Origin of the sequence: Modicisalibacter coralii, assembly GCF_004117855.1 — a bacterium.
GTDB classification, from domain to species: domain Bacteria; phylum Pseudomonadota; class Gammaproteobacteria; order Pseudomonadales; family Halomonadaceae; genus Modicisalibacter; species Modicisalibacter coralii.
Map to the genome: position 1 here is coordinate 1 of NZ_QWBW01000019.1, position 57,671 is coordinate 57,671.

Sequence of the window (57,671 nt, forward strand, 5' to 3'; positions counted from 1 at the left end):
GGCGAGCGCTTCGATACCTGGCGCGAGGTCCGCGAGCGCGAGCATGGCGAAAGCTGGGAGCTGGGCATGCTCACCGGCGCCATCGGCCGGGTGCTCAATGCCATCGAGAACCTCTCGCGGCGGCTCTCCGAACTGCTCGCCGACATCGCCGAGGGGCGCATCCAGTCGATGGGCGTGATCGACTTCGCCGACCTGTCGCGGCGTCTGCTCGCCGAGCCGCCCTCCGACGCGCTGCGCGACGCGATGGTCGCCCGCATGATGCCGCCGGGCCTGGCGGTGGCGATGCCGCGCGTGGCCCCGCTGCTGCCGCTGCTCGAGACGCGCCGCGCCGAGAAGAGCGCCGCCGCGCTGGTATTCGACGAGCAACACGACGCCCCGGCCGAGGATCCGCTGCTGATGCGCTTTCTCGAGGCGCGCGGGCCGGCGCTGCGCGAACGCCTCGCGACCGCGCCGCTGTCGCTGCCCGAGGCACTCGAGGAAGACTGGCACCGCTTCGAGGACGCCGACTGCCTGGCGCAGTTGCTCAATACCTTCGTCGACACCCAACTGCTCGATCCGGGCCTGACGGTGGGCATCGATGCGCGTCCCTTCCGGGTGACGCTGGCCGACGGCCGCGAGATCAGCGGGTCGGTGACGCCCTCGCTGGGGTTTTTCGAGACACCTTCCGGGTCGCGGCCCGAGCCGGGCGAGGCCTTCGATCGTTTCGCGGTGGCCGAGGCCGCCGCCGAGGATGATGATTCATGAACATGACCGAGATGGGCGAGGTGGTCGCCTACCTGCTGCGCTACCGCACCGCCGAGCGTCAACCGAGCGGCGGACGCAAGCGTCGCGCGGCCCGCGAGGGCCAGCTCGCCGAGCGTGATGTCTGCGCGTTGATCGATGACGCCCTGGACACCGAGCGCGAGGCGCTGCGCGACTTCCTCGCCGGCCAGGGGCTGCGGCTCAAGACCTTCGAGCCCGGCGACTATCCGGGGATCGCACCGGGCTCGCGACTCTACGCGCTGCTGCCGGACCCGGAACTCGAGCAGCCGCCGCTGTACACCCGCGACCCGGTGTTCGACGCCCTGCGGCTGCGTCAGGAAAGCCGCGCCGAGCTGGCGCAGTGGTACCTGCAACTCTGGTTGCTGACCCACACGCTGCTCTACACCCGGCTCAACCGGGCCCTTTCCGACGTCAGCCGCTACCAGGAAGCGACCTTCGCCAGCGCCGAACTGGTCGGGTTGCTGCGCGAGCAGATCGAGACGTTGCGCGGGCTCGGCGATGCCGCGCCGGAATCCAGCCGCGCACTGCTCGACGAGCGTGGCGAGGACCTGACCCGCCGGGCCAGGGCGTTCATCGACCTTCAGGTGCGTGCCGGCCAGCTCGAGGCGGCGCGGGCGAGCGATGACGGTGACGTCTGGCAGCAGACGCTGCTCGGCGCGCTGGAGGCCGAACAGGTCGGCGTGCATCACCTCTCGCATCTGGTCGAGCTGGTTTCCGGCCAGCCGCGCGACGAGACTGCATCGGCCATCCCCGAGGCTGTCGATGAGACACGTCCCGACGATCCGAGAGTCGACGACGCGTCGGGCGAGGAGGCCCCGGACGCCAGTGCCGAGGTGCAAGGTGGCGAGCTGTTCGCAAACGACGATGAATCCGCCCAGACGCCGGAGGAGACGCGGACATGAGCGTGATCAACCGCATCGAGGTCGCCAACCTGCTCAACAAGCATGGCGACATCGCCTCGCCGTGGGATGCCAAGATGCGTCACCTGTGCCTCGACCTGCGCGGCCAGTCGAGCGCCATCAGCATGGAGAACGGCTTCGGCAAGACCACTCTCGCCGAGGCGTTGATCGGCCTGCTGTCGCGGGATCGCACGCTGCTCGCGCGGACCCGACGCAAGTGCTCGCCGTCGAGCGTGGCCGGGCAGTCGCGCAGCTGGACCCATCTGCGCGTGGAGTTCCGTGCCGGCGATGCCGCGCGGCAGGACGACATGCTTGCCGCCGCCGGCGAGGAGGTCGCCGGCGAGACCTTCGTCTTCGGTGTCTACGGCTACAGCGACGGCAGCGGCCTGTCGTTCTATCACTACCCCGGCCGTCTCGAGGACATCCCGGTCCACCACCTGACCCGTGACGGCAAGCTGGCGCTCTACGCCAACGCCGACGTCCAGGCCTTCATGCGCCGTCACGGCGTGACCCGCAGCGCCAACCGCGAGGAGTGGCTGGAAGCGGTGGGCGAGCATGTCTCGCGGCGCGAGCTGGCGCAGATGGCGGCCTTCCAGAAGGAGGGCGGCGCCGACAAGAGCCAGATCTTCAACGCCATCAAGCCGCGTGCCGGCGAGAAGGCGGATCAGGCCTTCTTCTTCGAGGTGCTGGCGCCGCAGATCCTCTCCGGGGCGACCCGTGGCGAGACCGACGAGGGCGAGGAACTGATCGAGGACGTGATCCTCAACTCCGGGACCAAGGTCACCGAGCTGCGCCATCGGCTCACCGAGGCCGAGAGTGACCAGAAGCGCGCCGCGGACAAGGTCGCACGGCTCGCCGATCTCAACGCCCAGGGCGAGGCGCTGCTCGACGCCCGCGCCCGGCTCGACGAACTCGACACCGCGCTGGCCGCCGGCGAGCGTCTGCTCGGCGGCCAGGCGCTGCTGGCACTGCCCGGCCTGCCGCGTCGTCCCGCCGACGACGGCGAGGCGGATCCGGCACTGATCGCCGGACTCGCCTGGGGCGAGGGCGATAGCGCCCGGCCGCGGGTTTCCACCTGGCTGCTCGCCCGGCTCAGCGGCCAGCACGAGCGGCGGGTCCGCGAGGCGCTCGCCGAACGCGGCGCGCGGGTCGACGGCCATCGCCGGCTGATCCACCTGCCCGAGGCCAGCTGGCCGCTGGCACGCGATGTCCACCATCTGGCGTTCGAGGCGGCCCGCGAGTGGCTCGCCGACAGCCAGGCCTTCGCCGACGATTCCGCCCGCTATCGGGCGCTGGCCGCGCTCGACGCCGCGGCCGAGGCCTTCGAGACGCTCGACGGCAACCGTTTCCGCGAGGAGGTGATCGCCGATCGCGAGTACCTCAAGGAACTCAAGGCCGACATCCAGCGCCTCGACGACGACTGGCAACGCCTCGACGGCGAGCGCGAGCGCCTCGAGTCGCGCCAGCGCGAATTCACCGACAACCAGAGCTTCTACACCCAGGCGCTTGCCGAGGGGTTGTTCAGCGAGAACGAACTGGAGTCGCCGGAGGCCACGCAGGCGGCTGCCGAGGCCGACGCCGGGCGGGCCCGCCMGGCGTTGTCGAGCCACCTCGCGCGGGTCGGCGAACTCAGGCAGACGGCGCGCTGGCACGCCGAGTTCCGTGACGCGCATCCCGATACCTCGCCGGGCGAGCTGCTGGCCCTGAAACGTGAACAGCACGAGGCCCTCGGCGAGGAGCGCGAGGCGCTCGACGCCGAACTCGCGTCGACGCGGACCCAGCGCGACGCCGCTCGCGAGGAGCGCGATCGTCTGGCCGGCGAACGGGCGCGCCTCGAGGGCGAACGGGGTCTGCTGGCCCAGGGACAGGAGGCCTGGCAGGCGTTCGTCGACGGTTGGCCCGACGCCTCGATCGAGGGGTTCTGGACGCGCCGCAAGACGGCGCTGGCCGACGCGCGTCAGGCCGAGCACGAGGCGCGCCGGCAGCGCGACGAGTCACGCGCGCGGCATGCCCGACTGGCGCCGCTGGCCGAGGCCGCGGCGCGCTATGCCGAGCTGTACGGCGACGAGGACCCGGTGCACCTGCGCGATCGGCTGCATCGCCAGGCTCGCGAGCTCGACGATCGCTGGCATCGCCTGGACAACGAGGAAACGCGCCTGCGCGGGCTGCACCGGGCCCGACTGGCCTTCGCCGAGCTCGACGAGCGCGATCCGAAGCGCTGGCTCGAGGATGCCCGGGCGCGCTATCCGCGGCTGCTCAGCGAGGCCGAGACCCTGGACGCGCAGATCGATGCCCGCCAGCGCTACCTGGAGAGCCTCTCCGGCGATCCGCTGGCGCGGCAGGTCGCCGAGGCCGAGGCCCATGCGCTGCTCGACGAACGGGCGATCGCCTTCGTACCGCTCCACGAGGCGCTGAACCGCGAGTCCGTGGCTCCGGAACGGCGTCGCGACTGGCTGGCCCAGGCCGCCGGCCAGCTCTTTGCCCCGGTCGTCGAGGGCGAGACCGCCGCCGAACGCGCCGCCGAGTGCCTCATCGAACACGGTCTGAACGTGCCGGTGGTCGAGGCCGGGCGGCTCGCGGAGTGTCTGACCGATGGGCGGCCCCCGCTGGGCGCGGTTCAGGGCGTCGAGACGCTGGCGGTCAAGGCGGCGTTCGATCCCCAGTATCTGAGCGCGCTGCGCGACGAGACCCAGCGGCGGCTGGACGCCGAGCGTCAGCGTCGCGCGGCCCTCGACGCGGAGATCGAACGGCTCGATCCGCACGGCGAGCGTTTCGCCCTGGCGCTGGATGCTCGGCAGGCCGACGACGAGGACGTCGAGACGGCACTGGAGACGCTCGCCGACCAGCGCCGCGATCTCATGTCGCAGCGTCAGGCGCTCGCGCCGCGGCTCGAGGAGTCGGCACTGGCGACCATCGACGATTTCCAGCGCTACCTGCTCGAGGGCGGCGAGCGAGCGCTGGCGGAGGCCGCCGAGGGACTGGCCCGGGCGGAAACCTGTCTCGCCGAACTCGGCCCGCGCATCCGGGCGGAAGAACGCGAACTGGAGACCCACGGGGCGACCTGGCTGGCCGCCGAGAAGTTCGCCGACGCCGGCGGGGTGGCACGCCTGGAAACACTCACGGCGCGGCTCGCCGAGCTGGGCGAGGCCCATGAACTCGCCGGCGAGCGGCTCGCCGAGGCCGACGAGCGAGCCGAGACGCTGGACCGGCGCCGCGCGGAACTCGACGCCCGCCTGCAGTCCCTGTTCGCCGACGGCGAACGCGAGCGCCTGCGCAGCCTCGAGGCGTTCGAGGCCGAGGGCGGCGTGGCCTTCATGGCCACGGCCGAGGCGGTCGAGGCCGAACTCGAGACGGCGCTGGCCACGGCGAACCGGCGGGCGGGCTTCGACTTCGCGCGGATCCGCGGCTATCTCGAGGTCCGCGATGACAGCGGCGGCAGCCAGAAGCTCGAGCGCGAGATCGCCCGGCTCAAGCGCGAGCGCGATGCGACGCGGGACGAGCGCCGGGCCCGAAGCCGTGAGCAGGAAACCGTCGAGGCGCGCCTGGCCGACAATCAGCAGGCGCTGGTGGCCTGTGACCAGCTGGCGGTGGCCTGGATGGAACGGGTGCGCGAGCTGCCCGGCGGTTGGACGACGCGCCTCGCCGCGCTCGATGACCTGACCGCGGCGAGTCGCTGGCCCCACGATCACCCGCAGCACGAGGTGCTCGACGCGGCACTCGACGACTGGCGGCGCCTGGCGGGCAGCATGGACGGCGATGCGGATCAGGCCGTCGATCTCGCCGCGCTGACCGCTTGCCAGCAGAGCCTGCTGGGTGCCCTGGGCGAGCTCAACCTGGGTGAACGGGCGCGCAACCGCGAGCGCCAGGCCCGCGAGGTGGCCCAGGGCGAACGCCATCTGGCCGAGGCCGTCGCCGCCGCCGGCGAGAGCCGCGCCTTCAACGATACCGAGCGCGCCCGCCTGGCCTCCCTGGAGGGCGTCAGCGCGGCGGCGCTGGACGATCTGCGCGCGCTCTACGCCCAGCTCGACGATCAGCTCGCCGAACATCGCCAGCGAGTCGAGCGGCTGCACGCCACGCGCGAGCAGATCGAGGGCACGCTGGTCGAGCGGCTGGGCTCGATCATCACCGATGCCGCCGGCAACCTCGACGTGCTGCGGCGCGTGGCGCGGCGCAGCAGCGAGGGCGGCGCCTATTTCGAGGTCCGGGCGGCGTTGATCGGCGACGCGGCGGTACGCGAGCTGATCCAGCAACTGCTCGCCGACATCGACGAACACCAGGCGGCGGCCCGCCGTCGCCTGGATCGCGACGGCGCGACGCCGGCCGGCGAGCAGCGGCGCCGCGACGAGGAGCTCGCCCGGCAGATCCGCCGACGCATCTACCGCGGGTTGTTCCGCGACGTGTCGATCCGCCTCAAGCACGACGCGATTCGTCCCCACGGGCGGCTGTTCTCGCTCAACGAGGACATGTCGGAGGGCCAGCGCGAGGCGGTGTCGCTGATGTGGCTGGTCAAGCTCTCGGAGTTCGCCATCGAGCGCGAACTGCGCGAGCTGCCGGGCCACCACAAGCGCCGTGCCCGGGCCGGGCGCGAGAGCGTGATCCTGCTCGACGGGCTGTTCTCCAAGCTCTCGCACCGGCGGCTGATCCAGGACTCGCTGGAGTCGCTGCGCAACACCCGCGGGCGCTTCCAGATGATCGGCCTGATCCACAATCCCAACTATGAAAATGACGCGGCGATCTTCCCCACCTACCTGGTGGGCAGCGTGATCGGCGGCGCCCAGGGGCAGGGCGGCCACGTGGTGGTCCGCGATGGCCGCGCGATCGCCCCCGAGGCGGTGGGACGCGGTCACGGCGAGGCCAGCCTGTTCGGCATTCACGTCACGGAGCCGTCGTCGTGAGTCACCTTAGCGAGCGCGCCGAGGCGGTCAAGACCCGACTCGAGGGCGAGTGGTCCCGACATCGTCAGCGCGGCAGGCTCAAGCGCTGGAACAGTTCGACGCTGGCACGGAATCTCAAGCACGAGGGGCCCTGCGAGACCGAGTTCGAAGCCTGGCAGGTGCTGGCGGAGCTGGCGGCGGCGGGGATCGTCGAAGCGCCGGCGGCGTCCCTCAGGCATCAGGTCTCCTTGACGCTGGGACTCTCGGAGGCCGTTCGTCATCGCCTGGCGTCCGAGGCGGTGCCGGTCGATGCGTCGCTGGGTCTCGACGCCGGTCAGGCCGCGGCGTGGCGCCATGCCCTGGCGGAGGGGCTCGAGGAGTGGTCGCTCGCCGACCAGCGCCGGCTCGCGGAGGGGTTGAGAGCGCTGGCGGCGGCGCTGCCCGATGCCTATGCCACCAGCGCCTTCACGGCCAGTGCACGCTACCTGCTGGGCAGCAGCAAGCTGCTGGATGCCCTGCCGGCGCCGCTGGTGCGGGCCTTCGGTATCGATCGCGGGGCCTTCAGCGAGTCGTGCAGCTGGGTGCTGGCGTCGGTGCCGACACACCCCGAGGGGCTGTTGCTGATCGAGAACCCGCAGAGTTTCGAACAGGCCTGCCGGGTGGGGGTGGGCGACCGTCAGGCGCTGATCTGCAGTTTCGGTTACGGGCTCTCGCTCGCCCGGGCGCTGGCCGAACCGGAGCGGGTACGCCTGATCGGCGAACGGGCCTCGCGTTGCTCCCTCGCCGAACTCATGGCGTTGCCGACGGCGACCTTCTGGGGCGATCTTGATCCCGAAGGGCTGCGCCAGTTCCGTCGGTTGCGCGCGAGCCTGCCGGGGCTGCGGCTCTCCGCCCTCTATGCGCCGATGGCGGCGGCCGAGGGGCATCCGCTGCACGTGCTGACCGGCAAGGGCGGCCAGCGCCCGGGAGGCGACTGGGCAAGGGGCGTCGACCAGGAGGCGATCGACGACGCGACGCTGCTCGAGCTGGCCGGGGGCGCGCTCGATGAGGCCCGGGAGCGGCGCTGGCTGGCGGCACTCGACGCGCCGCCGGGACCGAGCGCGTTCGGCTGACAGGCTCAATCGCCGTCGCTGGAGACCCGGTTGCGCCCGCCTCGCTTGGCGTCGTAGAGCCCGCGATCGGCGCGCTCGAGCAGGGCATCGAGGCTTTCGCCGTCGCGATACTCGGCGACGCCCAGGCTGGCGGTGACCGCGCCGCGGGGGACACAGAAATCGTGTTCGGCGACGGCCCGGCGCAGGCGTTCGGCGAGCCGCAGGCCCTGGTCGAGCGGCGTCAGCGGCAGCAGGATCGCCAGTTCCTCGCCGCCGAAGCGGGCGATGATGTCTTCCTGGCGCAGGGTGTCGCGACATAACTGGGCCAGCCGCTCGAGGACCTGGTCGCCGGCGACGTGCCCCCAGGTGTCGTTGATGCGCTTGAAGTGATCGAGATCGAGCAGGATCAGCGACAGCGTCGACCCGTGACGCCGGGCACGCGAGGTCTCTTCCTCGAGGCCCTTCATCAGGCGGCGACGGTTGGCCAGCCCGGTCAACTCGTCGGTGTCCGAGAGCGTGCGCAGGCGCTGTTCGCGGGCGATCTGCTCGCTGACGTCGAGCAGCACCCCGTGCCACAGCGTGCCATCGCCATTGCAACGTTCCGGCTGGGCGCGAATCAGCAGCCAGCGGATCGATTCGTCGAAACCGTGCAGCCGCAACTGCAGCGACACGGGCGCGAGCGACTCGGCGGAACGCTCGAGCGTCGCCATCAGTCGCGGGCGGTCCTCGCTGACCACCCGCCCGAGCACCGGGTGGGCGTCACGGCGCAGACCCTCGGTATCGAGGGTGTCGAGAATCCGGTCGTTGCCCGCCAGGTAGGGGAAGCGCATGCCGCCCTCGGCACCGCGGTGCAGTTGAAAGATCAGCCCGGGAATGCGGGTGGTCATCAGCTCCAGCTGGGCCAGCAGCTCGGCTTCGCGACTCACGTCGAGCAGGGTCCCGACCAGCTCGGGCTGGCTGTTCGAGACGCGTGGCCGCGACAGTCGCGCCTGGTTCTGTAGCGTCAGGTAGTGGCCGTCGGCATGTTGCAGCCGGTAACGCAGGGTTCGACGCCCTTGATGATGGTGCGTGAAGTTGCCGAGCCAGGCCGTGAGCGGATCGCGGTCGTCGGGATGCACGCGTTCCAGCAGGGTGTCGGGCGAGCTGGCCTTGTCGTCGAGCCCCAGCAGCCGGCGAACGTTGCGGCTGATGTAGTTGAACGACCAGGGGGTGTGCGGGTCGCAGGCGTAGAGAACGGCCGGACTGGTATCGAGCAGGTGACGCAGGCGGCGATGGGCGTTGGCGGCGGTCTGGCGGGCGCTGTCGAGTTCGGTGAGATCGTGGACGAAGCCGATCACGAACTCGTGGGCGACACTGGGCTCTCCGAGGGTGATCAGGGTGGTCTGGATGTTGTAGCGCTGCTGTGAGTAATTGAGGGTTTCCTCGTAGGTGACTGGACGCTGATACGTCAGACAGGCGGCATAGCGCTTCTCGAGGCGCCCCCCGCGATAGTCGCCGAAGGCTTCCTGCGGGGAGCGCCCGAGTAGCGACTCGCTGCCGAAGCGCTCGGCCAGGAAGGGGTTGGCGTAGCAGTAGCGAAAGCGCTTGGCGGTCGGCTCGCGTCGGGCGATGAAGGCGCAATGAGGCAGCTTGTCGAGTAATTGCCGGCAGAGCCCGTCCAGCGGCGGGGGGAGTGCTGTCATGGCCGCCGGCCGCTGAAGACGGCGGATCAAGCCGTACCAGCCCCCGTCCCGGTAGCTGATCTGCTCGTCGAGCCAGTGGGTATCGCGGTCGACGACGACGCTGTAGCGTGCCTCGCTGTTGCCGTGCCGGCGGGCGTGTTCCATCAGCGTTGCCCGGCGCGGCGGGTCGCGTTCCTCGCTGCAGCCCGGCCAGTCGGCCTCCGCTGGCAGGGCGAGAAAGTCCGCCTCGCTGAGGCCCAGCAGGGGCCGGGGGTTGCCGGCCATCAGCCGTCGCTCCTGCCCCGATGTCGGTACATGCCAGACCAGAAGGTCGAGACTCTCGGCGGCATGGGCGAGCGAAGCATCGAGGCGGGACATCGGCGGATCACTCCCTGCTTTCGAGTCGTTGCGTGGGTGACGGAGAGGCCTGGCGGCGCCTCCGGATACAAAACGCAACACTATACTCGCAAAGAGAAACACCCGTCATTCTACGGAAGATGTAAGCGATTGCTGCAGAATCGACGAGGAGATTTCCTACAAGCGCATCCCCACCAGGGCAGGCCTCAGCGTGGGCTGTCGTAGCGTCCCGGGCGCCCCTTTGAGTAGACCACCTGCCAGAGCTGGATGTCGCGGGCCCGGAAGGCGCCGGCACAGACCCCCAGATAATAGCGGAACATGCGGCGGGTCTTTTCGTTGTAGTTGGCGGCGATCTCGTGCCAGTGGGCGTCGAAGTTCTCCTGCCAGGCCATCAGCGTGCGGTCGTAATCGGCCCCGAAGTTCTGCCAGTCCTCCATCAGCAGGCGTCCTTCGGTGGCCTGGGCGATGTGCTTGATCGAGGGCAGGATGCCGTTGGGGAAGATGTACTTGTTGATCCAGGGGTCGGCACTGATCTCGGAGCTGTTCGAGCCGATGGTATGCAGCACGAACAGGCCGTCGTCGGCGAGCAGGCGCTCGACGGTCTCGAAATAGGTGCGGTAGTTGCGGTGGCCGACGTGTTCGAACATGCCGATCGAGACGATGCGGTCGAAGCGGCCCTCGAGATCACGGTAATCCTCGAGGATGATCTCCACCGGCAGCCCTTCGCAACGCTTGCGGGCGAGTTCGGCCTGCTCCTTCGAGATGGTGATCCCGGTGACTTCGGCACCGTAGTGCCGGGCGGCGTGTTCGGCGAAGCTGCCCCAGCCGCAGCCGATGTCGAGCACCTTCATGCCCGGTTCGATGCGCAGCTTGCGGGCGGCCAGGTCGAGCTTGGCGACCTGCGCCTCGTGCAGGGTCTCGGCGTCCTTCCAGTAACCGCACGAATAGCACATGGTGGGGTCGAGCATGCGCTCGAAAAGATCGTTGCCCAGGTCGTAGTGCGCCTCGCCGACGATGTAGGCCCGGGCCTTGCTCTGCAGGTTGAAGAAGCCGGACTGGAGCCGGTACATCAGCCGCTCGGAGGGAGTGTGGGCGCGTTCGCCGAGGCCGTGTCGCAGCATGCGATGGGCCATCTCGTCGATGCGCTCGCAATCCCACCAGCCTTCCATGTAGGACTCGCCGAGCCCCAGCGTGCCCTGGTGGAGAACGCGGGAAAAGAAATCGGGGTGCAGGACCTGGATGTCCCAGGGCGAGGAGCCGTTCAGGGTGACTCCCGAACCTTTCAGAAGGTCCTCGACGATGCGTCGGGAGCGGGTGTCGGGAAGGGCGACGGGGCCGATGCGTGTGTCACTGGTCATGCCGAACTCCGGTATCAGGATGCGGGATGAGAGCCGCGATACGGTTTCGGGCAAGGCGGTCCTTGCCACTGTTCAGTGTTTGCAATTAGTTTGCTAATCAAGGCTGCGGACTGCAAGCGTCGCAGTCTATGGTGTCGATAGCTTTTCGAAAAAGCATAGCTCAAGGCGAGCGATCCGTTCTGAATCGCGTGGACGAGGAGAGGCGACATGCAGGTGATCGTGGATTTTTGCATCGTGCCGATGGGCGTGGGGGTGTCGGTGTCGCGTTACGTGGCGGCGTGTCAGCGGATCATCGAGGAGGCCGGCCTGGTGCATCGCATGCACGCCTACGGCACCAACATCGAAGGACCCTGGGATGCCGTCTTCGCGGTGGTCAAGCGCTGCCACGAGGAGGTACATGCGATGGGCGCGCCGCGCATCAACACCACGCTCAAGGTGGGCACGCGGACCGACCGTGAGCAGACCATGGACGACAAGGTGTCGAGCGTCGAGGCGATCCTCAACGGCTAAGCTCTATTCGCAGCGATACCGCCAGACCAGCCCGGCTTGTTCGCCTTCGTGGGTGGCGGCGGCGTATTCGGCGACTTCGCTGGCATCGGCGGGCAGGTCGGCATCGACGCGGAAATCGGGCGTCTCGGCGCGTCGGCGACTGTCGAGGACGACCGGCGTGGCGTCCCCGCAGCGTTGCGCGGCACGGTGCTCGGCGGCCTTGCGGGCGGCGCCGAGCGTGTCGGCGTGGACCTCGAGATGATGTGCCGGGGCCGGGGGTGGCGCGCTCCGGCAGCCGCCGAGGGTAGCGGCCGCCAGCAGCAGAGTCAGCGTGACGGGGGCGAGCTTGATATCCATGCGGCGGGTCTCGTCGGGATGGCGGGGATGTCTCGAATGGGCATGTCGATGCCTCTTTGAGCATAGTTGGCCGCCCCGGGCCGCGACTAGTCTGGAGGACGACGTCACCGCCGTGGGCAGTGACGCGCCCACAACGACAAAGGATGCCAGCCATGAGTCAAGCCAACCGCGGGGTCGTGTACCAGGGCCCCGGCCACGTCGAGGTGCAATCCATTGCCTTTCCCGAGCTCGCCCTGGGCAAGCGCCAGTGCCACCACGGGGTAATCCTCAAGGTACTCACCACCAACATCTGCGGCAGCGATCAGCACATGGTGCGCGGTCGGACCACGGCACCGGCGGGGCTGGTGCTGGGTCACGAGATCACCGGCGAGGTCATCGAATGCGGCCGTGACGTCGAATTCCTCAATGTCGGTGACGTGGTGTCGGTCCCCTTCAACATCGCCTGCGGGCGTTGCCGCAACTGCAAGGAGGGCAAGACCCACATCTGCCTGAACGTCAACCCGGCGCGGCCCGGCGCCGCCTACGGCTATGTCGACATGGGCGGCTGGGTCGGCGGGCAGAGCGAGTACGTCATGGTGCCCTACGCCGACTTCAACCTGCTGCGCTTCCCCGACCGGGATCGCGCCATGGAGAAGATCCGCGATCTGACGATGCTCTCGGACATCTTCCCCACCGGCTTCCATGGCTGCGTGACCGCCGGCGTGCAGCCGGGCAGCACGGTGTACATCGCCGGCGCCGGCCCGGTGGGGCTGGCCGCGGCGGCGTCCGCGCGTCTGCTGGGAGCGGCCTGCGTGATCGTCGGCGACCTGAACCCGCAGCGACTCGATCAGGCGCGCAGCTTCGGCTGCGAGACCCTCGATCTGCGTCAGGACACGCCGATGCCGGACATGCTCGAGGCGATTCTCGGTGAGCGCGAGGTCGACTGCGCCGTGGATGCGGTGGGTTTCGAGGCACGCTGCCACGGCCACAACCACGCGCACGAGCAGCCGGCGACGGTGCTCAACGCGATGATGGACGTGACCCGGGCCGGGGGGCAGGTCGGTATCCCGGGGCTCTACGTCACCGAGGATCCCGGTGCGGAGAGCGACGATGCCAAGCACGGCAACCTGTCGATGCGTTTCGGCCTGGGCTGGGCCAAGGCTCACTCCTTCCACACCGGCCAATGTCCGGTGATGCGCTACCACCGGCAACTGATGCAGGCGATTCTCTTCGAGCGCGTCAATATCGCCGATGCGGTGAACGTGCAGGTGATCTCGCTGGACGAGGCGCCGCAGGGCTACGCCGACTTCGATGGCGGGGTGGCGAAGAAGTTCGTCATCGACCCGCACGGCAGCGTGGCGGCCTGATCGCGGTGGTCGAGCCGGCGTCGCTTCAGGACGTCGCCGGCTCGGCAGCGAACGGAGTCAGCCATTCGCCGCAGTGGCGCAACAGGTGGCCGGTCAGCGCCTCGAGCATCTGGCCGCCATGGCGCCAGTGATGCCAGTAGAGTGGCACGTCGATGAAGCTGGTCGGATCGAGGTCGACCAACGTTCCCTCCGCCAGTTCCCGGGCCACCTGACGCTCGGGGATCAGCCCGTAGCCCATTCCCGCCTGAGCGAGCCGGATGAAGCCTTCCGACGAGGGGCAGAGGTGATGCGGAAACGGTTCCTGGAAGCCGCGCATCTCCAGATAGCGGTGCTGGAGTCGGTCATCGGGGCCGAAGACGATCGCCGGCGCCTCGCGCAGGGCGGCGTGGTCGAGCCCCCGTGGAAAGTGTCGCGTGACATAGTCGGGACTGGCCAGGGCCCGGTAGCGCATGTTGCCCAGGGGGTGCTGACGCGCGCCCTGGACCGGGCGTGGCGTGGCGCAGATACAGCCGGCCACTTCGCCGTCGCGCATGCGCTTGAGCGCCACGTCCTGGTCCTCGACGACCAGGTCGAGCAGGATGCCCTGATCGCGGCAGAAGGCGCCGGTCACCGGCGACCACCAGGTCGCCAGGCTGTCGGCGTTGATCGCCAGACGTAGGCGCTGTTCGCGCTCGCCCAGCGCGGGGACCTGATCGAGCAGGTCGTGCTCGAGTAACCGTACCTGCTGGACGTGGTTGAGCAGCCGCCGGCCCAGGGCGGTGGGCGCCAGCTTGGGGGCACGCACCAGGACCGGCTGGCCGAGGCGCGCCTCGAGCAGTTTGATGCGTTGCGAGACCGCCGACTGGGTCAGGCCCAGATGCTTGGCGCCCCGCTCGAAGCCGGATTGATCGATCACGGCCGCGAGGGCCTGCAGGAGTTTGTAGTCAAGCATCAGCCAGGTTAATCATCCATTCCCTCAATTAATTTCACTTATTCTAGCGCCAAAATTAACCTGCCGTCTCCTCGTTCACCGGGAGACACCTCATGTTGTCATCCGCCATTCAGGGGCTGGGCACCGGTGCCGCCCTGATCGTCGCCATCGGCGCGCAGAATGCTTTCGTCCTGGGACAGGGGCTGCGCCGACGTTCGCCGTGGCTGGTAGCGGCGATCTGCAGCGGCTGCGACGTGTTGCTGATCGCCCTGGGCGGGTTGGGGCTGGGGCCGTTGATCGCCGGGCAGGCGACCCTGATGCAGCTGGCGCGCTGGGGCGGGGCGGCTTTCCTGCTCTGGCAGGCCGGGCACGCCTGGCGCCGGGCCCTGGTGCCGAGCGCGCTGACGGCCGAAGCGACACCGGCGACCCGCCAGCGGGTGGTGGCGGCGACGCTGGCGGTGACCCTGCTCAACCCGCAGGTCTATCTGGATACCGTGGTGATGCTGGGCGCGATCGGGGCCGTACAGGCCAGCCCGATGGGCTTCTATCTCGGCGCCATGGTGGCCTCGCTGCTGTGGTTCTTCGCCCTGGTGGCGGCGGCCGGCTGGCTGGCGCCGCGTCTCGCCCATCCCGCTGTGTGGCGCGTGATCGATGGGCTCATCGGCACGGTGCTGATCGTCGTCGCCGGGCACCTGCTCGGCGGATAGGTGGCAGGTTTTCTTGACGCCCTGTCAGGGTTTTCGGCCGCTGCAGGGGCCTGTCATACCGAGGGTGGTGGCGTGTCAACTTTGCGTTACGAGCGGCCCGCGAGAGTCATCGCGCCGGGGGCTCGCGCGGGTCGGTGGCGGGATTCCCGGCGGCGATGGGCGCGCCTAGGCTGAACGCATGCGTCGTCCGACGACGATCGAGACGCCATGGCTCGTCTGCCAACGTTACAAGGAGAATACGCATGACTGCACCGGCCGCCATTTCCGCCAACGACAATCAGACCAATCCGATCGGTACCGACGGCTTCGCGTTCGTCGAATTCACCGCGCCTTCCGCCGAGGAGCGCGACGCGTTGCGTCGGCTCTTTGCCCGGATGGGCTTCACCGAAACCCGCAAGCATCGTTCCAAGGCGGTATCGCTGTTCCAGCAGGAGGGCATCAACTTCGTGCTCAACGGCGAGCCGAACAGTCATGCGGCGGCCTTCGCCGCAAAGCATGGCCCCAGCGCCTGTGCCATGGCCTGGAAGGTGGCCGATGCCCGCCAGGCCTTCGAGCACGCCGTGGCGCGCGGCGCCGAGCCCGTCGACAATCCGGTGGGGCCCGGCGAGGCGGGGATCCCGGCGGTCAAGGGGATCGGCGGCTCGCTGCTCTACTTCGTCGACGACAAGCGCGACGCCGACGGACGCAGTATCTACGAGATCGATTTCGAGCCCATCGCGGGTGCCGAACGCAACGCGCGCAGCGTGGGCCTGAAGGTCCTCGACCACCTGACCCACAACGTCGACCGCGGCCAGATGGATGTCTGGGCCAACTTCTACACCGACATCGCCAATTTTCGCGAGATCCGCTACTTCGACATCGAAGGCAAGATGACCGGGCTGCACTCCCGGGCGATGACGGCGCCCTGCGGCAAGATGCACATCCCCATCAACGAGTCGGCGGACGACCAGTCGCAGATCGCCGAATTCCTGCGCGAGTACAACGGCGAGGGGATCCAGCACCTGGCCCTGGCCACGGACGATATCTATGCCACGGTCAAGGCGCTCAAGGCCAACGGCGTCTCGTTCATGACCACGCCGGCGACCTACTACGAGAAGGTCGATGAACGCGTGCCCAACCACCAGGAGAATCTGGAGGATCTCAAGGCGCTCAACCTGCTGGTCGACGGGGCGCCGCAGGAAGGGGTCCTGTTGCAGATCTTCACCGACACCGTGATCGGGCCGATCTTCTTCGAGATCATTCAGCGCAAGGGCAACAAGGGCTTCGGCGAGGGCAACTTCAAGGCGCTCTTCGAGTCCATCGAGGAGGACCAGATCCGGCGTGGGGTTCTCAAGGGCGACGAATGATCCCCGGTCGCGTGATTGAAGCGCATCGCCCCGTCCTGTCGGCGGGGCGATGCTACTTCGGCAGACCCTAAAGGCCGTATTCGTCCGGGTCCTCGCCCTGCTCGCGCAGGAAGGCGGCGACCAGATCCTCGTCGCCGTCGTGGTCGGACCCGTGGCGGTAGGCGAACTCGATCAACTGCTCCTCCTCAAAGCCGTCGTACCAGCTCATGTCCTTGTAATCACTGGTGGCGTACCAGTCACTCGCCGCTTCGTAACTATCGAACAATGGCATCACATCTCTCCTTGCGAACCTGACCTGCAACGTAGATCGGCCCGCGAGACGACGCAATGCAGGATCACTGCTGGATCAGATGCCAGCGGGCCCGGATCTGAGCCAGCAGGCGGAAGGGGAGGGCGCTCAGGGGCACGGTCTCGATCTCGTGATACTCGTCACTGATGCGTACCTGGCCGTCGCTGCGCTTCTCGAGACGCCGGACGACCAGCTGGTCGAAGTGCTCGAGGATGTAAAGACCATCGTCGAGGAATGTCGTCAGCGGGTACACCGCGGCCAGGTCGCCGTTGGCGAGAAAGTCGAAGCTTTCACCGTAGGCGGGCGTCACCAGGTGGCAGTCTGCGGTGACCTGACGCAGGGGCAGGCCGTCGAGCAGCGGCATGAGCCCGGCACCCTGACGAATCCAGGGAGCCGGTTGCCGGGACCGGAGATGCAGGATCCCCGACGAACTCGGGGGCGCTGGCGTGCCTTCCAGAAGGTCGCTGAGCGAACAGTCCAGGGCCTCGGTCAGCGCCACCAGGCGCTCGTGCCCGATCTGCTTGATGGTGCCCGATTCCCAGTAGGAGATCGTGACATCCGAAACGCCCACTCGTCGGGCGAGGGCAGCCTTGCTCAGGTTGGCCTTCAGTCTTAGCGCTTTTATGCGGGAACCCAATGCATCCATCGATTGCATCTCGCCGTAACGTGAACGCCTAGCATAGCCACTCGTCACCGAAGTATGTTTCGGGTTGGATGGCACTCACTTTACTGAGAAAAACAAAGGCTTGTGCTGCCATGACGGGGGACCTCCGGGGCACTTTCACGGGCTGTCATTTCGTGCGCTAACCCTGGCCATACGGGCCGACGATCCATTGGATTGGTTTTTTTCCGACAGGTTTCACGACGGCGAGTCCTTATTGATCCTACATGACGAATCATGGCGGAAGCGAAGCGCGTTGCCCGGTGAGGTCCGGACCTCGGACGACAACCTTGACGCGCAACGGCGGCAGGCACCGCGCTTGGTGGTAACCCGAGGGAATCATGGGGAAAAAAGCGCCGGTTGCTCGAGCGAGCAACCGTCGGCGCACAAGGGTGATGCACTGAAGGCTCCATCGGCAAGATAGCGCCGCCGATGGTGCTTCAGGGGTCCTGTGACCGCCCGAAGTGAGCGCAGTATAGGCAGTCGTACTTTGCGGAATAAGTGGGTACAATCGAAAACCAGTGTTTCTGTATTGGAAACATGGCGCGTTGCAGCGTTTCGGAGGCAGTGACGACTCTTGGCGACCCTGGATGCCCTGAAGGTTTTCGTCGAAGTGGTGCGTGCGGGCAGCTTCACGGCCGCGGCACGGCGGCTGGGCATCTCCAAGTCGCTGGCGTCCAAGCGCCTCGCCGCACTGGAGGAAGAGCTGGGGGTCAGCCTGCTCAACCGCTCGACCCGCTCGCTGCATCTCACCGAGGCGGGCCGGATCTACTACGAACATGGCCTGCGTATTCGCGAGGAACTGGCCGCGGCGGAGGCCCAGGTCCAGTCGGTCACTGCGCGTCCGCGCGGCCAGCTCAAGGTCAGTGCCCAGGTGAGCTTCGGCTTCATGTATCTGGCGCCGCCCACCACGGCCTTCATGCGTCGCTATCCGGATGTGGCGGTCGAGATCCTGCTCGAGGATCAGCGCTTCGAGCCGATCGATGATTCCGTCGATCTGGCGATCCGTATGGGGCCGCTGCCTGCGTCGAGCCTGGTGTCGCGCCCGCTGTGCAAGGTGGTCTACGGCCTCTACGCCGCCCCTGACTATCTGGCCCGCGCCGAGCGGCCCCAGCACCCCCGCGACATCGAGGCGCATGACAGCGTCTTCTACGGCAACTATGACCTCGGCGCGCACTGGCGTTTCTCGCTCAATGGCCAGCCCTTGGACATCGAACCCAACTCGCGCCTGGTGATCAACAATCTGCTGGGTGTGGTGGAGGCGGCCAAGGCGGGATTCGGGCTGGCCTACCTGCCCACCTTCGCCGCGCAGTCGGCGGTGGCCGAGGGGGAGCTGGTGCCCTTGCTGCAGCCCTACTGGAACGAGCACGGCAGCATGCTGGTCCTGTTTCGCTCGCGCAAGTATCTGCCGGACAAGACCCGGGCCTACCTGGACTTCATTACCGACTGGTTTCGCGAACGCCTGGTGCTGTAGGGCGGCCGCGACGATCCAGCACGCTCGTCTACCAGTCGATGGGCTCGCCCGCCCAGTCCCAGAAACTGCCGGTCTCCTCGGGCCTGCGCTCGCCCATCACCGCGATCAGCCGCTCGGCGACGAAATCGGTGCTGAACAGCTTGCCTGCGGGCACCCGGGACTGGAAGGGAGCGGAAAGTGCCGTATCGGTGGTTCCCGGATGCAGGCACAGCACGATCGCCCGGCGGTTGTAGCGGGCCAGTTCGATGGCGGCGGTGTGCAGCAGCATGTTGTGGGCCGCCTTGCTCGCCCGATAGGCGTACCAGCCGCCCATTCGGTTGTCGCCGATCGAGCCCACCCGGGCCGAGAGGCTGGCGACGATCGCCGGATGCTGACCCTTGAGACAGGGGGCCAGGGTCTGGACGAGCAGCACCGGCGTGGTGGCGTTGACATGGAAGAGTGTCGCGAGCGTGTCGGCATCGAGATCTTCGAGCCGTTTCTCGGGATGAATCCCGCCCGGCTCGTCGTGCAGCATCCCGATGGCGTTGAACAGCAGATGCACCGTCTCGCCCGCGAGTCGCTCGGCCAGGGCTTGGCGCCCCGAGGGTGTGGTGACATCGGCGACCAGGGTTTCCAGGCGGGCGTCATCGAGGTCGGGGGGCGTGCGCGATACGGCCAGCACACGGCCGGGCCTGGGGCTGGCCAGCAAATGGCGCACCATGGCGCGGCCGATACCGCCGCCGGCACCGGTCACCACGGCGGTGAAATCGTCGGGAAGCGGCTCCAGCATGGGATCTCCTCGTGGGTGGCGGTCGACCGACGGCTGATGGGTCGAGGCGAGGTGCGTATAATGCCGGCATTCATTGAACCAACGGAATGCCTGTCATGACCACCGTACGAACACGCATCGCGCCGTCGCCGACCGGCGATCCGCACGTGGGTACCGCGTATATCGCCCTGTTCAACCTGTGCTTTGCCCGCCAGCACGGCGGCCAGTTCATTCTGCGTATCGAGGATACCGATCGTCAGCGTTCCACCGACGAGTCCGAGCGCATGATCCTCGATTCGCTGCGCTGGCTGGGACTCGAATGGGACGAGGGTCCGGATGTCGGTGGTCCGCACGGCCCCTACCGCCAGAGCGAGCGCGGCGACATCTACGCCGAATACGCCCGCCAGCTGCTCGAGGCCGGCCACGCCTTCAAGTGCTATCGCACCAGCGAGGAACTCGACGAGCTGCGCGAGCGACGCAAGGCCGAGGGGCTCCATCTGGCGCTCAAGCCGGCCGATCTGGCGCTGCCGGCCGACGAGCAGCGCCGCCGCGAGGCCGAGGGCTGGCCCTACGTGGTGCGCATGAACGTGCCCGCCGAGGGCACCTGCGTGGTGGAGGACATGCTGCGTGGCGAGATCGAAGTGGAGTGGGCCCAGGTCGACGCTCAGATCCTGCTCAAGTCCGACGGCATGCCGACCTATCATCTGGCCAACGTGGTCGACGATCACCTGATGGGGATCACCCATGTGCTGCGCGGCGAGGAGTGGATCAACTCGGCGCCCAAGCACAAGCTGCTCTATGAGTACTTGGGCTGGGAGATGCCTGCGCTCTGCCACATGCCGCTGCTGCGCAATCCCGACAAGTCGAAGCTCTCCAAGCGCAAGAACCCGACCTCGATCAACTACTATCGGCGCATGGGCTTTCTGCCGCAGGCCGTGACCAACTACCTCGGCCGCATGGGCTGGTCGATGCCCGACGATCGCGAGAAGTTCACGCTCGACGAGATGATGGCCCACTTCGACATCCAGCGGGTGTCGCTGGGCGGCCCGGTCTTCGATCTGCAGAAGCTGACCTGGCTCAACGGCGTCTACATCCGCGAGGATCTCGACGATGCGGCGCTGCTGGCGGCGCTGCGCGACTGGGCCTTCAACGAGGCCTATGTCGGCCAGATCCTGCCCCAGGTGCGCCCGCGTATCGAAACCCTGGCCGACGTCACGCCGCTGGCGGGGCATTTCTTCTCGGGGCTGCCGCGTCTCGACGAGCAGAGCTTCGCCGACGTCAAGCTCGAACGCGAGAACCTGGTCAAGCTGCTGCAGTTCCTGGTCTGGCGCTTCGAGGGTGTCACGCGCTGGGAGAAGGAAAGCCTGCTCGCCGAGGTCAAGCGACTCTGCGAGTACTTCGATCTCAAGATGAAGGCCCTACTGGCGCCGGTGTTCATCGCCATCACCGGCTCGGCGAGCTCGACCTCGGTGATGGACGCCATGGCGATACTCGGCTCCGACGTGACCCGGGCCCGGTTGCGTCACGCCATCGACGTGCTGGGCGGGGTTTCCAAGAAGCAGGCCAAGCGCTTCGAGAAGGAATACCGGGAGCTGTAAGACGCGGCTGCGCCGCTTGAAGAGGGAAGAACGGCGCTTCGCGCCTGGAAGAGGGCTGACAAGGGCAGGACAACGCCAATGCCTTCTTCCTTCTTCCTTCTTCCTTCTTCCTTCTTCCTTCTTCCTTCTTCCTTGGGAAGGGTTGACGAATTCGGGGCTAATCAGTATCATACGCCCCGTTCTCGCGAAAGACGCCGACGTTCGGGGCCTTAGCTCAGCTGGGAGAGCGCGACACTGGCAGTGTCGAGGTCACCGGTTCGATCCCGGTAGGCTCCACCAACATCGGCTTCGCGACATCTTCTTGCGTCCCATTCGTCTAGTGGTCCAGGACACCGCCCTTTCACGGCGGTAACAGGGGTTCGAACCCCCTATGGGACGCCACTTCCTGCTGTTCTCTCAAGACCGCTGCGAGCGTCGCCGACCAGACGCTGTCAAGATGCGTTTTTTCAGTCCGGTGCCGGGTTTTTACCCGTCAGGCGCTTGACTTCGCACGTCAGTTTTCCCCACGTTACGCTTTTCTTTCCTCTCTTGTGCATAATCGCTCCGCCAGGCCCGTGGTTGGGCATGCTTTCTTGAAATGTATTTAAAATCAGTATCTTACGGTTGATCAAAAAATAGCCGATTTGTAGGCAGGCCGCTTGTCATGGCGATCGTGCGACCTTTTCGAGAGCTTATGAACAAGGTTATCCACAGAATGTGTGGAAAAGCGCCGGGGTGCGGGAAATACGAAAAATCCGAGTCCTTTCGCCGCTCCCCGGTGTGGAAAATCGAACCGTCAATCGCGCTCCAGGCGCTTGAGCAGCGACGACGTATCCCAGCGGCCGCCGCCCATGGCCTGAACGTCGCCATAGAACTGGTCGATCAGGGCGGCGACCGGCAGGCGCGCGTCGATGCGTCGAGCCTCGGCCAGGCAGATGGCCAGATCCTTGCGCATCCAGTCGACGGCGAAGCCGTGGTCGTACTCGCCGTCGATCATGGTCTTGTGACGGTTTTCCATCTGCCAGGAGCCGGCCGCCCCCTGGGCGATGACCTCGACGACCCGTTCACGGTCGAGTCCCGCCTTGCCCGCGAAGTGCAGGCCCTCGGCCAGGCCCTGGACCAGGCCGGCGATGCAGATCTGGTTGACCATCTTGGTCATCTGCCCGGCGCCGGCGTCGCCGAGGCGCGTCACGGCGCGGCCGTAGTGGGCGAGCAGCGGGCGAACCTCGTCGAAGGTGGCCTCGTCGCCGCCGCACATGACCGTCAGGGTGCCGTTCTCGGCGCCTTGCTGGCCGCCTGACACGGGGGCGTCGATGAAGCGGGCGTCGCGCTCCCGACACGCCTGTTCGAGTTCCCGGGCGAGATCCGCCGAGGCGGTGGTGTGATCGACCAGCACTGCGCCGGGCCGCATGCCGGTCAGCGCGCCTTGGGGGCCGGTGGTGACGGCGCGAACGTCATCGTCGTTGCCGACGCAGACCAGGACCAGGTCGGCGCCCTGGGCGGCTTGTTCGGGGGTGTCGTGGCGGCTGCCGCCATGGGTGTCGACCCACTGCCTGGCCTTGTCCGGGCTGCGGTTGTAGACACGCATCTCGAGGCCGGCGCGGGCCAGGTGGCCGGCCATGGGGAAGCCCATCACGCCGAGGCCGATGAAGGCGGCCGTACGAATCGTCTGGCTCATGGAGAGATACCTCGCGGTAAGTGTGTGGCGCATGCCGACATCAGCGTAGGCGAGGGGAGGGCCGGTCGGCAGGGCCTGACGAAAAAGGCCGCCTTGCGGCGGCCTTGGAGAGAAACCCGGTTACTTCTGGGTCGGGTAATCGCGCTTGGCGTAGCCGGTGTAGAGCTGACGCGGGCGACCGATGCGGTAGCCGTTGCTGATCATCTCGTTCCAGTGCGAGATCCAGCCGATGGTCCGCGAGACGGCGAAGATCACCGTGAACATGTTGGTGGGGATGCCGATCGCCTTGAGGATGATCCCGGAGTAGAAGTCGACATTGGGATAGAGCTTGCGCTCGATGAAGTAGTCGTCTTCCAGGGCGATCTCCTCGAGCCGCTTGGCGATCTTGAGCTTGGGATCGTCGGCCATGCCCAGTTCGCTGAGTACCTCGTCGCAGGTCTCCTTCATGACCTTGGCGCGCGGGTCGAAATTGCGATAGACGCGGTGGCCGAAGCCCATCAGGCGGAAGGGGTCGTCCTTGTCCTTGGCGCGATCGATGTAGCGCTGGATGTTTTCTTCCGACTCGTCACCGATCTCGTCGAGCATGTTGAGCACGGCTTCGTTGGCCCCGCCGTGGGCCGGCCCCCACAGGGCGGCGATGCCGGCGCTGATGCAGGCGAACGGGTTGGCGCCGGTGGAACCCGCCAGGCGCACGGTGGACGTCGAGGCGTTCTGCTCGTGGTCGGCGTGGAGCATGAAGATGCGATCCATGGCCTTGGCGAACACCGGATTGATCTGGTACTCCTCGCAGGGATTGCCGAACATCATGTAGAGGAAGTTCTCGGCGTAGCTGAGGTCGTTGCGAGGATAGTTGAAGGGCTGGCCGATGTTGTACTTGTAGCACATGGCGGCCAGCGTGGGCATCTTGGCGATCAGGCGGACGGCGCTGACCCGACGCTCCTCTTCCTTGGTGATGTCCAGGTTGTCGTGGTAGAAGGCTGCCAGGCCGCCGACCACGCCGCAGAGGATGGCCATGGGGTGGGCGTCGCGACGGAAGCCCTTGAAGAAGTTGGCCAGCTGTTCATGGACCATCGTGTGGTTGCGGATGGTCTTCTCGAAATTGGTGTACTCGTCCTCGCTGGGCAGCTCGCCGAAGAGCAGCAGGTAGGAGAGTTCGACGAAGTTGGAGTTGTCGGCCAGCTGGTCGATCGGGTAGCCGCGGTGCAGCAACATGCCCTGGGCGCCGTCGATATAGGTGATGCCGGACTCGGTGGCGGCGGTGGCGACGAAGCCGGGGTCGTAGGTAAAGAGGCCTTCGGCGGTGAGGCCGCGTACGTCGACGACGTCGGGCCCGACAGTGCCTGAATAGACCGGCAACTCGAGGGTCTTGTCCAGCCCTTCCACTGTCAACTGCGCTTTCCTGTCAGCCATGATGGCCTCCTCTTGTCTCGATACTTGACGTAACTCGTTGTCCTGCCTGCTTACGGGCAAAAAAGGTTCGCCTACTATAGAAATGTCCCGAGTATTGTCAATTCACCCATAGTGGTTGGTGCGGCGGTGCAGCAAGCCATACGGGCGATGACGGACACTGCTGCAGGGGATCGGTTTGCTGCTTGGCAGCAAGAATACCTGTTACCAAGGGTAACACCAAGGTGGCGTTACGGCGGTAACGATTTGTCATGCCACGGCCCAGTCCCTATAATCGTAACCCGCGCGACTGGCGGGAAGGCGGTGATCGATGCCACCTGGACTGGCCAACCATCGCTCTTCCTCAAACCACCGCCCGCTCTAACCGTGCCCGACCGGAAGCATGAGCGGGCCAAGAGAGTGTGTAGAGAGCCGTGAATAGCAAAAGACCCGTAAACCTAGACCTTTCCACGATAAATTTCCCACTTCCTGCGTTAACCTCCATTGCTCACCGTATCACCGGCATCATCCTGTTCATTGGCCTGATCTTCGGCTTCTGGGCGCTGGATGCCTCGCTGTCCTCTCCGGAAGGCTTCGAAGCCGTCCGTGACGTGCTCGCCCACAACTTCCTGGCCAAGCTGGTCGCCTGGGGGCTGCTGTCGGCACTGGCCTTCCATTTCGTCGCCGGCATCAAGCATCTGCTGATGGACGCCGGCTATGGCGTCGACCTCGAAGGCGGCTACAAGAAGGCTCAAATCACCGTGGTGGCAAGCGCGGTTCTCGTGGTACTGGCAGGAGTCTGGGTATGGTAACCAACATCACGAATCTCGGTCGCAGCGGTCTTTCCGACTGGCTGATACAGCGGGTTTCGGCCGTCGTCCTGGCGCTTTACGCCGTCTTCATGGTCGGCTACCTGCTCTTCCATCCCGACCTCGACTACGCGACCTGGCACGGTCTCTTCTCGCAGACCTGGATGCGCATCTTCTCCCTGCTGGCCTTCGTGTCGCTGGCGGCCCACGCCTGGATCGGGCTGTGGACGGTGGTCACCGACTACATCAAGCCGACCGGCATCCGTTTCATCGTGCAAATCGCCATCATCATCGCCATCTTCATCTTCCTGGTGTGGGGCGTACAAGTTCTGTGGGGAGCCTGATCCATGTCTACCATGCGTAGCCTGACATTCGACGCAATCACCATCGGCGGGGGCGGCTCCGGCCTGCGTGCGGCGCTGGAGCTGGCCAAGTCCGGCAAGAAGACCGCGGTCATCTCGAAGGTCTTCCCGACCCGTTCGCACACGGTGTCGGCCCAGGGCGGCATCACCTGCGCCATTGCCTCCGCCGACCCCAACGACGACTGGCGTTGGCACATGTACGACACCGTCAAGGGCGGTGACTACATCACCGACCAGGACGCCGCCGAATACATGTGCTCCGAAGGCCCCAAGGCGGTCTTCGAGCTCGAACACATGGGGCTGCCGTTCTCGCGCTTCGACAACGGTCGCATCTATCAGCGTCCGTTCGGCGGCCAGTCCAAGGATTTCGGCAAGGGCGGCCAGGCGGCCCGTACCTGCGCCGCGGCCGACCGTACCGGCCATGCGCTGCTGCACACGCTGTATCAGAACAACCTGAAGAACAACACCGTGTTCCTCAACGAGTGGTACGCGGTGGATCTGGTCAAGAACGCCAACGGCGACGTGGTCGGCTGCATCGCGCTGTGCATCGAGACCGGTGAAGTGGTGCACATCAAGTCCAAGGCCACCGTGCTGGCGACCGGCGGCTCCGGGCGTATCTACTCCTCGACCACCAACGCCCTGATCAACACCGGCGACGGCATCGGCATGGCGCTGCGCGCCGGCCTGCCGGTCCAGGACATGGAGATGTGGCAGTTCCACCCCACCGGCATCCACGGTGCCGGGGTGCTGGTGACCGAGGGCTGCCGCGGCGAGGGCGGCTACCTGATCAACAAGGATGGCGAGCGCTTCATGGAGCGTTACGCGCCCAATGCCAAGGACCTGGCCGGTCGCGACGTGGTCGCCCGCTCCATGGTCATGGAGATCCTCGAGGGGCGTGGTTGCGGCGAGAACGGCGATCACGTGCTGCTCAAGCTCGACCACCTGGGCGAGGAAGTCCTCGGCAAGCGCCTGCCGGGCATCGTCGAGCTGGCCAAGACCTTCGCCCATGTCGATCCGGTCAAGGAACCGATCCCCGTGGTGCCGACCTGTCACTACATGATGGGCGGGCTGGCGACCAACGTGCACGGTCAGGTGATCTCCCGCGATGGCGACGGCAACGATCAGATCGTCAACGGTCTGTTCGCCTGCGGCGAGGCGGCCTGCGTCTCGGTCCACGGCGCCAACCGTCTGGGCGGCAACTCGCTGCTCGACCTGGTGGTCTTCGGTCGCGCCGCCGGCATGTTCATCGAGAGCGCGCTCAACGAAGGCGTCGACTACCTCGACGCGGCCCAGTCCGACGTCGACCAGGCGCTGTCGCGCATGAACCGCTGGAACGAGTCGAGCGGCGGCGAGTCGGTGCCTGCGCTGCGTACCGAGCTGCAGGAAACCATGCAGAAATCCTTCGGCGTGTTCCGCCAGGAAGACCACATGGAAGAGGGCGTCAAGAAGGTGGCCGAGCTGCGCGAGCGCATCGCCAACGCCCACCTGGGCGACAAGTCCCACGCCTTCAACACCGCGCGCGTCGAGGCGCTGGAACTCGACAATCTGCTGGAGGTCGCCGAGGCGACTGCCATCTCTGCCCTGGAGCGTAAGGAAAGCCGCGGGGCGCATTCCCGTTACGACTATCCGGACCGTGACGACGTCAACTGGCTGAAGCACTCCATCTATACCCCGGCGGACAAGAAGCTGGGCAAGCGTGACGTGAACTTCCAGCCGAAGACCGTCGACACCTTCGAGCCGAAAGTCCGGACTTATTAAGGGGGCAACCGATGTCCATGCTTCAGGTATCCGTCTATCGCTACAACCCGGAGACCGACTCCGCGCCGTACATGCAGGAGTTCCAGGTGGACACCCAGGGCCGTGACCTGATGGTCCTGAACGTCCTCGAGATCATCAAGCAGCAGGACAGCTCGATGGCCTACCGCCGCAGCTGCCGCGAGGGCGTGTGCGGCTCCGACGGGATGAACATGAACGGCACCAATGGTCTGGCCTGCGTCACCGCCCTGTCGGACGTGGTCAAGAACGACAAGCTGGTGCTGCGCCCGCTGCCGGGCCTGCCGGTGATTCGCGACCTGGTGGTCGACATGGGGATCTTCTACAAGCAGTACGAGCGCATTCAGCCGTACCTGCAGAACGATGAGAACCCGCCGGCGATCGAGCGTCTGCAGTCGCCGGAGGAGCGCGACAAGCTCGACGGCCTCTACGAGTGCATCCTGTGCGCCTGCTGTTCGACCTCCTGCCCGTCGTTCTGGTGGAACCCGGACAAGTTCGTCGGACCGGCCGGCCTGCTTCAAGCCTATCGCTTCCTGGCCGATAGTCGTGATACGGCGACGCGCGAGCGGCTCTCCGAGCTCGAGGATCCGTTCAGCGTGTTCCGCTGCCGCGGCATCATGAACTGCGTGGCGGTCTGCCCCAAGGGGCTCAACCCGACCCGCGCGATCGGCAAGATCCGCGAGCTGCTGCTGGCGAATGCCACTTAAACCGTGGCTCGCGGCTTGTTATCATTGGTCCCCGTTCCTGGCTGCGGTCGAGTGTCGCAGCCGGGGGCGGTCCAAGCGTGGAGAGCCGGTGCCCTGGTGCACCGGCTCTTGACGATCATTGCCGCCGAAACTCGTCGACGACGCCCGTTCGCACAGAGCCGGTCGAGTCGGTGCAAGTGCCAGTAAAGAGTGACGTCGGAGTCTCAAGCGCAACTCCGGCGCCGACACCACCCCATCAGTGCAGGGTGACCGAAACATGCAAGAAGGCATAATGGAGTTGATGTGGCGCACCTCCCATATGAGCGGCGGCAACGCTCACTATGTGGAAGCGCTGTATGAGCAGTATCTCGTCGATCCCAACGCCGTGCCGGACGAATGGCGTAACTACTTCGACAAGTTACCCCGCCCGGAAGGCGCCCCCTCTCACGACGTACCTCTCAGCCCGATTCGCGAGCAGTTCTACCAACTGGCCCAGCAGCGCCGCAACGGTGCTGTCGCTCCTGCGACCGACAGCGGCGAGAGCAAGAAACAGGTCAAGGTCCTGCAGCTGATCAACGCCTACCGCTTCCGGGGCCATCAGAAGGCCGACATCGATCCGCTCGACCTGCGCAACCCGGTGCCGGTACCCGACCTCGACCTGTCCTTCCACCAGCTGTCCAAGTCCGACCTGGACACCGAGTTCCAGACCGGCTCGCTGTTCCTGGGCAAGGACAAGGCGCCGCTCAAGGAGATCGTCGACGCGCTGGAGAAGACCTACTGTCGCTCGATCGGCTGCGAGTTCATGCACATCGTCGACACCGAGGAGAAACGCTGGCTGCAGCAGCGCTTCGAGTCGGTGCGCAGCGCGCCCAAGTACAGCGATGACGTGCGCATGCACGTCCTGGAGCGTCTGACCGCGGCGGAAGGCCTGGAGAGCTACCTGGCCTCCAAGTATCCGGGCACCAAGCGCTTCGGCCTGGAAGGCGGCGAGACCTTCATTCCGATGATGGACGAGATCATCCAGCGTGCCGGCGGCTACGGGACCAAGGAAGTGGTCATCGGCATGGCCCACCGTGGCCGTCTCAACCTGCTGGTCAACATCCTCGGCAAGAGTCCCTCCGAGCTGATCGACGAGTTCGACGGCAAGAAGGTGATCGAGAAGGGCTCGGGCGACGTCAAGTACCACCAGGGCTTCAGTTCCAACGTGATGACGCCGGGCGGCGAAGTCCACCTGGCGCTGGCCTTCAACCCGTCGCACCTCGAGATCGTCTCGCCGGTGGTCGAAGGCTCCGTGCGTGCCCGTCAGGATCGCCGCGACGATGCCGAGGGCGACAAGGTGCTGCCGATCAACGTCCACGGCGACGCGGCCTTCGCCGGCCAGGGCGTGGTCATGGAGACCTTCCAGATGTCGCAGACCCGCGGTTACAGGACCGGCGGCACGCTGCACATCGTGATCAACAACCAGGTCGGCTTCACCACCTCGAATCCGCAGGACACGCGCTCGACCGAGTACTGCACCGACATCGCCAAGATGGTTCAGGCGCCGATCTTCCACGTCAACGGCGACGACGCCGACGCGGTAATCCATGCCACCCAGGTGGCGCTCGACTACCGTCAGCAGTTCCACAAGGACGTCGTCATCGACCTGGTCTGCTATCGTCGGCGCGGCCACAACGAGGCCGACGAGCCCTCCGGCACCCAGCCGATGATGTACAGCAAGATCAAGTCGCACAAGACGTCGCGCGCGCTGTACGCCGAGCGTCTGATCGAGGCCGGGCTGCTCAGCGAGGAGCAGGCCAAGGACCTGACCGAGAAGTACCGCGAGGATCTGCTGGCCGGCAACCACGTGGCCAACGCCCTGGTCAAGGAGCCCAATACCGAGCTGTTCGTCGACTGGACGCCCTACCTGGGTCATGAGTGGACCGGCGACGCCGATACCGCCATCGACATGAAGCGCATGCAGCATCTCGCCGCGAAGATGTGCGAAGTGCCCGACGGCGTGCAGATGCAGCGCCAGGTCAGCAAGATCTACGAGGACCGCCGCAAGATGCTCGCCGGCGGCATGGCGCTGAACTGGGGCTTCGCCGAGACGCTGGCCTACGCCACGCTGCTCGACCAGGGGCACCCGGTACGCCTGACCGGCCAGGATTCCGGCCGCGGCACCTTCTCGCATCGCCACGCGGTGGTGCACAACCAGAAGGACGGCAGCACCTTCGTGCCGCTCGAGCATATCCGCGACGGCCAACCGCGCTTCACCATTCACGACTCCTTCCTCTCCGAGGAGGCCGTGCTGGCGTTCGAGTACGGCTACGCCACGACCATGCCCACCGCCCTGATCATCTGGGAGGCGCAGTTCGGCGACTTCTTCAACGGCGCTCAGGTGGTGGTCGATCAGTTCATCTCCTCCGGCGAATCCAAGTGGGGCCGGCTGTGCGGGTTGACCCTGCTGCTGCCGCACGGGTACGAGGGCCAGGGGCCGGAGCACTCCTCGGCGCGACTCGAGCGCTTCCTGCAGTTGTGCGCCGAGCACAACATGCAGGTCTGCGTGCCGACCACCCCGGCGCAGATCTTCCATCTGCTGCGTCGCCAGGTGATCCGCCCGCTGCGCAAGCCGCTGGTGGTCATGTCGCCGAAGAGCCTGCTGCGCCACAAGGAAGCCACCTCGACCCTCGAGGAACTGGCCAACGGTCGCTTCAACATGGTGCTCGCCGATCAGGGCAACCTGGACGCCGAGGCGGTCAAGCGCGTCGTCCTGTGCGCCGGCAAGGTCTATTACGACCTGGCCGCCTATCGGGCCGAGAACGAGCGCGAGGACACGGCGATCGTGCGTGTCGAACAGCTCTACCCCTTCCCCAAGGAGGAGCTCTTCGATGCCCTCAAGGGCTTCACCAACCTCGAGCAGGTGGTGTGGTGTCAGGAGGAACCGCTCAACCAGGGTGCCTGGTACCAGAGCCAGCATCATATGCGCGTGGTCGCCGACATGCTGGCGGATGGCCTGGGTCGCGAACTCAAGTTCGCCGGTCGCCCGGCATCGGCCGCCCCCGCCGCGGGCTACATGTCCGTTCATGTGGAACAACAGCGCCAACTGGTGGACGACGCCTTCAACGCCTGAGGCGTCCAACCGGGACGAGAGAGAACTCACTAAGGAAACGAAATGGCTACCGAGATCAAAGCGCCCAGTTTTCCGGAATCCGTCGCCGAAGGCACGGTTGCCGCCTGGCACAAGAAGGCCGGCGACAGCGTCGAACGCGACGAGCTGATCGTCGAGATCGAGACCGACAAGGTCGTCCTCGAGGTGGTGGCACCGGAAGCGGGCACGCTGTCGGAGATCAAGGTCGAGGAAGGCGAAACCTGCGAATCCGAGCAGGTCCTGGGGATGCTCGGCGAGGCTCAGGAAAAGGCCGACGAGGCCCCGGCCGAGGACGAGAAGCAGGCCGACGACGCCGAGAAGAAGAGCGACAAGGGCGAGAAGAAGGCCGACAAGCCGGCGGCGTCGGGCAAGAGCCATGACGTCAAGGCGCCGTCCTTCCCCGAGTCCGTCCAGGAAGGCACCGTGGCCACCTGGCACAAGAAGGTCGGTGAGTCCGCCAAGCGTGACGAGGTGCTGGCCGACATCGAGACCGACAAGGTGGTCCTCGAGGTCGTGGCGCCCGCCGACGGCGCGCTGACCGAGATCAAGGTCGAGGAGGGCGAGCAGGTCGAATCCGAGGCGCTGCTGGCGGTCTTTGCCGAGGGCGCCGGCGGTGACGATTCGGCGAGCGGCGAGGAATCGGCCGACGAGGGTGACGAGGCGTCAGCCGAGAAGGACGAGAAGGTCGGCGACAAGATCCTCGCCCCGGCGGCGCGCAAACTGGTCGCCGAGCACGATCTCGATGCCAGCAAGATCGAGGGCACCGGCAAGGGCGGCCGTGTTCTCAAGGAAGACGTGCAGAAGGCGATCAAGGACGGCTCGGCGAAGAAGGCGGCCAAGTCGTCAGCCGACAAGCCGGCCTCGGGTGGCACCACCAAGGCTGCGGCAGCCGCGGCACCGGCGGTGGAGGGCGAACGCCCCGAGAAGCGCGTGCCGATGAGCCGCCTGCGTCAGACCATCGCCAAGCGGCTGGTCCAGGCCCAGCAGACGGCGGCCATGCTCACCACCTACAACGAGGTGGACATGAGCGCGGTGATGGCCCTGCGCGCCCAGTACAAGGACACCTTCCTGAAGGCCCACGATACCAAGCTGGGCTTCATGGGCTTCTTCGTCAAGGCGGCCACCGAGGCGCTCAAGCGCTTCCCGGACGTCAACGCCTCCATCGACGGCACCGATATCGTCTACCATGGCTACCAGGACATCGGGGTGGCCGTCTCCACCGACCGCGGTCTGGTGGTACCGGTATTGCGCGATACCGACAGCATGAAGCTGGCGGACGTCGAGAAGACCATCGTCGACTTCGGCAAGCGTGCCCGCGACGGCAAGCTTGGCATCGACGAGATGCAGGGCGGCACCTTCACCATCACCAATGGCGGCATCTTCGGCTCGCTGATGTCGACGCCGATCCTCAATCCGCCGCAGACCGCGATCCTGGGCATGCACAAGATCCAGGAGCGTCCCATGGCGGTCAACGGCAAGGTCGAGATCCGTCCGATGATGTACCTGGCCGTGTCCTACGATCACCGCATGATCGATGGCAAGGATGCGGTCCAGTTCCTGGTCACGATCAAGGAACTGCTCGAGGATCCGGCGCGCCTGCTGCTGGATGTGTGATGCGTCGCCAAGCCAACCAGATCGAACAGGAATGATTCATGGCCGATAAATACGATGTGATCGTCATTGGCGCGGGCCCCGGCGGCTACGTCGCCGCCATCCGTGCCGCCCAGCTGGGCCTGAAGACCGCATGTGTCGAGAAATGGGTCAACAAGGAAGGGAAGACCGTACACGGCGGCACCTGCCTCAACGTCGGGTGCATTCCGTCCAAGGCCCTGCTGGAGGCCTCGCACAAGTTCGTCGAGGCCCAGCACGACTTCGGCGACATCGGCATCGAGACCGGCGACGTCAAGATGGACGTCAAGAAGATGATGGCGCGCAAGGAAAAGATCGTCGCCAACCTGACCGGCGGGATCTCCGGCCTGTTCAAGGCCAATGGCGTCACGCCGCTGGAAGGTACCGGCAAGGTGCTGTCCAACAGCAAGGTCGAGGTCACCGGCAACGACGGCGACAAGGCGACCTATGAAGCGGACAACATCGTCATCGCCTCCGGCTCCGTGCCGGTCGAGATTCCGCCCGCGCCGCTCACCGAAGGGCTGATCGTCGATTCCACCGGCGCCCTGGAGTTCGAGGAAGCGCCCAAGCGCCTGGGCGTGATCGGCGCCGGCGTGATCGGCCTGGAACTGGGCAGCGTGTGGAACCGCCTGGGCAGTGAAGTGACCATGCTCGAGGCGATGGATTCCTTCCTGCCGATGGTCGACCAGACCGTCGCCAAGGAGACCCAGAAGCTGCTCACCAAGCAGGGCCTGGACATCAAGCTCGGCGCCCGGGTGACCGGTACCGAGGTCAAGGGCAATGAAGTCCTCGTCAAGTACACCGACAGCAAGGGCGACCAGGAGCAGACCTTCGACAAGATCATCGTCTGCGTGGGTCGCCGTCCTTATACCCAGGGCGTGCTCGACGATGACGCCGGCGTCAAGCTCGACGAACGCGGCTTCATCTTCGTCGACGACCATTGCCGGACCAGCGTGCCCAATGTCTACGCCATCGGCGATGCGGTGCGTGGCCAGATGCTGGCACACAAGGCCTCGGAAGAGGGCATCATGGTTGCCGACATCATCGCCGGCCACAAGGCCGAGGTGAACTACGACGCGATTCCGTGCGTCATCTACACCTCGCCCGAGGTCGCCTGGGTGGGCATGAACGAGCAGCAGGCCAAGGCCGAGGGCATCGAGGTCAAGACCGGGACCTTCCCGTTCGCGGCCAGCGGCCGTGCGATGGCCAACAACGCCACCGAAGGCTCGGCCAAGATCATCGCCGACGCCGAGACCGACCGTATCCTGGGCGTGCACATCGTCGGCCAGCATGCCGGCGAGATGATCGCCCAGGGCGTGATCGCCATGGAGTTCGGCTCCAGTGCCGAGGATCTGGCGCTGACCTGCTATGCGCACCCCACCATGTCCGAGGCCGTGCACGAGGCGGCACTGGCCGTGGAAGGTCACGCCATCCACGTGGCCAACCGCAAGAAGCGCAAATAACAATCACCGCTGTAAACCCACGCCCCCGCCCGGGGGCGTGTCGTCCGCTCATGGGCGAACGGGGGTGGCCCGAACCGAAGCCTGGCAAGGGCGTTCGCGGCCATCGTTCGAGTCACATGCAACCAATGGCATGACACGATGAACCTTCATGAATATCAGGGCAAACAACTGTTTGCCGACTATGGTCTGCCGGTGTCCAAGGGCTTTGCCGTGGACACTCCCGAAGAAGCTGCCGACGCCTGCAAGAAGATCGGCGGCGACAAGTGGGTCGTCAAGGCCCAGGTTCACGCCGGTGGTCGCGGCAAGGCCGGTGGCGTCAAGCTGGTCGAGAGCGCTGACGAGGCCAAGGCCTTCGCCGAGCAGTGGCTGGGCAAGAACCTGGTGACCTTCCAGACCGACGAGAAAGGCCAGCCGGTCGCCAAGATCCTGGTCGAGAACTGCACCGATATCGCCAACGAGCTGTATCTGGGCGCGGTCGTCGATCGCGGTACCCGTCGGGTGGTCTTCATGGCGTCCACCGAGGGTGGCGTGGAAATCGAGAAGGTCGCCGAGGAAACCCCCGAGAAGATCCTCAAGGCCGAGATCGATCCGCTGGTCGGGGCGCAGCCGTACCAGGCGCGTGAACTGGCCTTCGCGCTGGGCCTCAAGGGCGACCAGATCAAGCAGTTCACCAAGATCTTCCTGGGCCTGTCCAAGCTGTTCCACGACAAGGACCTGGCACTGCTCGAGATCAACCCGCTGGTGATCACCGACGAAGGCAACCTGCACTGCCTCGACGCCAAGATCAACCTCGACGGCAACGCCCTGTACCGGCATCCCGACCTGCAGGCGATGCGTGACCCCTCCCAGGAGGACGAGCGCGAAGCCCACGCCCAGGAATGGGAACTCAACTACGTGGCGCTCGACGGCAACATCGGCTGCATGGTCAACGGCGCCGGCCTGGCCATGGGCACCATGGACATCATCAAGCTCAACGGCGGCCAGCCGGCGAACTTCCTGGACGTCGGCGGCGGCGCCACCAAGGAGCGTGTTGCCGAAGCCTTCAAGATCATCCTCTCCGATGACTCCGTGAAGGCCGTGCTGGTCAACATCTTCGGCGGTATCGTGCGCTGCGACATGATCGCCGAAGGCATCATCGGTGCCGTCGAGCAGGTCGGTGTCAACGTGCCGGTGGTGGTCCGCCTCGAGGGCAACAACGCCGAGCTGGGTGCCGAGAAGCTGGCGTCCAGCGGACTCAACATCATCGCTGCTACCAGCCTGACTGACGCGGCACAGCAGGTCGTCAAAGCAGCGGAGGGCAAGTAATGAGTATCCTGATCGACAAGAACACCAAGGTCATCTGCCAGGGCTTTACCGGTGGCCAGGGGACCTTCCACTCCGAACAGGCGATCGCCTACGGTACCCAGATGGTCGGCGGCGTGACGCCGGGCAAGGGCGGCCAGGAGCATCTGGGTCTGCCGGTGTTCAACACCGTCAAGGAAGCGGTCAAGGAGACCGGCGCCGAAGCCTCGGTCATCTACGTGCCGGCACCGTTCTGCAAGGATTCCATCCTCGAAGCCGCCAATGCCGGTATCAAGCTGATCGTCTGCATCACCGAGGGTATTCCCACCCTCGACATGCTCGACGTCAAGGTCAAGTGCGACGAGCTGGGCGTGCGCCTGATCGGCCCGAACTGCCCGGGCGTGATCACGCCGGGCGAGACCAAGATCGGCATCATGCCGGGCCACATCCACAAGCCGGGCAAGGTGGGCATCGTCTCTCGCTCCGGTACCCTGACCTATGAAGCGGTCAAGCAGACCACCGATCACGGCTTCGGTCAGTCCAGCTGCGTGGGCATCGGTGGCGACCCGATCCCGGGTTCCAACTTCATCGACATCCTCGAGCTGTTCGAGAAGGATCCGCAGACTGAAGCGATCGTGATGATCGGCGAGATCGGCGGTACCGCCGAAGAGGAAGCGGCTGCCTATATCAAGGAGCACGTCAGCAAGCCGGTGGTGGCCTACATCGCCGGCGTCACGGCGCCTCCGGGCAAGCGCATGGGCCATGCCGGTGCCATCATCGCCGGTGGCAAGGGCACGGCGGACGAGAAGTTCGCGGCCCTCGAGGCAGCCGGCGTCAAGACCGTACGCTCGCTGGCCGAGATCGGTGATGCGCTGAAGGAAGCGACCGGCTGGTAATCGCGTCTACCGCATTGTCGTCAGGCCCGGCCTGACCGAAAAGGGCACCTCCGGGTGCCCTTTTTACATTCTGACAGGGATAGGATCGCCTTCCGCCTTCCGCCTTCCGCCTTCCGCCTTCCGCCTTCCGCCTTCCGCCTTCCGCCTTCCAAACGTATCACTGCCGTTGCATCGCTTGCCTGCCGTCTTCGCCGTCATTGTTTTTGAGTTTTCTAATACTTTTTCTCAACAGTCCCGTTAACAACAGGATTAGTCGTCCATTAATGGTGCTGTTTTTGCGGTATTAGGGGATTGAAGAAAGGTGGTTATTGCAAAAAATAACCCTTTTTTTTCCATGAAAAGACTCTAGCATGACCTAAAGTGGAGACAGACAGATACATACATATACCTTTCGATTACAAAGTAATCGAAAGGACGTTTTCCTGAAAAAATAGAGAAATCAATCATTAATGGCGCTGGGGAAAGCCGATCAACCGCCGGGGCGGTAGCGTGGTCGGGAATCACCGTCTCGATGGCCTCAGGGCATGGTGCAATAAGGATGTCTGCGAAGCAGGGACGTGATGGTCGTTATTTCGCGGAATTAATGACGGTGAGCGTGGTGCATTAACGCCTCGCACATGAAAGACAAGACAGGGGCTCAATGTGAATTGCATGGGGACAGGATCATGGCTTCTAGGTTGAACAACATCAAATCACGGTGGGGCTTGCCGGTCATGGGAGTGGCCATGATCGTCTGGCTTTCCGCTTGTGCGGCGGCCCCCGGGGCTCGCGTTCCCTATGACACGGGCGTGGAGCCTCTCGCTGCCAACGTCGAGGTCGAACCCATTACCATCGATCTGGTCAACGCCATGCGGGCCACGCCCCGGCCGGAAGCGATCGATCACGTCGGCAGCGAGGACTCGGGCCAGACAACCTTTACCAGGGTGCCCGAGGATTACGACTATCGGATCGGGCGCGGCGATGTCCTCAATGTCATCGTCTATGACCACCCGGAACTCACCATTCCTGCGGGCAGCGAACGCAGTGCGGAGGAATCGGGCAACGTGGTGCATGCCGACGGCAGCATCTTTTATCCGTACGTGGGGCAGATCAAGGTAGCCGGGCGCACGGTCCGCGAGGTCAGGTCGGAGATTCAGCGGCGCCTGTCCGGTTTCATCGCGGAGCCCCAGGTTGACGTCAAGGTCGCCAGCTACAACGCGCAGAAGGTCTACGTGACGGGACAGGTCAAGGATCCGGGTGTCTTCTCGGTGACCAACGTGCCGGTCCACGTGCTCGACGCCATCAGCGATGCTGGTGGCCTGACGGAAACGGCCAACTGGCACGACGTGGTACTCAGCCGTGATGGGCAGGACCTGCATCTGTCCCTCTATGACATGCTGGTCAACGGCGATCTCGAGCAGAACCTGCGCCTCAAGGATGGCGATGTCGTTCATGTCCTGGACGTGGGCAACCAGCAGATCTATGTGATGGGCGAGGTCAACGAGCCCGCCGCCCTGCCGATGGGAAACAGCGCGTTCTCGTTGACCACCGCCATTGCCCAGGCCAGGGGAATCCGCGAAGAAAGTGCGGACGCCTCCGGGATCTTCGTCATCCGCCGCAATCCGGAGCCCAGCAAGGCCTACGCCACCGTCTATCAGTTGAATGCCAAGAATGCGGCGGCCTTCGTCCTCGGCTCGCAGTTCATGCTTCAGCCGGCAGACGTGGTCTATGTCACGGCGGCACCGGTGTCGTTGTGGAACCGTGTCCTGAATCAGATCCTGCCGTCGCTGACGACGATCTATCAGGCCACCGAAATCCACCAGAACCTCAAGTGATGCAATTCTCCCGGGTGCTCGTCCTCTGCACGGGCAATACCTGCCGGAGCCCGGTAGCCGAGGCCCTGTTGAGGGCTCGGTTACCCCATCTGACGATCCAATCGGCGGGGCTCGGCGCCCTGGTCGACCATCCCGTGGAGGCTCAGGCCAGGCATCTCGTCGAAGGCATGGAAGGGCTCGATCTGAGCCGGCACCGGGCACGTCAGGTGACCCAGGAGATGATCCAGCAGGCCGATCTGATTCTGGTCATGACCGAGCGACAACGACTGGCCGTGGCCAAGATGCATCCTTCCATCATGGGAAAAGTGCTGCTGTTCGGTCGCTGGCTGGACAACGACGGCAAGGGCAAGGAGATATTAGACCCCCACGGAAAGAGCCATGAGGTCTTCGAATACATTCATGGGCAGCTCGTACAAGCCGCCGATAGCTGGGCGCGCAAGCTCGCCTAGCGCCTGATCGTCATATTCTACATTACTTGTTTCGGGGGTCGCATGGCTCAGAGTAACAATGAAATTCGCTCATCGTCGGACAATGATGAGCTGGATATCGGACGGCTCTATGGCGCGCTGAAGGACAATGTCTGGACCATTGCAGCCATCACCCTGATGTTTGCCATGGCGGGAATCATCTATGCATTCCTGGCGACACCGATATATCGTGCCGATGCCCTCGTGCAAATTGAAAAGGCGACACCCAAGAACCCACTCTCGGAGGTCACCAGCTTGCTGGGCGAGGAACCCCCTTCGGAGTCGGAAATAGAGATCATACGCTCGCGCATGGTGCTGGGGCGTGCAGTCGACATACTCAACCTCGACCTGTTGGTGGAGCCCGTGCAGGTCCCGGTCATAGGTGGGTTCTTGCATAGAGTCGGGATGACTCGACCGGATTCTTTCATCGAAAATGTGCTGAATGATATCGGCGTCGATGGCAAGGCGTTCATGAAGAGTTTCGATTATGCCTGGGCGGGTGAGTCTATCGACGTCGCGAGTTTTTCGGTATCCGACAAGTTTCTCAATGAGAATTTCGTGGTGCGTGTGGAGAATGGCTCGCGCTATGAACTCTTGCATGACGGAACCGTGATTGGTTCGGGTGTCGTTGGCCAGCAAGAGGAGTTCGACAAGGGTGAAATCGGCATCAATGTGAGCGCCATCAATGCGTCTCCGGGAGCGGGATTCATCGTCAGGAAAATACCGCGATTGATGGCGATCAGTGATCTTCGCAAGCATCTCAGCATCAATGAACAAGGTGAAAAGACGGGTATTCTGAACTGGGGGCTCACGGATGCCAACCCGGTACTGGCGGAACGTGCCCTGGGTACCATCGCCGATATCTATGTGACACAAAACATACAGCGGCAGTCTGAAGAGGCACGCAAGAGTCTGGAGTTCCTGCATGGCCAGCTTCCCCATGTCAGGGATGAGTTGGGCACTGCCGAGGATCGTCTCAATAAATATCGTACCGACAGTGATAGCGTGGATCTGTCCCTGGAAACCCAGTCGATCCTGGAACGACTGGTCAATCTCGAATCCCAGTTGAATGAGCTCGCGTTTTCCGAGGCGGAAATATCGCGGCGCTTTACGCCCAGCCACCCAACGTATGCAGCGCTGCTCGAAAAGAAAAGACAGTTGAAGAAAGAACAGGCGAACCTGGAAAGTAAGATAAATGGCCTGCCGAAGACCCAACAGGAGATCTTGCGCCTCCAGAGAGATGTGTCGGTCAATCAGGCAATCTATGTACAACTACGCAACAAGGTTCAGGAGATGCAGATTGCCGAAGCGAGTACCGTCGGTAATGTGCGCATGCTGGACGATGCCAAGGTATCGCCAATACCGGTCGAGCCCAACAAGAAACTCATCGTCGCTCTGGCAACATTGCTTGGGGGCATGACGGGCGTGGGCATCATTCTACTGCGAGTCGCCCTGAGCCAAGGCGTCGAGACACCCGACCAGTTGGAACAGCTTGGACTTCCCGTCTATGCAACCGTTCCTCTTTCGACCGAGCAGGCCAAACTCAACAAGCGAGTCAGAAGAACGGGGGGCGAAGGTTACAGCATCAATACCGGTGTGCTAGCCGAAAAGAATCCTACCGATATCTCCGTCGAGGCGTTGCGTGGCCTGAGAACGAGCCTCTATTTCGCAATGCTGGAAGGGGCCGACAATCGGCTGATGATTACCGGGCCAAGCCCAGCCAATGGCAAAAGCTTCGTTGCCATCAACCTGGCGGCCGTTTGTGCTCAGGCAGGCAAGAATGTCCTGATAATCGATGGCGACATGCGCAAGGGGCATATACATAGCGTATTCGGCGAGCATGCGGAGGGCGGCTTGAGCGAGGTGCTCGCCGGTCGTCAGAAAGTGCAGGACGTGATTCGTGCGGTAGATGGTATTGATAATTTACATTACCTGTCACGTGGCATCGCGCCACCCAACCCTTCGGAATTGCTGGTGACGACCGGCTTTAGTGAACTGCTGGATGTCGTCAGTGATTATTATGACCTGGTGATCATTGACTCCCCCCCGGTGCTTGCCGTGACGGATGCCGCAATCATTGGCAAGAATGTCGGTACCACATTGATGATTGCCCGTTTCCAGGTGAACTCGCCGCGGGAAATAAAGCTTGCACTCAGGCGTCTCGATGTGGGCGGGGTAACCGTCAAGGGGGCCGTTTTGAATGCCGTCGAACAAAAGTCTGCCTTGGCCTACGGTTACGGCTATTACAATTACGTATATACCAATGTTGGCAGCAGTGCATCTTGATCGTTTTGCAAGTTTTCAAGAATATAATCTATCAGGATGTTGTCATGTCATCTCGAGAATCGATCGTCTTCATCGTTACCAAGCCACTGCAGATCATGATGGCGATGGTGATCAGGGATTCCTTTAAATCCGGCACCAGCTGTCATCTTTACATAGTCAATGATTTCTTCAATGTGGCTGAGGTTTCGCAGCGATTGACGAATCATGATCTTCAGTGGCGCTCAGTGACGAATTTTCCGACACGGCAGGCGGCGATAGATCATCTCCAATATCGGAGTGTGGATAATGTATTCATCGATTCGGATGTCGGGATAAGGCTTTACTTGAGCCTGCGAGCGGCCAAGCGGCGCTCGAAAGGACTCAAGATATCCGTGTATGAGGAAGGCTGCGGGACCTATCAGGATGATTATTACCCACCTCTCAAGGCTGGCTTCTTGAGATTGCTGGGGGTCGGGGACAGGTTGGGAGGATGCCATCTCACCGATGAGATCTGGCTATACGAAAAAAATGAATATCTGGAAATATTCCCCGCAACGAAAACGCTGGTGCGCGAGATAAGACAACCTTTGCATGATTTTTTGAAAGCCAATATGGGGCTGTTGAAGAAGATATTCGTCGGCAACGATGAAGTCATTCCGAGTGGTTCTGAGTCGAATGGGGATGCCTGCATTATCTATCTTTCCAGTTGGCGGGTTTATGAAGAGGTCGTCAGTGATCTCCAGCAGGAAAAGAAGGACCTTTACATAAAACTTCATCCTCACATCAAGAATTACGATTCGCGTTGGATCAGTGGGCATTGTCGGATGTTGCCTTCTGCCGTACCCGCGGAAATAGCCATCATGGATCTGGCAAAACATTATCTCGATATCCTCGTGTACCATCATGACAGCAGCGTAGCGCGTTATGTGTCATTAGAGAATCTACGCTTCGTCAATCTCGGGGACAGTGATCCGTTACCTTAGAACCATTTCCAAACTCTCGGATGATGGGCACCGGTGGCAGGGCAAAGCGAGGGTCCTTTGCCATGGCCGGAAAATGCTCCTTTCCATTCCGGCATTACCGCTATCCATGGCGGTCAGATAGCAGAGGTAGCGCCCAGGGAGGGGTTTACAGCGCCCTCGCGACGCCCTGCCGCCGGAGAAGCCCACTTCGTCTAGCGGTTGTGAAAGGCGTTCTTAATGACGCGGGCTCTTGACCCTAACATTACCGAATTCCCGGACTGCTTGTCCTTGCTGCTGTGCCGATGACGTTGCTCTTCTCCATTCATGGTGTCGATGATGCGTAAGCTGTATGCCTTTTCCTTCTCCTTCGAGCGTGGAGGAGCCGCGATAGCCGCCAGGAAATTTTCCAGACTCGCTGCCGAGTTTTCCGATGTTACCTGCGTGTCGGTCGACGCGGTGAACCATCTGGCACGCGATGCGGTGAGTGAAGCCCGGACCGCCCGGCTCTCCCGGGGCATTCATTTCTTGAAAAGGGTCATTTCTTATATTCTGGTCAAGGGTATGAGAGACGGCAATATATCCAAGCATTCGCTGAACCTGTTCTCATCTTCCGTTTTTTTGAAAAATATGCGCAAGGCGGCCCAGGAGCGCGCAATCTGCCATTTTCACTGGATCAACAATGATTGTTTGAGTCTTTTCGATTTCAAGAAAATCCCTCCGAAGTCGATCATTACCTTGCATGATGAGTGGCTTTATTGCGGCACCGAGCACTATCACGACCTGCTGGGACAGGAAGTGTTCGTTTCCGGTTATCCCTTTAGGTGTCGAACGACCAAAGGCCTGAACTGGAACTGGTTTGCCTGGAAGATGAAGTGTCTGACGTTGTCGGGGCGTACGGACCTGCTGATAACCGTACCATCACTTTGGATGCATGAGCGTGCCAAGCGCAGCCATCTATTGTGCCAGCATACCGTGGAATTGCTGCCCAATCCGATAGAAACGCAAGATTTCCATCCGTCGAATATCTTGGAAAGACAGCACTCCAGAATTTCCCGAGGGATTCTCAATTCACAGCTCGTCATCGTGACCGGCGCGGTGGATGGCAAGAAGAATCCGGTAAAAGGATTTGATCTTCTCGAAAAGGCGCTCGAGATCGTTTCCCGGGAGGTCTCTGACGACGTCTTGCGGAAAGTGATTCTCGTGTCGTTCGGCGGTAGCGAGGTTGGCAGGGGAGAGTTTGGCGGTATTGAAGTCATTTATCTGGGCAAGATCAGGGAAATAGAAACGTTGAGACGCGTTTATGCCATGGCGGATTTTGCGGTCGTGCCTTCGCTTGTCGAATCGTTCGGCCAGGTGGCGGCCGAAGCGCTGGCGTGTGGAACGCCGGTCGTCGCTTTCCGTTGCTCAGGCTTGCAGGATATCGTCATTCATCAAGTCACGGGTCTGTTGGCGGACCCCTTCGAACCTCGTTCGTTGGCCGAAAGGATCATCGAGCTGATTCACTGCGCTCCGGAAGTAAGACAGCACTTGGGACATAACGGCAGGGAGTACGTGGTGAACAATTTCTCGTCAGAAGTCATTGCCAGGCAATATAAGGAAATCGTCAGCTCTTTGTGCTGACCGTCAATAACGATGAGGTAGTTGTCGCCATGCTAAAAAAAGCGTTGGTTACCGGGGTTACGGGTCAAGATGGATCCTATCTCGTGGAATACTTGCTGGCCAAGGGCTATGAAGTCCATGGGATCAAGCGCCGTGCGTCCTTGTTCAATACGCAAAGGATCGATCATGTCTATCAGGATCCGCATGACAAGCATCAGCGCTTTGTGCTGCACTATGGGGATATGACTGATTCGTCCAATCTCATTCGTCTGGTGCAGCATATCCAGCCGGACGAGGTCTACAATCTTGCCGCTCAGTCCCATGTGGCCGTGAGTTTCGAGTCACCCGAATATACCGCGGATGTCGATGCCCTGGGCACATTGCGGCTCCTGGAGGCGATAAGGCTGCTGGGGCTGGAAGGCAAGACGCGCTTCTATCAGGCCTCGACGTCAGAGTTGTACGGGGCCGTACAGGAAATACCGCAAAGAGAGACTACCCCCTTTTATCCCCGGTCACCCTATGCCGTGGCCAAGCTGTATGCCTACTGGATTACGGTCAATTATCGCGAATCCTACGGCATGTATGCCTGCAATGGCATTCTCTTCAACCATGAGTCACCGCGGCGTGGCGAGACTTTCGTGACACGCAAGATCACCCGTGGCCTGGCGAATATCGCCCAGGGGCTCGAGAACTGCCTGTTCCTGGGTAACCTCGACTCGTTGCGTGACTGGGGGCATGCCAAGGACTATGTGCAGATGCAGTGGCTCATGCTGCAGCAGGAGAAGCCGGAAGATTTCGTCATCGCGACTGGCAAGCAGATGTCGGTGCGCGATTTCATCCGTCTGAGTGCCGCCGAGCTGGGCATCGGGCTGATATTCCTCGGCAAGGGTGTCGATGAGTATGCGGTCGTCGACACCGTCGTCGGTAACAAGGCCCCGGCGGTGGTACCCGGCGATGTACTCGTTCGCGTCGATCCTCGCTATTTCCGGCCGGCCGAAGTGGAGACGCTACTCGGTGACCCCTCGAAGGCCCGGCGCAAGCTGGGCTGGGAGCCTAGTATCGGCGTACAGGAAATGTGTCGGGAGATGGTGGCCGAGGACCTCAGGTCGGCCCGGCGTTTTGCACTGCTCAAGGAACACGGGTACGAACTGCCCGTGGCGATGGAGGGCTGAACATGCACAGGGAAAGAATCTTCGTTGCCGGGCATCGAGGCATGGTCGGCTCGGCGCTGGTGCGGTCTCTCGAGGCGCGGGACAGGCTCGAAATCGTCACCGCCGAGCATGCGCAGCTCGACCTCACACGGCAGCAGGACGTCGAGGCCTTTCTGGGGGATCTTCGCGTCGACCAGATCTATCTGGCGGCGGCCCGGGTCGGTGGCATCCATGCCAACTCCACGTATCCCGCGGATTTCATCTACGACAATCTGATGATCGAGGCGAACGTGATCGCTGCCGCGCATGCAGCCGACGTCAAGAAGCTGCTGTTTCTGGGCTCGTCGTGCATCTATCCACGGCTCGCGTCACAGCCGATGGCCGAGGAGGCCCTGCTCACGGGCCCCCTCGAGCCCACGAACGAACCCTATGCGGTGGCCAAGATCGCCGGGATCAAACTCTGCGAGAGCTACAATCGGCAGTATGGGCGAGACTACCGTAGCGTCATGCCCACGAGTCTTTACGGCCCCAACGACAATTTCCACCCCGAGAACTCCCATGTGATCCCCGCCCTGATGCGACGCCTTCACGAAGCCCGGCAGAGCGACGCGGGCGAGGTGGTCATCTGGGGCAGCGGGACGCCCCGGCGCGAGTTTCTGCACGTCGACGACATGGCCAGTGCCTGCGTGCACCTGATGAACCTGGATACGGCGACCCAGGCGCGTCTCACCCGGCCGATGCTCTCGCATATCAACATCGGCAGCGGCATCGAATGCACCATCCGCGACCTGGCCGAGACCATCGCCCGGGTGGTCGGCTTCGAGGGGCGATTGACTTTCGATGCCGACAAGCCCGACGGCGCCCCGCGCAAGCTGCTCGACATCTCGCGGCTGCAGGCCACGGGGTGGCGCCCGAGCGTGCTGCTGGAAGACGGGCTGCGGATGACCTATCAGTGGTTTCTGGAGAATCAGTACCGCTTCCGCGGTTGAACCCTCGACGGACACGAAAGGTGACACGATGATAACGCCCGTGATTCTGGCCGGGGGCAGCGGTTCCCGGCTATGGCCCTTGTCCCGCCAGTTGCGGCCCAAGCAGTTCCTGTCGCTGTTCGGTGAGGCGAGCCTGCTGCAGGAGACGCTGGGCCGACTGTCGGCGCTCCCGCACCGGCCGCCCGTGGTGATCTGCAACGAGGACCATCGTTTCCTGGTTGCCGAGCAACTGCTTCAGTCGCAAAGCCCGGACGCCTGTATTCTCCTCGAGCCGGACGGACGCAATACGGCGCCGGCCATCGCCCTGGCGGCCCTGCGTGTCCAGGCGGAAAACCCCGAGGCCCTGTTGCTGGTGCTGGCGGCGGATCATGTCATCGACGACGTGGAGGCCTTTCACGGCAGCATCGAAGGGGCAAGGCAACTGGCCGTCCAGGGGGACCTGGTGACCTTCGGTATCGTGCCCCAGCACGCCGAGAGTGGCTATGGCTACATCCAGCGCGGCGATCCTCGCGGCGACCACGGCTTCGCGGTCAAGCGCTTCGTGGAAAAGCCCGACCGGGCCACCGCCGAGGACTATCTCTCGACTGGGGACTACTACTGGAACAGCGGCATGTTCCTGTTCCAGGCCGGACGCTACCTGGAAGAACTGGAGGCCCACGCACCGGAGATCGTCCATGCCTGCCGGCAGGCCATGCAGGGCGCCCATCGCGATCTGGATTTCACGCGACTCGACGCCGAGGCCTTTCGGCGTTGCCCGTCCGACTCGATCGACTATGCGGTCATGGAGCGGACCCAGCGTGCCAGTGTCGTGCCGCTGGATGCCGGCTGGAGCGATGTCGGGAGCTGGTCGACGCTCTGGGAAATCGGCGAGCAGGACGCAAACCGCAACGTCACCCGCGGCGACGTGGTCTGCCACGACGCGCACGATCTGCTGGTCCAGGCCGATCATCGGCTGGTGGCGGCGGTGGGGATCGAGAACCTGGTCATCGTGGAAACCAAGGATGCGGTGCTCGTCGCGCACAAGGACCGCGTCCAGGAGGTCAAGCGCATCGTCGAACGCCTCAAGCGGGAGGGGCGCGGCGAGTATCTCGATCATCGCGAGGTCTATCGGCCCTGGGGCGTCTACGATTCGATCGATCGGGGCGGGCGCTATCAGGTCAAGCACATCACCGTGAAGCCGGGCGCCCGGCTCTCGGTCCAGATGCACCACCACCGCAGCGAGCACTGGGTGGTGGTCTCGGGGAGCGCGAAAGTCACGGTGGGAGACAAGACCTACCTGGTCGCCGAAAACGAGTCGACCTATATCCCCATCGGCGAGATCCATGCCCTCGAGAACCCCGGCAAGATCCCCCTGGAACTGATCGAGGTGCAATCGGGTTCCTATCTGGGGGAGGACGACATCGTGCGCTTCGACGACCGCTATGGACGCTGCCAATGACCACACCGACGTTTTCCATCATCACCGCCTGCTTCAACAGCGAGAAAACCATCGCCGATGCCATCGCCAGCCTCAAGTGCCAGACCTGGCCCGGGGTCGAGCACGTGGTGATCGACGGCGCCTCCCGCGACGCGACCGTCACCATTGCCCGCGAGCGACTCTCAGCTGCCGACGTGCTCGTCTCCGAGCCCGACCAGGGGATCTTCGATGCGCTCAACAAGGGCCTGGCGCGTGCCACCGGGGACGTGATCGGCTTTTTGAACTCGGACGACCTGCTGGCCGACGAACAGGTCCTGGCCAGGGTCGCCGCCAGCTTCGAGTCCGATGCGGTGGGGGCCGTCTACGGTGACCTGCAGTACGTCAGCGCCAGCGACCCGGATCATGTCATCCGCCACTGGCGTTCCGGCGACTTCCAGCGCCCCAAGCTGCGACGTGGCTGGATGCCGCCGCACCCCACCTTCTTCATGCGCCGTGAGCTGTACTGGACGCTGGGCGGCTTCGATGCCAGTTTCCGTATCGCCGGCGACTACGAAGCGCTGCTGCGCTACCTGAGCCATGAGGCGCTGACCATCCGCTACATTCCCGAGGTGCTGGTCAGGATGCGCCTGGGAGGCGCCAGCAACGGCAGTCTCAAGGCGATCTTCAACAAGTCCCGCGAGGATGTCCGCGCGATGCGCAAGAACGGCATCAACCCGCTGCTGGCGTTGCCCTGGAAGAACCTCTCCAAGCTACCGCAGTTCTTCTGAACGCCGTCACTCCCCCCAACGACTCACCCCGCATCGTCCGAGCGCCCGCGTGTCATCGCCGTGGTGTCGCTGTGCTCGGCCCTGCTCATTGTCACTTACCTCCTGGTCGAAGGAGCTGCTCGATGCTGAACACGCCGTTTTCCCCCTGGCCCTGCTTCACCGAGGAAGAGGCCGACGCGGTGAGGCGCGTCCTGCTCTCCAACCGCGTCAATTACTGGACGGGCGGCGAGACCCGGGCCTTCGAGCGGGAATTTGCCGAGGCCACGGGCTGCGAGTTCGCGATCGCCGTGTCGAACGGCACCACCGCACTCGATCTGGCGTTCAAGGGGCTGGACATCGGCGCGGGCGACGAGGTGCTGGTGACCTCGCGGACCTTCCTCGCCTCGGTCTCGAGCATCGTCACCGCCGGGGCGATACCGGTCTTCGTCGATGTCGATCGCGAGACGCAGAACATCGCGCCCGAGGCCGTGCGCGAGGCGATCACGTCACGCACGCGGGCGATCGTCGCCGTGCATCTGGCCGGCTGGCCGTGCGACATGGCGGCCTTGATGGCGATCGCCGAACGCCATGGGCTGTGGGTGATCGAGGACTGTGCCCAGGCGCATGGTGCGCGCTATCGGGGGCGCAGTGTCGGGAGCATCGGGCATGTGGGCTGCTGGTCGTTCTGCCAGGACAAGATCATCACCACCGGGGGGGAGGGGGGCATGGTCACCACCCATGATGAAGCGCTGTGGCGACGCATGTGGGCCTACAAGGATCACGGCAAGAGCTGGCAGGCCGTCTACGAGCGCGAGCATCCCCCCGGCTTCCGCTGGCTGCACGAAAGTTTCGGGACCAACTGGCGGATGACCGAGATGCAGGCGGCCATCGGACGCATTCAACTCACGCGCCTGGACGAGTGGCAGGCGATTCGCCGCCGCAATGCCGAACGAATATGGCGAGCCGCGGCGGAGTGCCGGGGGCTGCGAGTGGCCGACGTGCCCGACGACATTCGGCACGCCGCCTATAAATGCTACGTGTTCGTCGACCCCGGTGCGCTCAAGGAGACCTGGAGTCGCGATCGTATCCTGGAAGAACTGACGCGACTGGGCGTGCCCTGCTTTTCAGGATCCTGCTCGGAAGTCTATCTCGAGAAAGCCTTCGACAACACGGGCTGGAGGCCCGGCCGAGCGTTGCCGGTCGCCAAGGAGCTGGGAGAAACCAGCCTGATGTTCCTGGTTCATCCGACACTGACATCGGAAGAAATCGAAAAAACATGCGCGGCGCTGTCCGCCATCATGTCGCAGGCCGCCGCTTGATCCTCGAGAACTCGGCCGCGATGACGCGTCACTCGCTAGGGGCCACCGGAATGTCGATAAAGAAAGTCGATGTCATGATCTTCGTGGCACTGTGTTCTTTCATTTTCATCAACTCTTTCTTCATACATCGAGTGAGTTTCGTCGATTCGGTCGCGTTTTTCCTGGTGTGCACCAGTTCGGCCGCGGTCATATTCCTGTATCGCCAGAAAGGGGCCACGCTGCTGAAGCTGTTCTTTCTGTTCAGCTTCCTGTTCTTTGGCTTCGTCCCGCCGCTGGAACTCTATTATGGGGAGGTCTATTGGGGAGGCAGGCCCTTCAGTGCCGGTGATTATGGTTATGCGGCGCTGCTGGTGTTGTTCTTCAATGTCGTGGTTTTCGTGAGCTATCTGTTGACCAGCCGGTCGGGGTACCTGTCCTCCGAGACCGATGCGCGTCTCCCCGAGCAAGATCGGGTGCGCCTGGAGTTCATTCAGGTCCTGCTCCTCGTTGGCGTATCCGCCATGGCCTGCCTGTTGATTCTCTACATGAATGATTTCAATGTGTATTCCCTCGTCTTCCGAGGTGGAGAGCTGGTCCAGAGAAAAAGCCTGGATAGCGTGTCCTCGTCACTGCTGTATGGCTTTTTCATTCGGTTCATACCGATCAGTACGGCCATCGTCATGTTGTTCATGGTACGCGGCATGTGGCCTATCAAGGCGCTACTGCTCGTCATCGGTGTCGTCTCGGCGTTCCCCACCGGACTGGCCAGGCTTTCGGTGCCGACCTATTACTTCCCGCTGCTGTTTTTCTTTTTCCCGAGGTTGCTGAAAAACAATCGGGTGCCGTTGCTGGTTTCCCTGGGGATCGTCTTCGTCTTCCCGTTTCTGGAAGGATTCAGGCGCTATTCGTCGGAAAGCGGGTTGAGTTACTCCCTGGACTACAAGTTCTTGTTGGCGGGGCATTTCGATGCCTTCCAGAATTTCACGCGTATCATAACCGACGACTTCGTCTCCTATGGATACCAGCTGCTGGGGGTGCTCTTCTTCTACGTGCCCAGAAGCTTCTGGTCTTCCAAGCCGGTGGGTACCGGACATGCGCTGGCCGAACAGGAAAATTACAACCTGGCCAATATCTCGGCGACCTGGTATGCGGAAGGCTGGGCCAATTTCGGTTTCCTGGGCGCCTTGCTGTTTTCCGTGCTGATCGGCGTTGTCATGGCCAAGCTGGACAGGAAGTACTGGCTGGGGCATTCACGACCCTTTTTCAGGATCATGTATCTGGTGCTGCTGGGCTATGTGTTTTTCCTGCTCAGAGGCGATCTGATGTCGGGGATGGCTTTCCTGATCGGGACCATGATGGCCATTGCCGTTCCCTATTTGATCATCAGTCGGGTCAGGCTGCACCGATTCCTCTAGAGGTGATGCCCTTTGATGGAGATTATCTTCGCGGACTCAAGACGACGATGGCGTCAGGGCTGGTGATCCGTAACGTTCGGGATGGCAGGCCATCGCTGAACGTCGTTGTCGACAAGGGCCATAGCACCGCCCCGGTCAGGAGCTGCAGGAAGGTTCGACGAGTCATCAGGAGCGCGTCGGGGTCGCTGGCTCGATCGATTGCCTTTTGAGGGGGTGTCTTCATGCGATGGTTGGCCCGGGTGGTGGGTGCCGATGATGAGCCCGCCGAGCGTTTCATAGGTACTTGACCCCCACCCAGCCGACGAAGCCCGAGCCGGTGGTTTCGACATAGAGTCTTCCTTCCCGCCAGCCGTCGCTGCCTGCCTGAAATTGGCCCCCGAAGTCGTGGCTGGTCAGCCTCACGCACGCCTCGTAATAGCCCGCGCCGGGGGACGCCTCGATTTCCGCGATCAGCCGGGCATCGCTGCCGGCGTCGAAGGTGGCGTCCTGCCACCTGTCGCGGTCCTTGACGGCGTACAGGCGATGGGTGGTGGCCTGCCAGGCTTCCGGCTGCTTGAACGCCCAGAACTTGGTGGGCCGCGCATGCGTCGGCAGTTTCATCTTCAGGCGGTGCCTTTCCATGACGGCTTCAGCGACGCCGAACGTCACGGTCTTTTCTTCCACTCCGAGCGACAGACCGGCTCCCAGTTCGGCACAGGCGGGGTTGCGGGGGTAGAAAAAACCCTCGCCGTCAATGGTGTAGGCGCCGCCGGTCTCGATATGGGGTGAGGAAATGGAGACGACGCCCGTCAAGTTCTCGTCATGGGTGCCGGCGTAGGGCGTCGAGCGGGCGCGCTGGTAATGGATGCCGGCGCTGTGGGTCACGTAGACGGACGACATGCCGCCGCGGGTCGCACTGCCCGAGAGGTTGGAAGTCGGGTGTTGGCGAATGATCCCGCGTCCATAGGTGAAGACCACATTCTCGAGCCGGGCGTTGAGCTTTCCGGCGTAATGGAGCAGGTCGACATCCTTGCCGTCGGCGTTGATCTGCACATCGGAAAGGTTGAGGGTCAACATCCTGCTGCGGTTCCCCTGTGTCGCATGATCCTCCTGGCACAGGGCCCTTTCCCCGGGCGCGCTTCTGGCCTCCCAGCGGCTCGACAAGAACGAGACCTTGCCGGAATACCACAGGTTCCTGGCGGTATCAGGGTATATCCACGAGTAGAAGGTACCGCGGCCGATGAAACTGCCGCCAAACACCTTGATTTCTCCTCCCGCCTCATCGCGTATCAGGGTGTACCGCTCGGCGCTGTCGTCATTTTCCATGTCCGTATCGATGAAGGTCGTGTTGACGGCCTGCAGGTTGTTGTTCAGGAAAGACGTCCGGCAGTTTCTGAATTTGCAATTGAAGAACAGGGTTTCAGACGCCCACCCGTGAGTACTGCCATCGAACGGATTCTGTGTCGTCGTCATGGCGCCTATGGCGAAATCCCTCAACTCGACTCTGTCGAAGCGGTTTTTCCAATTCGGGATGCCGGCCGACAGCGAGGAGGAAATCGCGATGCCGACGGACGTCCCGGCCGTCTCGGCCACTAGCTGAATGTTTTTCAGCAGGCTGCCGCTGGAGGTCTCCGAATAATGGAAGGCCTGTTTCGCGGAGGATCCGGTTGCCGATTGGCTCCGGAAGATGATGGTCGTTCCGCGCTGTGACGATAAACCCTCTATCCAGCTGGTGGACCGACTGTCGATGACGCACGTTCGGGAGATGACGATACGGATGTCGCCGAGATAGAGGGGAAGATGATATTTCTCGGCCGCTCTTTTTGCCGAGAAGAATTTCTCGGTCTGGTCTTCGGTCACGCTGTCGATCAGATCGAACCAGTCCGAATAGATGGCCCCTGCGGGAAGACGGATGAACCTTCCGGGCCGTGCCTCCGTGCCAAAGACCGTGCCGCCATCCACGGCTTGCGTACTGTTGGCCGACCAATAGAACTGGCCGCCCCCGCCTTCTCGATTCTGCCGAAAACGCTTGATGTAAAGCGTCTGGCCATCCAGCAATCGCCGTGTGTCCAGTTCCTGCAGTGCGTTCACGCATTCCACATAGAGTGTCCTGCGATCCAGTGCCTCGACCAGTTGCTGTGACCCGGAGGAGGTCGAAACGCTCAATGAATTGGCATCGTCGATGTCGAAGAACTGAACCTTCAGCGTTTTTTCCAGGTTTCCCTTCCGGATATGAATGTCGTACTTGCCGTTAGGCGCCGAGAATTGCAGGAGACCCTCGTGGTCCGATTTGAGCGGGTTCGTGAGGGGGATATCGGCTGGTCCCTTGAGATCGTCCACCAGGCGAGTGGTGTCAGCATGATAGACATGCGCGGTGGCATCGGCGAGTAACGCGCCATCGTCACTCTGTATGAATAGGGTCTTCAGCTCCATGGCGCGGTTTCGTCTCCCATCTTCTATCTCCCATCATCCGTCTCCCGTCTCGATAGCTAGGGTAGAGGGTTTTCAGGCGATTTTCCGCGATGCCCCACCATGCTCGGAGGCTGGTCCCGGGCACGCTCTAGGCTCGGGTTCAGCGGGCCATTCTGGCGCGCCGTCACAAGCCTGACGAACCTTGGCCGTATCGCCCCTAGCGTCGGGCTTCACCTCATGCGGCAAGGATGAATCATCTCAGTATCCGACCATCCCGAGCGATGAAAAAACACATCGAGTGAATGGTTGTAGTGTGAGGATAAACAACGCCGCGGATGGCTTAAAAAACCCTGCTTATTAGTCATTCAATTGGGCCTGTGAAATCCGGATTTGTCTGTAACAATATGTAGTCAGTGGTTTGGGTCCGATCGATATTTGTTCGAAAAATCCGTCAGTTGCAGAGGGGTTACGACCCTTCGGGGCGGTAGCGTGGTTTTCGGGAAGCGATAAAACGGTACCTGCCCGCAGTGCTGCAACAAGAATGATCGCCAGTGATTTGGGGTAATGACTGTCGAGTTGGCAATGAGTCGCCGGTTCATCGATGGGGCCGACTTCCGGAACAGTGAAGTGGCTCGTTCTCGATTCTTCTTTTTCACGGTTCGTCGACGCGAGAAAAACTCATGGAGCTGCAGGGCAAGCGGATACTGGTCACGGGCGCGGACGGTTTCATCGGTTCCCATCTCACCGAGCGACTGGTCGAGACCGGTCACGACGTGCGGGCCTTCGTGATGTACAACTCCTTCAACAGCTGGGGATGGCTCGACAGCGCGCCGCTCGAGGTGCGACGCAATCTGGACGTGGTGGCCGGCGACATTCGCGATCCCTACGGCGTGCGGCGGGCCGTCGAGGGGTGTGACGTCATCCTCCACCTCGCCGCCCTGATCGCGATTCCGTATTCCTATCACTCGCCCGACGCCTACGTGGACACCAACGTCAAGGGCACGCTGAACATCGTTCAGGCGGCGCGCGACCTGGGCGTCGAAAAGGTGGTGCATACCTCGACCAGCGAGGTCTACGGCACCGCCCGTCAGGTACCGATCACCGAAGCGCATCCCTTGTGCGGGCAGTCGCCCTATTCCGCCTCCAAGATCGGCGCCGACCAGATCGCGCTGTCGTTCCAGCGCTCCTTCGCGACACCGGTCGCGGTGATCCGGCCGTTCAATACCTACGGGCCGCGTCAGTCGGCGCGAGCGGTCATCCCCACGATCATCTCCCAGCTCATCGCCGGACAACGGGAGATCCACCTGGGGTCGCTGCATCCCACCCGGGACTTCAGTTACGTCGACGACACGGTGAGCGGCTTCATCCGGGTCGCCGAGAGCGAGGCGGCGATCGGCGAGGTGGTCAACGTGGGCAGCGGTTTCGAGATCAGCATCGGCGACACCGTGGGCATGATCGCCGACCTGGCGGGCCGCGAGATCACCATCACCACTGATGAACAGCGGCTGCGCCCCGCCGGCAGCGAAGTCGAACGCCTCTGGGCGAGTACCGACAAGGCCGTCCGTCTGCTCGGCCATCAGCCGGCCTTCGGCGGCCTCGACGGCTTGCGGCGCGGCCTGGCGAGGACCATCGAGTGGTTCAGCGATCCCGCCAACCTGGCCCGCTACAAGGCCCATCTCTACAACATCTAGCGCAATGGATGCGCCGGGAGCGGTGACGAGATGGCGGACTATTACGTATTGGGGGGCGGGGGCCAGGCGAGGGTCCTGGTGCATTGCCTCGTGGCCCTGGGCCACCGGGCACGCGGCTACACGGCGCCGCAGGCCTCGCAGGGCATGCCCGGCGTGGCCTACCTGGGCACGGACCGCGACATCCTGGCCCGGGACCTGCCCCCCGGCGAACGCCTGGCGGTGATCGGGGTGGGCAAGGTGGACGCTCACGCCGACCGCCTCGGGCTGCTGTTCCGTTACCAGGCACGAGGCTTCCACTTTCCGGCCCTGGTGTCGCATGCCGCCATCGTGCACGCCGATGTCGTCTGCGGTGACGGCAGTGTGGTGCTCGACGGCGCTGTGGTGGTCACCGGCGCGCGGCTGGGGCGGGCCTGCATCGTCAATACCCGCGCCGGCGTCGACCATGACTGCTGGCTGGGCGACGACGTCCACATCGCGCCGGGCGCCACCCTGAGCGGCGGGGTCCACATCGGTGACCACTGCCTGATCGGTACCGGCGCCAACCTGATCCATTCGGTCTCGGTCTGCTCGGGCGTGGTGGTGGGCGCGGGGGCCACGGTGGTCGGCGACATCAACGAACCCGGCGTCTACGTCGGGACCCCGGCAAGGAGAATCGCATGAAGGAACCGCTTTGTACCTACGTGATCGCCGAGGCGGGGGTCAATCACGACGGCTCCCTCGAACAGGCCTTCCGCCTGGTCGAGCAGGCCGTGACCTGCGGGGCCGATGCCATCAAGTTCCAGGCCTTCAGCGCCGACCGGCTGGTGACGCGGGCGGCCGCGACGGCGACCTATCAGCGCCGCACGGCGGCGGTGGCGTCGCAGTACGAGCTGCTCAAGGCGCTCGAACTCGACGCCGAGGCGTTCCAGCGCCTGCAGGCCCATTGCCGGGCGCTGGGTATCGAATTCCTGGCCAGTCCCTTCGACGAGGAGAGCGTCGACTTCCTCGCCGACCTGGGCGTGCGCTCGTTCAAGATTCCCTCCGGCGAGATCACCAATACGCCCCTGCTCGAGCGCATCGCCGCTCATGGCAAGCCGGTGATCCTCTCCACCGGCATGTGCTGGCTGGCGGAGGTCGATACCGCGATCCGCACTCTCGATGCCGCCGGCGCCGGCGAGATCACCCTGCTGCATTGCGTGACCGAGTATCCGGCACCCTTCGAGCAGATCAATCTCTCGGCGATGCACACCCTGGCCAGTGCCTTCGGCCGCCCGGTGGGTTATTCGGACCACACCGCGGGCATCGACATGGCGATCGCCGCCGTCGCCATGGGCGCCCGGGTGATCGAGAAGCATTTCACGCTGGATACCACGCTGCCCGGGCCCGACCACGCCGCCTCGCTGGCGCCCGGCGACTTTCGCGCCATGGTCGAGGCGATTCGCCACGTCGAACTGGCGCGCGGCGACGGCATCAAGCGTCCGGCGCCCTGCGAGCTCGACAACATGCGGGTGGTGCGCAAGAGCATCGCCGTGGGGCGCGACATCGCCGCCGGCGAGATCCTGTCGCGGGCCGATCTGACCCTCAAGCGGCCCGGTTCGGGGATGCCGCCGTCGCTGCTCGAGACGGTGGTGGGGCGCCAGGTCGTTCGTGCGATCCGCAGCGACGACCTGCTCGACTGGCGGGACCTGGCATGAGCCGGCGACTCTGGGTCCTGACCACCACCCGGGCCGACTATGGGCTGCTCTACTGGCTGCTGCGCGAGATCGACGACGATCCGGCCCTGGAACTGATGCTGGCAGTGACCGGCAGCCACCTGTCCCGCGAATTCGGCCACACCGTCGACGACATCGAGCGCGACGGCTTCGCCATCCACCGGCGCCTGGAGATCCTGCTCGCCTCGGATACCCGCACGGCGGTGACCAAGGCGATGGGGCTGGCCATGCTCGCCTGTGGCGATGCCCTGGCCGAGGACCGGCCCGACGCGGTGGTGGTGCTCGGCGATCGCTTCGAGATCGTCCCGGTGGCGCTGGCGGCCGTGGTCCAGGGGATCCCCGTCGTGCATCTGCACGGCGGCGAGATCACCCGGGGCGCCCTCGACGACTACTTCCGCCATGCGGTGACCAAGCTCGCCTCGCTGCATTTCCCGGCCACCGAGGCCTATCGCCGCAACCTGCTGCAACTGGGCGAGGCACCGGAGGCGATCTTCAATCACGGTGCCCCCGGGCTCGATCACCTGCACCGCAGCGAGCGGCTCGACCGCGAGACGCTGGCGCAGGCCCTGGGGCTGGCGTTGACGCGCCCCACGGCCCTGGTGACCTGCCACCCGGTGACCGCGGAGAGCGACGCCGATTCCATGGCGACGGTACAGGCCCTGCTCGAGGCGCTGGAAGCCATCGATGGACTGGATCTGGTGATCACCAAGGCCAACGCCGACAGCCAGGGGCGACAGATCAACGCCTGCCTGACCGCGTGGTGCGCGCGCCACGCCGACCGCGCCCGGCTCTTCGACAACCTGGGGCCACGGCGCTACCACGCCTGCCTGGCCCATCTGGATCTGATGATCGGCAACTCGTCGAGCGGGCTGATCGAGGCGCCGTCGTTCCGCCTGCCGGTGGTCAACATCGGCAGCCGTCAGGCAGGGCGACTGACGGCGGCCAACGTGATCACGGTGGTCGCCGAGCGCGAGGCGATCCGCGCGGCCATCGAACGCGCCTCGAGCGACGACTTCCGGCGCTCGCTGGCCGGTCTCGAGAATCCCTACGACCGTCATGGCGACGGCAGGACGTCCTGGCGGATCAAGGAAACCCTCAAGGCGTTTCCCCTGGACCCACACCCCAAGAAGCGGTTCGTCGGTACGCCCTTCGGCGTCGCGAGTGCCTGCGAGGAGGCAGAATGTTCGAGAAGCTATTGACCCCGCCGCAACGCAACGTGCTGGAAGCCCTCCACCAACTGGAGGAAACCCGGCGCAAGGTCCTGTTCGTGGTCGATGACAACTCGCGACTGCTGGGCACGCTCACCGACGGCGACGTGCGCCGCTGGATCCTGGGCGGCGGCGATCTGGCCGGCCAGGTGGGGGCGGTCTGCAACACCGCGCCGTTCACGGCGCGGGAAAACGACGACCTTGCCGAGGTCGGCCGGACGATGCGCCGGCTGCAGATCACCGTGGTACCGGTGGTCGACGACGGCGGGCGCGTGGTCGATGCGCATTTCTGGGAGTCGCTCTGTCAGGAGGGCGGGGAGCGTTCGCCGCGCCATCATCTGAACCTGCCGGTGGTGGTCATGGCGGGGGGCAAGGGCACGCGCCTGGCGCCGTTCACCGACGTCCTGCCCAAGCCGTTGATTCCGGTCGGCGACAAGACCGCCATCGAGATCATCCTCGATTCCTTCGTCGACTACGGCGTGGACGACTTCTACCTCTCGGTGAACTACAAGTCGCGGATGATCCAGGCCTACTTCGAGGAGCGGGAACCGGCCTACCGCCTCCAGTA

The 57,671-nt window shown here is 64.0% G+C and carries 44 protein-coding genes, 2 tRNA genes and 1 pseudogene (1 of these 47 running past the window's edge); 37 read left to right on the forward strand and 10 right to left on the reverse strand.

Annotated features, from left to right (window positions below):
• From D0901_RS11670 to D0901_RS11685, 4 genes and pseudogenes are all read left to right on the forward strand, one after another.
• Nucleotides 1-744: pseudogene (locus D0901_RS11670) on the forward strand (hypothetical protein); the annotation flags it as partial.
• The gene (locus tag D0901_RS11675) at nucleotides 741-1,664 is read left to right on the forward strand and encodes a hypothetical protein (protein WP_233440411.1); all 924 of its coding nucleotides are present in this window, start codon (nucleotides 741-743) and stop codon (nucleotides 1,662-1,664) included. The pseudogene D0901_RS11670 and the gene D0901_RS11675, both read left to right, overlap by 4 nt.
• Nucleotides 1,661-6,556 (forward strand): hypothetical protein, encoded by a 4,896-nt coding sequence (locus tag D0901_RS11680; RefSeq protein WP_129140483.1) that lies wholly within the window; start codon nucleotides 1,661-1,663, stop codon nucleotides 6,554-6,556. The genes D0901_RS11675 and D0901_RS11680 overlap by 4 nt, the downstream gene beginning before the upstream one ends.
• A complete protein-coding gene (locus tag D0901_RS11685; protein WP_129140484.1) occupies nucleotides 6,553-7,647 on the forward strand; it encodes a Wadjet anti-phage system protein JetD domain-containing protein in 1,095 nt (364 codons plus the stop codon). The genes D0901_RS11680 and D0901_RS11685 overlap by 4 nt, the downstream gene beginning before the upstream one ends.
• Before the next feature lie 5 nt (nucleotides 7,648-7,652).
• On the opposite strand, the gene D0901_RS11690 is transcribed toward D0901_RS11685, so the two are convergent.
• Together D0901_RS11690 and cfa are read right to left on the reverse strand one after the other, a co-directional pair.
• A complete protein-coding gene (locus D0901_RS11690; protein ID WP_129140485.1) occupies nucleotides 7,653-9,665 on the reverse strand; it encodes a sensor domain-containing diguanylate cyclase in 2,013 nt (670 codons plus the stop codon).
• 185 nt (nucleotides 9,666-9,850) lie between these two features.
• Nucleotides 9,851-11,002 carry a cyclopropane fatty acyl phospholipid synthase gene (gene cfa, locus D0901_RS11695; protein WP_129140486.1) on the reverse strand — a complete coding sequence of 384 codons (1,152 nt, stop codon included), beginning with the start codon at nucleotides 11,000-11,002 and terminating at the stop codon, nucleotides 9,851-9,853.
• Between the two features lie 207 nt (nucleotides 11,003-11,209).
• Between cfa and D0901_RS11700 the strand changes: the two genes are divergently transcribed.
• Complete coding sequence (locus tag D0901_RS11700) at nucleotides 11,210-11,512, forward strand: MTH1187 family thiamine-binding protein (protein ID WP_129140487.1); 303 nt, start codon at nucleotides 11,210-11,212, stop codon at nucleotides 11,510-11,512.
• 3 nt (nucleotides 11,513-11,515) lie between these two features.
• Here D0901_RS11700 and D0901_RS11705 read toward each other — a convergent pair whose 3' ends face one another.
• The gene (locus D0901_RS11705; RefSeq protein ID WP_129140488.1) at nucleotides 11,516-11,848 is read right to left on the reverse strand and encodes a hypothetical protein; all 333 of its coding nucleotides are present in this window, start codon (nucleotides 11,846-11,848) and stop codon (nucleotides 11,516-11,518) included.
• A 152-nt stretch (nucleotides 11,849-12,000) separates the two neighbouring features.
• Between D0901_RS11705 and fdhA the strand changes: the two genes are divergently transcribed.
• Complete coding sequence (gene fdhA, locus D0901_RS11710) at nucleotides 12,001-13,194, forward strand: formaldehyde dehydrogenase, glutathione-independent (protein ID WP_129140489.1); 1,194 nt, start codon at nucleotides 12,001-12,003, stop codon at nucleotides 13,192-13,194.
• Between the two features lie 25 nt (nucleotides 13,195-13,219).
• On the opposite strand, the gene D0901_RS11715 is transcribed toward fdhA, so the two are convergent.
• Nucleotides 13,220-14,125, reverse strand: coding sequence for a LysR family transcriptional regulator ArgP (locus tag D0901_RS11715; protein ID WP_129140490.1), 906 nt, complete (start codon nucleotides 14,123-14,125; stop codon nucleotides 13,220-13,222).
• A 92-nt stretch (nucleotides 14,126-14,217) separates the two neighbouring features.
• Here D0901_RS11715 and D0901_RS11720 point away from each other — a divergent pair, with 92 nt between their 5' ends.
• A complete protein-coding gene (locus tag D0901_RS11720) occupies nucleotides 14,218-14,811 on the forward strand; it encodes a LysE/ArgO family amino acid transporter (protein ID WP_129140491.1) in 594 nt (197 codons plus the stop codon).
• A gap of 242 nt (nucleotides 14,812-15,053) precedes the next feature.
• The gene (gene hppD, locus D0901_RS11725) at nucleotides 15,054-16,157 is read left to right on the forward strand and encodes a 4-hydroxyphenylpyruvate dioxygenase (RefSeq protein ID WP_129140492.1); all 1,104 of its coding nucleotides are present in this window, start codon (nucleotides 15,054-15,056) and stop codon (nucleotides 16,155-16,157) included.
• 67 nt (nucleotides 16,158-16,224) lie between these two features.
• Here the strand turns inward: hppD and D0901_RS11730 are convergent, their stop codons facing one another.
• Both D0901_RS11730 and D0901_RS21275 read right to left on the reverse strand, forming a co-directional pair.
• On the reverse strand, nucleotides 16,225-16,428 hold the full coding sequence (locus D0901_RS11730) for a hypothetical protein (protein WP_129140493.1): 204 nt from the start codon (nucleotides 16,426-16,428) through the stop codon (nucleotides 16,225-16,227).
• A gap of 64 nt (nucleotides 16,429-16,492) precedes the next feature.
• Entirely contained in the window at nucleotides 16,493-17,092 is a 600-nt protein-coding gene (locus tag D0901_RS21275) for a helix-turn-helix domain-containing protein (RefSeq protein ID WP_224419425.1), read from the reverse strand.
• Nucleotides 17,093-17,684: 592 nt separating this feature from the next.
• Here D0901_RS21275 and D0901_RS11740 point away from each other — a divergent pair.
• A complete protein-coding gene (locus D0901_RS11740; protein ID WP_129140494.1) occupies nucleotides 17,685-18,581 on the forward strand; it encodes a LysR family transcriptional regulator in 897 nt (298 codons plus the stop codon).
• A gap of 28 nt (nucleotides 18,582-18,609) precedes the next feature.
• Here the strand turns inward: D0901_RS11740 and D0901_RS11745 are convergent, their stop codons facing one another.
• Complete coding sequence (locus D0901_RS11745) at nucleotides 18,610-19,350, reverse strand: SDR family NAD(P)-dependent oxidoreductase (RefSeq protein ID WP_129140495.1); 741 nt, start codon at nucleotides 19,348-19,350, stop codon at nucleotides 18,610-18,612.
• Nucleotides 19,351-19,445: 95 nt separating this feature from the next.
• Between D0901_RS11745 and gltX the strand changes: the two genes are divergently transcribed.
• The 3 genes from gltX to D0901_RS11760 all read left to right on the forward strand — a co-directional run bounded on the left by gltX (nucleotide 19,446) and on the right by D0901_RS11760 (nucleotide 21,308).
• Nucleotides 19,446-20,927, forward strand: coding sequence for a glutamate--tRNA ligase (gene gltX, locus D0901_RS11750; RefSeq protein ID WP_129140496.1), 1,482 nt, complete (start codon nucleotides 19,446-19,448; stop codon nucleotides 20,925-20,927).
• A gap of 203 nt (nucleotides 20,928-21,130) precedes the next feature.
• Nucleotides 21,131-21,206: transfer RNA gene (locus D0901_RS11755), tRNA-Ala, on the forward strand.
• A 26-nt stretch (nucleotides 21,207-21,232) separates the two neighbouring features.
• Nucleotides 21,233-21,308 (forward strand) — tRNA-Glu (locus D0901_RS11760).
• 394 nt (nucleotides 21,309-21,702) lie between these two features.
• On the opposite strand, the gene D0901_RS11765 is transcribed toward D0901_RS11760, so the two are convergent.
• The gene (locus D0901_RS11765; RefSeq protein ID WP_203234859.1) at nucleotides 21,703-22,584 is read right to left on the reverse strand and encodes an NAD(P)-dependent oxidoreductase; all 882 of its coding nucleotides are present in this window, start codon (nucleotides 22,582-22,584) and stop codon (nucleotides 21,703-21,705) included.
• Between the two features lie 120 nt (nucleotides 22,585-22,704).
• Nucleotides 22,705-23,994, reverse strand: coding sequence for a citrate synthase (gltA, locus tag D0901_RS11770; RefSeq protein ID WP_129140497.1), 1,290 nt, complete (start codon nucleotides 23,992-23,994; stop codon nucleotides 22,705-22,707).
• 410 nt (nucleotides 23,995-24,404) lie between these two features.
• Here gltA and sdhC point away from each other — a divergent pair, with 410 nt between their 5' ends.
• The 20 genes from sdhC to D0901_RS11870 all read left to right on the forward strand — a co-directional run bounded on the left by sdhC (nucleotide 24,405) and on the right by D0901_RS11870 (nucleotide 50,122).
• Nucleotides 24,405-24,782, forward strand: a complete 378-nt coding sequence (gene sdhC / locus D0901_RS11775) for a succinate dehydrogenase, cytochrome b556 subunit (protein WP_129140498.1) — start codon at nucleotides 24,405-24,407, stop codon at nucleotides 24,780-24,782.
• On the forward strand, nucleotides 24,776-25,123 hold the full coding sequence (gene sdhD / locus D0901_RS11780) for a succinate dehydrogenase, hydrophobic membrane anchor protein (RefSeq protein WP_129140499.1): 348 nt from the start codon (nucleotides 24,776-24,778) through the stop codon (nucleotides 25,121-25,123). The genes sdhC and sdhD overlap by 7 nt, the downstream gene beginning before the upstream one ends.
• A 3-nt stretch (nucleotides 25,124-25,126) precedes the next feature.
• Complete coding sequence (gene sdhA, locus D0901_RS11785; protein WP_129140500.1) at nucleotides 25,127-26,899, forward strand: succinate dehydrogenase flavoprotein subunit; 1,773 nt, start codon at nucleotides 25,127-25,129, stop codon at nucleotides 26,897-26,899.
• An 11-nt stretch (nucleotides 26,900-26,910) separates the two neighbouring features.
• Nucleotides 26,911-27,621 carry a succinate dehydrogenase iron-sulfur subunit gene (locus D0901_RS11790; protein WP_129140501.1) on the forward strand — a complete coding sequence of 237 codons (711 nt, stop codon included), beginning with the start codon at nucleotides 26,911-26,913 and terminating at the stop codon, nucleotides 27,619-27,621.
• 256 nt (nucleotides 27,622-27,877) lie between these two features.
• Nucleotides 27,878-30,712 carry a 2-oxoglutarate dehydrogenase E1 component gene (locus tag D0901_RS11795; protein ID WP_129140502.1) on the forward strand — a complete coding sequence of 945 codons (2,835 nt, stop codon included), beginning with the start codon at nucleotides 27,878-27,880 and terminating at the stop codon, nucleotides 30,710-30,712.
• Nucleotides 30,713-30,754: 42 nt separating this feature from the next.
• Complete coding sequence (gene odhB, locus D0901_RS11800; protein ID WP_129140503.1) at nucleotides 30,755-32,344, forward strand: 2-oxoglutarate dehydrogenase complex dihydrolipoyllysine-residue succinyltransferase; 1,590 nt, start codon at nucleotides 30,755-30,757, stop codon at nucleotides 32,342-32,344.
• Between the two features lie 38 nt (nucleotides 32,345-32,382).
• Nucleotides 32,383-33,822, forward strand: a complete 1,440-nt coding sequence (gene lpdA, locus D0901_RS11805; protein WP_129140504.1) for a dihydrolipoyl dehydrogenase — start codon at nucleotides 32,383-32,385, stop codon at nucleotides 33,820-33,822.
• Nucleotides 33,823-33,960: 138 nt separating this feature from the next.
• Nucleotides 33,961-35,127 carry an ADP-forming succinate--CoA ligase subunit beta gene (gene sucC, locus D0901_RS11810; RefSeq protein ID WP_129140505.1) on the forward strand — a complete coding sequence of 389 codons (1,167 nt, stop codon included), beginning with the start codon at nucleotides 33,961-33,963 and terminating at the stop codon, nucleotides 35,125-35,127.
• A complete protein-coding gene (sucD, locus tag D0901_RS11815; protein WP_129140506.1) occupies nucleotides 35,127-35,999 on the forward strand; it encodes a succinate--CoA ligase subunit alpha in 873 nt (290 codons plus the stop codon). The genes sucC and sucD overlap by 1 nt, the downstream gene beginning before the upstream one ends.
• 725 nt (nucleotides 36,000-36,724) lie before the next feature.
• Nucleotides 36,725-37,813 carry a polysaccharide export protein gene (locus D0901_RS11820; RefSeq protein WP_233440412.1) on the forward strand — a complete coding sequence of 363 codons (1,089 nt, stop codon included), beginning with the start codon at nucleotides 36,725-36,727 and terminating at the stop codon, nucleotides 37,811-37,813.
• Complete coding sequence (locus tag D0901_RS11825) at nucleotides 37,813-38,262, forward strand: low molecular weight protein-tyrosine-phosphatase (RefSeq protein ID WP_129140553.1); 450 nt, start codon at nucleotides 37,813-37,815, stop codon at nucleotides 38,260-38,262. The genes D0901_RS11820 and D0901_RS11825 overlap by 1 nt, the downstream gene beginning before the upstream one ends.
• A 42-nt stretch (nucleotides 38,263-38,304) precedes the next feature.
• Entirely contained in the window at nucleotides 38,305-40,566 is a 2,262-nt protein-coding gene (locus tag D0901_RS11830) for a polysaccharide biosynthesis tyrosine autokinase (RefSeq protein ID WP_129140508.1), read from the forward strand.
• A gap of 44 nt (nucleotides 40,567-40,610) precedes the next feature.
• Nucleotides 40,611-41,528, forward strand: a complete 918-nt coding sequence (locus tag D0901_RS11835) for a polysialyltransferase family glycosyltransferase (protein WP_129140509.1) — start codon at nucleotides 40,611-40,613, stop codon at nucleotides 41,526-41,528.
• A 906-nt stretch (nucleotides 41,529-42,434) separates the two neighbouring features.
• Nucleotides 42,435-43,127 carry a glycosyltransferase gene (locus D0901_RS21435; protein ID WP_425256175.1) on the forward strand — a complete coding sequence of 231 codons (693 nt, stop codon included), beginning with the start codon at nucleotides 42,435-42,437 and terminating at the stop codon, nucleotides 43,125-43,127.
• Nucleotides 43,128-43,156: 29 nt separating this feature from the next.
• Entirely contained in the window at nucleotides 43,157-44,278 is a 1,122-nt protein-coding gene (gene gmd / locus D0901_RS11845; RefSeq protein ID WP_129140554.1) for a GDP-mannose 4,6-dehydratase, read from the forward strand.
• Between the two features lie 2 nt (nucleotides 44,279-44,280).
• The gene (fcl, locus tag D0901_RS11850; RefSeq protein WP_129140511.1) at nucleotides 44,281-45,246 is read left to right on the forward strand and encodes a GDP-L-fucose synthase; all 966 of its coding nucleotides are present in this window, start codon (nucleotides 44,281-44,283) and stop codon (nucleotides 45,244-45,246) included.
• A 28-nt stretch (nucleotides 45,247-45,274) separates the two neighbouring features.
• Nucleotides 45,275-46,684, forward strand: coding sequence for a mannose-1-phosphate guanylyltransferase/mannose-6-phosphate isomerase (locus tag D0901_RS11855; protein ID WP_129140512.1), 1,410 nt, complete (start codon nucleotides 45,275-45,277; stop codon nucleotides 46,682-46,684).
• A complete protein-coding gene (locus D0901_RS11860; protein ID WP_129140513.1) occupies nucleotides 46,681-47,430 on the forward strand; it encodes a glycosyltransferase family 2 protein in 750 nt (249 codons plus the stop codon). Before D0901_RS11855 ends, D0901_RS11860 begins: the two co-directional genes overlap by 4 nt.
• Nucleotides 47,431-47,552: 122 nt before the next feature.
• Nucleotides 47,553-48,728, forward strand: a complete 1,176-nt coding sequence (locus tag D0901_RS11865) for a DegT/DnrJ/EryC1/StrS family aminotransferase (protein WP_129140514.1) — start codon at nucleotides 47,553-47,555, stop codon at nucleotides 48,726-48,728.
• Nucleotides 48,686-50,122, forward strand: coding sequence for a hypothetical protein (locus D0901_RS11870; protein ID WP_129140515.1), 1,437 nt, complete (start codon nucleotides 48,686-48,688; stop codon nucleotides 50,120-50,122). Before D0901_RS11865 ends, D0901_RS11870 begins: the two co-directional genes overlap by 43 nt.
• A 273-nt stretch (nucleotides 50,123-50,395) precedes the next feature.
• Here the strand turns inward: D0901_RS11870 and D0901_RS11875 are convergent, their stop codons facing one another.
• On the reverse strand, nucleotides 50,396-52,534 hold the full coding sequence (locus D0901_RS11875; protein WP_129140516.1) for a hypothetical protein: 2,139 nt from the start codon (nucleotides 52,532-52,534) through the stop codon (nucleotides 50,396-50,398).
• A gap of 659 nt (nucleotides 52,535-53,193) precedes the next feature.
• On the opposite strand from D0901_RS11875, the gene D0901_RS11880 reads away from it, so the two are divergent.
• The 5 genes in view from D0901_RS11880 to D0901_RS11900 are tightly spaced (at most 30 nt apart) and all read left to right on the forward strand, a layout consistent with a single transcriptional unit that may run on beyond the window.
• Entirely contained in the window at nucleotides 53,194-54,204 is a 1,011-nt protein-coding gene (locus tag D0901_RS11880; protein WP_129140517.1) for an NAD-dependent 4,6-dehydratase LegB, read from the forward strand.
• Nucleotides 54,205-54,234: 30 nt separating this feature from the next.
• The gene (locus D0901_RS11885; RefSeq protein ID WP_129140518.1) at nucleotides 54,235-54,864 is read left to right on the forward strand and encodes a NeuD/PglB/VioB family sugar acetyltransferase; all 630 of its coding nucleotides are present in this window, start codon (nucleotides 54,235-54,237) and stop codon (nucleotides 54,862-54,864) included.
• Nucleotides 54,861-55,877: an N-acetylneuraminate synthase gene (gene neuB / locus D0901_RS11890; protein WP_129140519.1), complete on the forward strand. Its 1,017-nt coding sequence runs from the start codon at nucleotides 54,861-54,863 to the stop codon at nucleotides 55,875-55,877. The genes D0901_RS11885 and neuB overlap by 4 nt, the downstream gene beginning before the upstream one ends.
• The gene (neuC, locus tag D0901_RS11895; protein WP_129140520.1) at nucleotides 55,874-57,094 is read left to right on the forward strand and encodes a UDP-N-acetylglucosamine 2-epimerase; all 1,221 of its coding nucleotides are present in this window, start codon (nucleotides 55,874-55,876) and stop codon (nucleotides 57,092-57,094) included. The genes neuB and neuC overlap by 4 nt, the downstream gene beginning before the upstream one ends.
• A protein-coding gene (locus D0901_RS11900; protein WP_129140521.1) for a nucleotidyltransferase family protein crosses the window boundary here: on the forward strand, nucleotides 57,076-57,671 show its 5' portion. The gene runs 466 nt beyond the window's last position; only the first 596 of its 1,062 coding nucleotides appear in the window; the start codon lies at nucleotides 57,076-57,078; its stop codon lies off the right edge, out of view. Before neuC ends, D0901_RS11900 begins: the two co-directional genes overlap by 19 nt.

What these genes read in the sequence shown, in the direction of transcription:
- D0901_RS11675 (WP_233440411.1), top strand. Translation starts at nt 741, where the DNA reads ATGAACATGACCGAGATGGGCGAGGTGGTCGCCTACCTGCTGCGCTAC.
- D0901_RS11690 (WP_129140485.1), bottom strand. Translation starts at nt 9,665, where the DNA reads ATGTCCCGCCTCGATGCTTCGCTCGCCCATGCCGCCGAGAGTCTCGAC.
- cfa (WP_129140486.1), bottom strand. Translation starts at nt 11,002, where the DNA reads ATGACCAGTGACACACGCATCGGCCCCGTCGCCCTTCCCGACACCCGC.
- D0901_RS11700 (WP_129140487.1), top strand. Translation starts at nt 11,210, where the DNA reads ATGCAGGTGATCGTGGATTTTTGCATCGTGCCGATGGGCGTGGGGGTG.
- D0901_RS11705 (WP_129140488.1), bottom strand. Translation starts at nt 11,848, where the DNA reads ATGGATATCAAGCTCGCCCCCGTCACGCTGACTCTGCTGCTGGCGGCC.
- fdhA (WP_129140489.1), top strand. Translation starts at nt 12,001, where the DNA reads ATGAGTCAAGCCAACCGCGGGGTCGTGTACCAGGGCCCCGGCCACGTC.
- D0901_RS11715 (WP_129140490.1), bottom strand. Translation starts at nt 14,125, where the DNA reads ATGCTTGACTACAAACTCCTGCAGGCCCTCGCGGCCGTGATCGATCAA.
- D0901_RS11720 (WP_129140491.1), top strand. Translation starts at nt 14,218, where the DNA reads ATGTTGTCATCCGCCATTCAGGGGCTGGGCACCGGTGCCGCCCTGATC.
- hppD (WP_129140492.1), top strand. Translation starts at nt 15,054, where the DNA reads ATGACTGCACCGGCCGCCATTTCCGCCAACGACAATCAGACCAATCCG.
- D0901_RS11730 (WP_129140493.1), bottom strand. Translation starts at nt 16,428, where the DNA reads ATGCCATTGTTCGATAGTTACGAAGCGGCGAGTGACTGGTACGCCACC.
- D0901_RS21275 (WP_224419425.1), bottom strand. Translation starts at nt 17,092, where the DNA reads ATGGATGCATTGGGTTCCCGCATAAAAGCGCTAAGACTGAAGGCCAAC.
- D0901_RS11745 (WP_129140495.1), bottom strand. Translation starts at nt 19,350, where the DNA reads ATGCTGGAGCCGCTTCCCGACGATTTCACCGCCGTGGTGACCGGTGCC.
- gltX (WP_129140496.1), top strand. Translation starts at nt 19,446, where the DNA reads ATGACCACCGTACGAACACGCATCGCGCCGTCGCCGACCGGCGATCCG.
- D0901_RS11765 (WP_203234859.1), bottom strand. Translation starts at nt 22,584, where the DNA reads ATGAGCCAGACGATTCGTACGGCCGCCTTCATCGGCCTCGGCGTGATG.
- gltA (WP_129140497.1), bottom strand. Translation starts at nt 23,994, where the DNA reads ATGGCTGACAGGAAAGCGCAGTTGACAGTGGAAGGGCTGGACAAGACC.
- sdhD (WP_129140499.1), top strand. Translation starts at nt 24,776, where the DNA reads ATGGTAACCAACATCACGAATCTCGGTCGCAGCGGTCTTTCCGACTGG.
- sdhA (WP_129140500.1), top strand. Translation starts at nt 25,127, where the DNA reads ATGTCTACCATGCGTAGCCTGACATTCGACGCAATCACCATCGGCGGG.
- D0901_RS11790 (WP_129140501.1), top strand. Translation starts at nt 26,911, where the DNA reads ATGTCCATGCTTCAGGTATCCGTCTATCGCTACAACCCGGAGACCGAC.
- D0901_RS11795 (WP_129140502.1), top strand. Translation starts at nt 27,878, where the DNA reads ATGCAAGAAGGCATAATGGAGTTGATGTGGCGCACCTCCCATATGAGC.
- odhB (WP_129140503.1), top strand. Translation starts at nt 30,755, where the DNA reads ATGGCTACCGAGATCAAAGCGCCCAGTTTTCCGGAATCCGTCGCCGAA.
- lpdA (WP_129140504.1), top strand. Translation starts at nt 32,383, where the DNA reads ATGGCCGATAAATACGATGTGATCGTCATTGGCGCGGGCCCCGGCGGC.
- sucC (WP_129140505.1), top strand. Translation starts at nt 33,961, where the DNA reads ATGAACCTTCATGAATATCAGGGCAAACAACTGTTTGCCGACTATGGT.
- sucD (WP_129140506.1), top strand. Translation starts at nt 35,127, where the DNA reads ATGAGTATCCTGATCGACAAGAACACCAAGGTCATCTGCCAGGGCTTT.
- D0901_RS11820 (WP_233440412.1), top strand. Translation starts at nt 36,725, where the DNA reads ATGATCGTCTGGCTTTCCGCTTGTGCGGCGGCCCCCGGGGCTCGCGTT.
- D0901_RS11825 (WP_129140553.1), top strand. Translation starts at nt 37,813, where the DNA reads ATGCAATTCTCCCGGGTGCTCGTCCTCTGCACGGGCAATACCTGCCGG.
- D0901_RS11830 (WP_129140508.1), top strand. Translation starts at nt 38,305, where the DNA reads ATGGCTCAGAGTAACAATGAAATTCGCTCATCGTCGGACAATGATGAG.
- D0901_RS11835 (WP_129140509.1), top strand. Translation starts at nt 40,611, where the DNA reads ATGTCATCTCGAGAATCGATCGTCTTCATCGTTACCAAGCCACTGCAG.
- D0901_RS21435 (WP_425256175.1), top strand. Translation starts at nt 42,435, where the DNA reads ATGCATGAGCGTGCCAAGCGCAGCCATCTATTGTGCCAGCATACCGTG.
- gmd (WP_129140554.1), top strand. Translation starts at nt 43,157, where the DNA reads ATGCTAAAAAAAGCGTTGGTTACCGGGGTTACGGGTCAAGATGGATCC.
- fcl (WP_129140511.1), top strand. Translation starts at nt 44,281, where the DNA reads ATGCACAGGGAAAGAATCTTCGTTGCCGGGCATCGAGGCATGGTCGGC.
- D0901_RS11855 (WP_129140512.1), top strand. Translation starts at nt 45,275, where the DNA reads ATGATAACGCCCGTGATTCTGGCCGGGGGCAGCGGTTCCCGGCTATGG.
- D0901_RS11860 (WP_129140513.1), top strand. Translation starts at nt 46,681, where the DNA reads ATGACCACACCGACGTTTTCCATCATCACCGCCTGCTTCAACAGCGAG.
- D0901_RS11865 (WP_129140514.1), top strand. Translation starts at nt 47,553, where the DNA reads ATGCTGAACACGCCGTTTTCCCCCTGGCCCTGCTTCACCGAGGAAGAG.
- D0901_RS11870 (WP_129140515.1), top strand. Translation starts at nt 48,686, where the DNA reads ATGCGCGGCGCTGTCCGCCATCATGTCGCAGGCCGCCGCTTGATCCTC.
- D0901_RS11875 (WP_129140516.1), bottom strand. Translation starts at nt 52,534, where the DNA reads ATGGAGCTGAAGACCCTATTCATACAGAGTGACGATGGCGCGTTACTC.
- D0901_RS11880 (WP_129140517.1), top strand. Translation starts at nt 53,194, where the DNA reads ATGGAGCTGCAGGGCAAGCGGATACTGGTCACGGGCGCGGACGGTTTC.
- D0901_RS11885 (WP_129140518.1), top strand. Translation starts at nt 54,235, where the DNA reads ATGGCGGACTATTACGTATTGGGGGGCGGGGGCCAGGCGAGGGTCCTG.
- neuB (WP_129140519.1), top strand. Translation starts at nt 54,861, where the DNA reads ATGAAGGAACCGCTTTGTACCTACGTGATCGCCGAGGCGGGGGTCAAT.
- neuC (WP_129140520.1), top strand. Translation starts at nt 55,874, where the DNA reads ATGAGCCGGCGACTCTGGGTCCTGACCACCACCCGGGCCGACTATGGG.